Genomic DNA, 57671 nt, shown 5'->3' with positions numbered 1-57671 from the left:
AGCTGACCCTGTCCCAGAAAGCCACTCTTGCCGGTGCTGTCATAGTCACCACCCCCCAGGATATCGCCCTGCTGGATGCCCAGAAAGGCATCGAGATGTTTCGCAAGGTGGATGTGCCCATCCTCGGCGTGGTGGAGAACATGGCGCTGCACGTGTGCAGCAATTGCGGCCACCAGGAGCATATTTTCGGCGAGCATGGCGGTGAGCGCATCGCCGCCGAATATGGCGTCCCCCTGCTGGGCAGTCTGCCGCTGGATCGGCGAATCCGTGAACAGACCGATGCCGGCAACCCTACCGTGATTGCCGATCCGGAATCGCCGGTCACTGCGCTGTATCTGCAAATGGCGGAAAAACTGATGGCAGCGCTGGATTCTGCAGGTAATGGCGCAGTGCGACAGTTCCCCGAGATCAAGATTTCAGACGACTGAATGGAAACGACAACGTGAGTATCAAAGCAGACAAGTGGATTCGCCGCATGGCGCAGGAACACGGCATGATCGAGCCCTACGAGGCCGGCCAGGTGCGTACCGGGGAAGCTGGGGATAGGCTCATTTCCTATGGCACCTCCAGTTACGGCTACGACGTTCGTTGTTCCAACGAGTTCAAGGTGTTCACCAATATCAATTCCGCGACCGTGGACCCGAAAGGCTTTGACGAGGGCAGTTTTGTCGATGTGAAAAGCGATGTCTGCGTTATCCCGCCCAACTCCTTCGCCCTGGCACGCACGGTGGAGTACTTCCGCATCCCCCGGAACGTGCTGACGATTTGCCTGGGTAAATCAACCTATGCCCGCTGCGGCATCATCGTTAACGTGACGCCGCTGGAACCGGAATGGGAAGGGCACGTCACCCTGGAATTTTCCAACACCACGACCCTGCCGGCGAAGATCTACGCCAATGAGGGCGTGGCGCAGATGCTGTTTTTTGAATCTGATGAAGTGTGCGAGGTCAGCTACAAGGACCGGGGCGGGAAGTACCAGGGCCAGACCGGGGTGACCCTGCCCAAAGCCTGAACCGGGCTACAGGCTAGTTGCCGACGCTGGCCTTGGTGAGAATCGCCTCTACCGGTTTGCCGTCTTCCACGTGCACGGTTTTCACCATCAGGTAATCCAGGCCGGGGGCCACCCAGGTGTCTGACTTGCGATCAGGGTCATCGTGTATGCGCTCGAAGTGGAGGGTGTCCAGCTTGCCCAGGGGAGTGTCCAGGGTTTCTTCTCCCACGTACTTAAGCTGGTAGTCCTTGACCCGTTTGCCGTCAGCGACGGTTATCAGGATATCTTCCTTGGGAGTGGGGTCGTTGAGCAGGAACAGGCGCACCTGCTCTTGCTGGCTCATCCGGTCCAGTGTGCCTTCCTTGTAGGGAAGGTCGTACCACTGCTCCTTGTACAGGCTGCGGATCGTATCCGAGCCGGGGGTGAAGTGCACCTCGCGACGGCGGTTGATCAGGCCGGTGCCCTGGTAGACGTAGGACTTGGGGATGATGGCTGCACCGTCAACAGAAAACACGCTCATTTCGTGGAAGCCCACAACCATGATTTTGCCGCCGTTGGTGAGGGTGTAGCTGCCATCGCCGTTTGCTTCCAGTTTGCGGTTGAGTTTGAGCGCCATACCCCGGGCGGTGGTTTTGTACTCAGCCGAGTAGGGCTTGAGGCCTTGCTGTTCCCCGGCGACGGTGAGCGGAGATACCATGGCGAACATCGCCACCGCGGCCGCCGCCACAGGCAGGGCTTGCCTATTCAATGCCCGGGACATAATTGATGCCAGAGGCAGGTATACGTTTACCATCCAGTGTTGCTCCCTGTTGGTCGAGTCGCAGTCGGCGCTGCAGTTGCCATTTCGCAGCAATGGGGTAAATAACGTGTTCCAGCACGATCACCCTTGCTGCCAGCGTTTCCGGCGTATCGCCGTCTTCTATGGGGACTTTCGCCTGGATGATCGGTGGCCCACCGTCAAGTTCGGGCGTCACAAAATGTACCGTGACGCCAGCTTCCCTGTCGCCGGCCTCAAGGGCACGGCGATGAGTGTCGAGTCCCGGGTATTTTGGCAGCAAGGATGGGTGAATGTTCAATAATTTTCCGGCAAAAGGTGTGATAAATACCGGGGTCAGTATGCGCATGAACCCTGCCAGGATCACCAGGTCCGGCTGCACTGGCTCCAGTGTCCGGACCAGCGCGGCGTCAAACGCCTCGCGGCTGTCGAAATCGCGGTGATTCACGCAGGTCGTGGGGATGCCAGCCGCGTTGGCGCGCGCCAGCCCGGCCGCGTCGGGATTGTTGCTCAGCACCAGGGCGATGGAGGCATCGAGCTCGCCGGCCTCGCAGGCATCGATGAAGGCCTGCATGTTGGAGCCGCGACCGGAAATGAGAATGGCGATGCGAGCCTTGCCGGGGGTGTTCACGGGGTCAGCTCTACCTCGTTAGTGCCGGCGGTGATAGCGCCAATCTGCCAGGCGTTGTGCCCTGACTGCTGCAGCAGTTCGATGGTCGCCGCGGCATCGTCGGCGGCCACGCAGACCACCATCCCCACACCACAGTTGAAGGTGCGATACATTTCGCGGGGCTCCACATTGCCCTCCCGTTGCAGCCAGCTGAATACTTCGGGCCACTGCCAGCTATCGGTATCAATGCGGGCATTACAGTTATCGGGCAAGACTCTGGGTATGTTCTCCAGCAGGCCGCCGCCGGTAATGTGGGACAGGGCCTTGACATCCACCGCACTGAACAGCGCCAGCAGGGACTTGACGTAGATGGTGGTGGGGGCCAGTAAGGCCTCCGCCAGTGTGCCCGATCCCAGCGGTTGGCCGAGGTCGGCGCCGCTGACCTCGATTATCTTGCGGATGAGGGAGTAGCCGTTGGAGTGCGGGCCGCTGCTGCCAATGCCCACCAGTACATCGCCTTCGCAGACCTTGCTGCCATCGATGATGGCGGACTTTTCCACCACGCCGACGCAGAATCCCGCCAGATCGTAGTCCTCGCCCTCGTACATGCCCGGCATTTCCGCGGTCTCGCCGCCGACCAGGGCGCACCCGGCCAGTTCACAGCCGCGACCTATACCTTCGACCACATCGGCTGCCGTATCCACGTTGAGGGCACCGGTGGCGTAGTAGTCGAGGAAAAACAGGGGCTCCGCGCCCGCAACCACCAGGTCGTTGACGCACATGGCCACCAGGTCGATGCCGATGGTATTGTGAATGCCCAGGTCCATGGCCAGGCGAAGCTTGGTGCCGACGCCGTCGGTACCGGAGACCAACACCGGTTGTTTATAGCCTTCGGGGATTTCACACAGGGCGCCGAAACCGCCCAGCCCGCCGAGAACTTCTGGCCTGGCGGTCCTGCGCGATACTCCCTTGATACGTTCTACGAGGGCGTTACCCGCGTCGATGTTGACCCCTGCGTCCCTGTAGCTCAGAGAGGGCTGCTTGCTGTCACTGCTCATGTTGTCGGGCGATCCATGGAATTAGAGAGGGGCGCCATTTTAGTACGACTGGGCCGGTGGCGCACCTGTCATAATGCTGAAATTGGATCGCGCTGCACCTGCTTCGAAAGGGCTGTTACAATGCGACGATCTCGGGTTCATTCAGGATGCCAGTGTGTCCAAGTCTTTCCAGGGGCTGCTTTTCGCCCTGATGCTATATGCTGCAGCAACCCCGGCAGAGGTGGTCAGGAACCTGCATTCGGCCCAGGTGCCGGTCATCGACCAGGGCCGTAGCGCGTTGGCCAGCGCCTCCCGCGACGCGCTGGCCGAGGTGTTGGTCAAGGTGTCCGGCAGTGAAGAGGTGTTGCAGCACCCGGAAATTATCGCCGCGTTGCCGGAGGCCCGCAGCCATGTCCAGCAATATGCCTATGTCCGCGATGAACAGACCGGTGATGAACTGAGTGCGCGATTTGAATTCGACGATTCCTTCATTAACCGCCTGCTGACCAATGCCCGACTGCCGCTGTGGACAGCCAATCGTCCCCGGGTTCTGGTGTGGATGGCGGTAGAGATCGACGGCGTTCGCCAGTGGGTCAGCTTCGCCGATACGCCTGGGCTGGCTGCCGAGCTGGTGTCTGCGTTTGAGCGCAGGGGGGTTCCCGTGCAGCTGCCGCTGTTCGATCTGGCCGATGCGACCACGATCGGGCTGGGCGATATCTGGGAGCTGCGCGGCATGGCAGTCCAGTCGGCCTCTGTCCGCTACAACGCTGAAAACCTGCTGGTGGGCAGGGCAGTGCTGCTATCGAACGGTCAGTGGACGGGGGACTGGAGCTATCTGTACGGTAATCACCGCCTGGATCGCAGCAGCCAGGCCCCCGGTGCGGCAGGTTTTATGCGCGATGGCGTGGCCCTCGCAGCGGAGGAGATGGCTTCGCGTTACGCGGTTGCACCCACGGGTATTACCGATGACCGGGTTCATCTGGTCGTTCATGGCGTGGTGGACTTTTCCGATTACACGGCAATCGTAAAATGGCTGGAAAGCCTGGAACTCATAGAGCACGCCAATATCGCGTCCATCAGTGGCGACCGCGTTGAATTCGGACTGGACGCCGCGGCCGATGCCGCGCAACTTGCTTCCATTATCCAGCTCAACAAACGGCTGCAACCACAGGATGCGCTGCCCGGCGAACTGGTATACCAGTGGACCAATTAGAACCCCCGGAGCAGATGTCGTCCTATCGCTGGCCGTTGGCGCTTGCGGTGGTCGTGGCGCTGGGAGCGCTGCTCTACCTGCTGCAACCGATTCTGTCTCCCTTCGTGCTGGGTGCTCTGATCGCCTACCTGGGCGATCCGCTGGTGGACCGGCTGGAGGACAAGGGTGTTGGGCGCACGCTGGGGGTGGCGATTGTGTTCCTGCTGTTCTCTGCAATTGTTGCGGTGGCACTGGTGTTCGCCCTGCCCATGTTGCTGGTCCAGCTGGACGCGCTGATCGGGAAAATTCCGCAGATTTACAACTGGTTTATCGGCGAAGCCGTGCCCTGGCTGCAGCAGCGCCTGGACCTTCCGGCCAGAAAGTTGCCCCCGGTGGACTGGACCGGCCAGTTGGCAGACAACTGGCAATCGGTGGGCAGATTCACGGCCCAGTCGCTGAAGAAGATTACCGGGTCCGGTGCCAGTATGTTGCTCGGCCTTGCCAATCTTGCCCTGGTGCCGGTCGTTGCCTTTTACCTGATGCGTGACTGGAACCGGCTGATGAAAAAGGCCCTGGCATTGTTCCCGCTGGCCTGGCAGGAAACGACCGTCGAGCTGGCGAGTGAGGCCGATGAAGTGGTTGGCGCCTTTCTTCGCGGACAGTTCCTGGTGATGTGCGCCCTGGGGGTGATTTATGCGACTGGCCTGTGGCTGGTGGGGCTGCAGCTGGCCATGCTGCTGGGAGTGATTGCGGGGCTTGCCAGTATTGTGCCTTACCTGGGTTTTATGGTGGGTATCGTCGCTTCCTTTATCGCCGCCTACGCCCAGTTCCAGGACTGGACGGTGCTGCTGTGGGTCGGGCTGGTGTTTGCGATAGGCCAGGCTGTGGAGAGCATGTTACTGACTCCGGTATTGGTGGGGGACCGAATCGGTTTGCACCCGGTGGCAGTCATTTTTGCCCTGATGGCAGGCGGTCAGATAGCGGGCTTCGTGGGGGTTGTGCTGGCCTTGCCGGTGGCAGCCGTGATCATGGTTTTTCTTCGCCACGCCATGTATCACTATCGCTCCAGCGATTTGTACGGGGGAGATTAGCGTGGCCCAGTCTGGCCAGCAACTGCCGCTTTTGGTGCAGTTACGGGATGATGCCACCCTGGACAACTTTCTCACCACCGATAGCAGCGCGGCATTGGTTGCAGCGGTGCGCAGCGTGAGCGAGGGGCGGGGTGAGTCGGTGGTCTTTATTCACGGTAATCGGGGTAGTGGCAAGTCGCACCTGCTCCAGGGCGCCTGTCACCTGGCGGGCGACAACGCCCTGTACCTGCCGCTGAGGGAACTGTCGGTGTATCCACCGGACGAGGTGCTGGCGGGCGTGGAGACACTGGGGCTTGTTGCCCTGGATGACCTGGAAGTGGTGCTGGGGCAACAGGCCTGGGAACATGCACTGTTCGGGCTCTACAACCGCGCGCGGGAATGGGGTTGCCGGCTACTGATAGCGGCCGCCGGTGCTCCCAGGGCCCTGGAAGTGGAACTGGCGGACCTGAGCTCCCGCTTGAGTTGGGGCGTGGTTTACCAACTGGCAAGTGGCAGTGATGAACAGAAGCGGGCAATTCTGCAGTTTCGCGCCGCCCGGCGGGGCCTGAACCTGGGCGATGAGGTGGCCAGCTATATCGTCACTCGGGCCCCACGCGACCTGGCCCAGTTACTGGAACTACTGGACCGGCTGGACCGGGCATCCCTGGCCCGCAAACGGGCGCTGTCCATTCCCTTCGTCAAACAGGTACTGGGCTGGTGAAACCCGGGTCATGACCGCCGCTGGCGGGTGCGTTTATGCAGCGGTTGAGCGACTATCCCGGAGCGGTTGTGAGTCCCGTCACATTTTCTCCCGAGTTGTCACCTTGTTACTTGTTATAGAGGGTGCCAGTGCCTTAGTCTAGAGGGAATAACAAGGGCAGTAGGGGCGGTCATGCAGAATCGGCGCAAAATAATAGTTATCAATAAAAAATTCCAGCACCACTATGCCATCGTACTGGTAGCGATGACGGTGCTTGTGGCCAACCTGATCCTTATCGCCGGCATGCTGGTGCCGGGAACGTTCGCCCTGCAACTGTCCTCTTCCTCCGCCGCGCTGATTGGCCTGGTTGAGTTGCTGCTGGTATGCGGCGTCTGGTACCTGAGCCTGCGTTCCACCCACCGCATTGCCGGTCCCATTTTTGTGTTCTCCCGACAACTGCGCGCCTTTGGGGCCGGCGACCTGACTGCGCGCATTTCCCTGCGCGACAAGGACATGTTCCAGGAAGAGGCGTTGGAGATTAACGCCGGCCTCGACCAGTTATGTGCCCGGGTAGCGGAGTTGAAAGCACTGGCCGAGGCGGCCAGCGTGGCCCAGGCATCGGGGGATGACGTGTCGGCTCCCCTTCAGAGGCTGCTCGCGGCCATGGGGCAGTTGCAGACCGAGGCGGAGGCAGGCCCATGAACACTGAAGCTCAAGCACCGCGCGCCCCTGGGTGTACCCGCGCTCAGGCCGGCTTCACCGTGATTGAATTGATGATCGTGGTGACCATCGTCAGCATTCTTGCCGTGATCGCCATGCCCGCCTATGTGGAGTACGCCACCCGGTCCAAGGTGTCGGAAGCGATGGGATTTATGGGCGAGGCGAAGACCTCCGTCAGCGAGTACTTTTACACCAATGGTTATGAGTGGCCGACTAATAATAGTGATGCCGGGCTTCCGGATCCTGCTGACTATGACGCTTATGACTTTGTTAAAGAATTGATGGTGACGGTAAATCCAGTACCAGGAACAATATCGATCACGTTGGATCTACCCAACACTCCGGCGGACAACAAGCAACTGCAACTCGTGCCCAGCACCTCCACTGGCGAAATAGTCTGGACCTGCCGGCCCGCGCCGGCGCCCGATGGTGTCGAAAACAAGTACGCTCCCGCCAACTGTCGTATCTAGCCTAACCCGTTCCGCGGCCGAAAATCGGCCGGGATGGTGTCGGAGGTCAGCAATCCGGCCTTCCGGAACGGTCACTTGCGGGTCGAGGCGCGGTATTTGCGGGCTGAACTGCCAATCGTTTTACGAAACAGGCGGGAAAAGTACAGCGGGTCTTCGTAACCCACCCGACTGGCGATCTCACCGACGCCGAGTTCCGTCGAGTCAAGCAGGTGGCAGGCGTGTTCCATTTTCATATTCAGGAAATGCCGGATGGGCGAGTAGCCGGTGAGTTCCTTGTAGCGGTTGGAAAAATGGTACTTGGACATGTTTGCCACCTGTGCCAGCGCATCGAGGCTGAGTGGCCGGTCGATATGCTCCAGCATATAGGCCTGCACATGCTCCAGTTCAAAGCCTGACTGCAGCCTGCCGGCGTGGGCACTCATTTCCAGCGAAATCTGGGTTAACAGGTGGCGCAACTGGTTGGCGGCATTGATGAATGCCCGGGTGGAGTAACCCGTGCGACGGACTTCCAGCAGACTGGTAAAGGCGCCAATGAGCAGTGGCGAGACCCCTGCGTCCACCAGTGGTCTGTCCTCCCGGTAACCAAGATACTGCATGAAGACGCGGGTACTGGCGCCCTGAAAATGTACCCAGTACAGGGTCCAGGGGGCTGTCGAATCTGCCCGATAGGCGTGGGTAACGCCCTGGGGCAGGAGCATGATATTGCCCGGAAGCACCTCACTCTGCCAATCGCCAACGGATAGGCTGCCTCGCCCCGCAGTGCAATATAACAGCAGGTTGTCATCGTGGCGCTCACGTTCCATGCGGTGTCCGGCGGCCTCCGGGTAGTAGCCCATGGCGGTGGGGTAGCAGTCCTTGGTCAGCGGGTGGCGCGCCAGCTTTTCCAGCATGAAACTGGGGCTCAGAAAGCGCACTCCGGCAGTCGGCAGCGGCCATTTTGATGGGTTGCTCATATCGCAATATAGTCCATGTATTTCGCAATTTAGTCAATGTGGTGCTATCCTGCCCGGTGCTAGAATCTGGGCCCATCGCTAATAATTGACGAGAATCAACCATGTCTGAAGCTCAAAGCCCCGCACAGGAAATTGCCGAAATGATGGCCCGCGCCCGCGCGGCCCAGGAACAGATAGCCGACTATACCCAGGAGCAGGTAAACGAACTGATTACCGCCATGGTCTATGCCGTCGCGAGGGAAGACAGGTCCGAGGAGATCGCCCGCTTCACGGTGGAGGAAACCCAGCTGGGTAATTACGAGGGCAAGTTTCTTAAAATCCATCGCAAGACACGCGCCACCCTGCTGGACATTATCGACGACAAGTCGGTGGGTGTTATCGAGGAGCTCCCCGAACGCAATATCGTAAAAATTGCCAAGCCGGTGGGTGTGATAGGTGCACTCTCTCCGTCGACCAATCCGGAGGCCACGCCGGTGATCAAGGCCATTTCTGCGGTCAAAGGTCGCAATGCGATAATTGTGGCGCCGCACCCCAGGGCCAAGCTGACCAACAAGAAGATCTGCGATTACATGCGTGACGCAATCGAACGCTGCGGTGCGCCGGCGGACCTGGTGCAGAGTATCGATGTCCCTTCCCTGGACAAAACCAATGAGCTGATGGCCCAGTGCGACCGGGTGCTGGCGACGGGGGGTGAAGCGATGGTGACCGCCGCCTACTCCTCGGGTACACCGGCCCTGGGTGTGGGTGTGGGTAATGCCGTTATCACCGTCGACGACACTGCCGACCTGGACGAGGCGGCTGACAAAATCCGCACCTCCAAGACACTGGATCTGGCGGCCTCCTGTTCCTCCGACAATTCCGTACTGGTGTTCGAGTCGGTCTACGACGAGTTCCTGGAAAAGCTCAAGCATGAGGGCGGTTTCGTGATTGAGGGGGACAACAAGGACAAGCTGCAACGGGTGATCTGGGAGGATGGCCACCTGAATCCGAAGATTGTCGCCCAGCACGCGCAGACGATCTGCGGCCAGGCCGGAATCGACCTGCCGGAAGGCAAGAGCTTCCTGATTGTGCCGGAAACCGGTGCCGGCAAGGACTACCCGTTCTCCGGCGAGAAGCTCACGGTGACCATGGCCCTTTACAAGGTCAGGGATATCGACGAAGCGATCGAGTTGACCAACAAAATCCAGGCTTACCAGGGCCAGGGTCACAGCTGCGGTATCTACTCCTACAACGATGAAAACATCATGAAACTGGCTAATGAGACCCGCACCTCCCGGGTGATGGTCAACCAGCCACAGGCAGCCTCCAACAGCGGCAACCTGTGGAACGGAATGCGCCAGACCTTCTCCCTGGGTTGTGGTTCCTGGGGCGGTAACTCCATCAACCACAACATCACCTGGCGCGACCTGATCAACGAAACCTGGGTCTCCAAGCCGCTGGCCGAAACCAAGGTGATTCCTTCCGATGAGGAGCTGTTCGGCTCAGTGATGGCCAAGTTCAACTGAGTCCATGGACTTTTCCCTTAGCGATGACCAGCGGGCCTTCGTCGAGAGTGCCCGCGCATTTTCCGAGGGGGCGCTGGCTCCCAATGCGGCGAAATGGGACGAGGATTCCATTTTTCCGAAAGAGGCACTTGCCCAGGCGGGGGAGTTGGGTTTCATGGCCATGTACACCCCGGAAACGGCCGGTGGCCTTGGCATGTCCCGGCTGGACGCGAGCCTGATCGTTGAGGAACTGGCCAAGGGCTGTACTGCCACAACGGCTTTTCTCACCATCCACAACATGGCGACCAGCATGGTGGGTAAATACTGCTCGGAGGATATTATCGAGCAGTGGTGCTATGACCTGGCGATGGGGACCAAGCTCGCTTCCTACTGCCTGACAGAGCCGGGCGCGGGTTCCGACGCCGCTTCCCTGCGCACTACCGCGGAACTGGATGGCGATCATTACGTGGTCAACGGTGCCAAGGTATTTATCTCCGGGGCCGGGGATACCGACGTCCTGGTGGTGATGTTGCGCACCGGAGGGGCGGGTCCCAAGGGTATTTCCGCGCTGCTGATTCCCGCTGATGCGGAGGGCGTCAGCTATGGCAAGAAGGAAGAAAAAATGGGCTGGAATGCCCAGCCCACCCGCATGGTCACCTTCGACAACGTGCGGGTGCCCGTTGCCAATCGCCTCGGCGAAGAGGGCCAGGGCTTTGCCATTGCCATGGAAGGACTGGATGGCGGACGCATCAATATTGCCACCTGTTCCATAGGCACGGCCCAGCAGGCGCTGGAAGAAGCGGTCGCTTACGTGCAGGAGCGCAAGCAGTTCGAGACAGCGATTGCCGATTTCCAGGCGACCCAGTTCAAGCTCGCCGACATGTTGACCGAACTGGTAGCTGCCCGGCAGATGGTTCGCCTGGCCGCCAGCAAGCTGGACAATAAGGACAGCCAGGCGTCGACCTATTGCGCAATGGCCAAGCGCTTCGCCACCGATGTGGGCTTCAACGTCTGTAACGACGCCCTGCAATTGCACGGGGGTTACGGCTACATCAGGGAATACCCCATGGAGCGCCATGTGCGGGACACCCGGGTCCACCAGATACTGGAAGGCACCAACGAAATCATGCGAGTAATTGTATCGCGCCGCCTGTTGATGGAAGGCGCCCTGGAGGTTATCAAATGAGTCTCAGTACCAGCGACAAACTGAAAGTGGAAGTGCACGGCCATACTGCGCAGATCACCATAGACAATCCCGCGGCCAATACCTGGGACGTCGAAAGCCTGCCAGCCCTGGCCGAACTGGTGCAAGCCTTAAATGCCGACCGCAATATCTATGCGCTGGTCATCACCGGTGCCGGAGAAAAGTTTTTTTCTGCCGGCGCCGACCTCAATATTTTTGCTGACGGTGATCCGGCAGCCGCGGGACAAATGGCGGCAGCTTTCGGCAAAGCCTTTGAAACACTGGCTGATTTCAGGGGGGTATCTGTCGCCGCGATTAACGGCTTTGCCATGGGCGGGGGCCTGGAAGTGGCCATGGCCTGCGATATCCGTATTGCCGAGGAACAGGCGCAAATGGCCCTGCCGGAGGCAAAGGTCGGCCTGTTGCCCTGCGCGGGTGGCACCCAGCGACTGACCCAGCTGGTCGGTGAGGGATGGGCCAAGCGGATGATTCTGTGCGGTGAACGACTGCGGGCCAGTAAAGCGCTGGAAATCGGCCTGGTGGAGGAAGTGGTCGGCACCGGGGAGGCGCTGGACAAGGCGCTTGCCCTGGCGGAACAGGTCGCCGAACAGAGTCCGATCTCGGTAGCCGCCTGCAAAAAACTGATCCACAGTGCCCGCAACGTCTGTATTGCCCAGGGCCTGGAAGATGAGCGCACCGAGTTTGTCGACCTGTTCTCCACCGAAGACCAGCGTGAGGGTGTGAACGCTTTCCTGGAAAAGCGCAAGCCGGAGTGGAAGAACAGTTGATGACTGAACCGGTAGTGTTTGAAGAACTTCCCGCAGCCGAAGGCAAGGTCGGACGGATAACCTTAAGCGTCGCTGCGACCCTGAACTCGCTGACCCTGGAGATGGTCGACCAGTTGCAGGAAAAGCTTAACGCCTGGTCTACTGACGACAGCATAGCTGCTGTATTTATCGAAGGGGCGGGAGAGAAGGCTTTCTGCGCCGGTGGTGACGTGCAAGCCCTGTACAAGTCGGCGGTAGAGCAGCCCGGCGGGCCCTGCGAGTACGCCGAGGCCTTCTTCACCCGCGAATATCGCATGAACTACACCCTGCATACCTATGCCAAGCCGCTGATCTGTTGGGGGCACGGGATTGTGATGGGTGGCGGGCTCGGGGTAATGGCCGGTTGCTCGCACCGGGTGGTGACGGAACGAACCCGTATCGCCATGCCGGAAGTGACCATCGCCCTGTTTCCCGATGTCGGGGGCAGCTGGTTTCTCAACCACGCACCCGGAAAAACCGGTGAATTTCTGGCCCTGACGGGGGCCTCTATCAATGGCGCAGATGCCATTTATATCGGCATTGCCGATCGCTTTATTGCCAGTGAGCACAAGGACGCGGTCATTGCCGGGCTGTGCCAGCAGCAGTGGAGCACCGAGCCAGCGGCCAATCACGCCCGGGTGCGTCACGTGCTCAGGCCGTTTGCCGAACAGAGTATCTCCGCTTCTCCCGCGGGGCAGGTGGAGCCCCATGCGGCCACCATCGCGCAGTTGCTGGACGGGGATGATATCCACGACATTATCGACAAGATCACATCCCAGGATACCGATGACCCCTGGCTGGCCAAGGCACGCGACAGCCTGGCCCACGGTTCCAAGCTGGCGGCCCTGTGGATCGACCGGCAGCTTTGGGAAACCCGGCACGCCGGTCTGGCAGAGATTTTCCAGGCGGAGATCATGCTGGCCACCAATATTATCCGCCATCCCGAGTTTGCCGAGGGTGTGCGGGCCCTGCTGATCGACAAGGATCGCAAGCCGGCCTGGCAGTATCAGGCATCGAGGGATGTCCCGACAGCGCTGCTGGATCAATTTTTCACCCCGCCGTGGCGTGAAAACCCCCTCGCGGACCTGGGCTAGACGCATCATCCCCCGGCAGGGCCGTGGGTGCACCATCGCGGCAAACAGGGACTGCAACGTCTTCGGGGCAGTCTGAGACCAATAACGGAGAACAGCATGGCAAACGTAGCATTCATAGGCCTGGGTAACATGGGCGGCCCGATGGCGAAAAACCTGCTGGCAGCGGGGCACAAGGTAGAGGTGTTCGACCTGGTGCCCGCCGCCTGCGCCGAGTTGCAGGACGCCGGCGCCGGCGTCGCCGGTTCGGCCGCCGAGGCGGTGGTGGGCAAGGAGTATGTCATTTCCATGCTCCCGGCCGGTAAACACGTTGCCGGCACTTACCTGGGCGAGGACGGACTGCTGGCGAGGCTGGACAGCAGCACCACGGTCCTGGATTGCTCCACCATCGACGCCGCCACCGCGCGCGAGGTGGGGGAGGCTGCGGCTGCCGCCGGTATCGGCTTCATGGATTCGCCGGTGTCCGGTGGCGTTGCCGCCGCTGCCGCCGGCACACTGGCATTTATGTGCGGAGGCAGTGCCGAGACCTTTGAAAAGGCCAGGCTGGTGCTTGCTGACATGGGCAAGAATATCTTTCACGCCGGCCCCGCGGGAGCGGGTCAGGTGGCCAAGGGCTGCAACAACATGCTGCTGGCGATTCATATGATCGGCACCTGCGAGGCGCTGGAAATGGGCGTACGCAATGGCCTGGACCCGGCCGTATTGTCGGAAATCATGCTGGCCAGCTCGGGGCGCAACTGGTCTCTTGAGGTCTATAACCCCTACCCGGGGGTGATGGAGTCGGCCCCCGCCAGCAATGACTACCAGCCGGGATTCATGGTGGACCTGATGGCCAAGGACCTGGGGCTGGCGCTGGAAATTGCCGAACAGGCGGGTGTGGATAACCGCATGGGGCAGCTGGCAGGAGAGCTTTACAGAGCGCACCAGCAGGCGGGCAACGGCAAGCGCGATTTTTCCAGCATACTGGAAACCCTCAAGGACTGATCCTACCGTGGCATCCGGGGTATCCATCGATGCGATGCAGGCCCGCGCCGAGGCGCATTCTACACTGCAGGGTGGGTGCCGATTGAGCTGGCTGCACTGGCCAGCCCTGAAACCCGGCGCCAGGCATCTGCTGTTGTTGCATGGCGGCTATGGTTCCTGGAACCACTGGCTGGCCAATATCCAGGGGCTTCGTTCAGGGTACGAGGTCTGGGCGGTGGACCTGCCGGGGCTCGGTGATTCAGGCGATTTGCCCGAGCCGCACGACGTACCGCACATTGCCCGGCTGATTTTTTCGGGTTGGCTGAAGCTGATCGGTGAGCAGCAGGCCTTTGATGTGGCGGGGTTCAGTTTTGGGGCTATGGTCGCGGGCGAGCTCGCTATTCTCGCGGACCCGTATTGCCGCCGCTGTATCCTGGTCGGTGCCGTTGGCTTCGGTAAGCTGCAGGTCCAGGTAGAATTGCTGCCCCCGCCGGGCCCCGAACGTGATGAAGCGGATGCGGAAGCCGTGCACCGGGAAAACCTGCAGAGGCTGATGTTGTATAACCCTGACAGTATCGATGCGCTCGCGGTGCAACTGCACGCCCGCAACCTCGCCCGATTTCGCTTGCGGAGTCGGAGTATGGCGCGCAGTGACCAGCTGCTTGAGAATTTGCCCCGCATCCGCGCCCGGCTCATTGGCATCTGGGGAGAGCATGATGCGACCGCAGGGGGGCTGGCCGGGATCGAGGAGCGCCGGGGGATGTTCACCGCCGGCCAGTCCGATAGCAGGTTTTATGTGCTGCCTGGAGTCGGGCACTGGGCCATGTATGAAGCTCCGCGGCGCATCAACAGCCTGATCCTCGGGGAAGAGGGCTGACCAAATCCTTTAGTCCAGCAGCTTGGAGACGGACCTGGAGACGCTGATCTTGCCCTGGTCAAAATATTCCTCATGGTTTATCTCGATCTTCTGCAGGTCGTAGAGGTAGTTAACCATAATGCTGGCCGACTGTTCGCGGCCATTGGCCGTGGTATCCGCCCCCCAGTGAATCTTGTGCAGGCGCGCCCCGTTGCCCAGGTGAAAGCGGGCGACCGGGTCCCTGGCTAACTCACCCGATTTTACGTTGATCAGGTAGTGGGCGCACAGCCGCATCAGTGCAGCCTGCACCTCACCTTCCACCACGCGACCAACAGGCGCTCGCACCTTGTCCTGCAATTCCTCCGGCACCAGGTCGCTCAGGTCAGCCTTTTTCAACCAGCGCCGGAAACCCGGCACTGGCGACAGGGTGACGAAGGTCTTGAGCCCTTCCAGTTCCTGGTTAAGCACCTCGACCACATTCTTGATGAGGAAATTGCCGAATGAAATTCCCGCCAGCCCTGGATGGCAGTTGCTGATGGAATAGAACACCACCGTGGTGACATCGGCGGCGGCGATGGTGCCGCGGCCGGGATCCAGCAGGGGGGCGATAGCGCCGGGGATAGCGTCGGTAAGCGCCACCTCCACGAAGACCAGCGGGTCATTGCCCATGGCGGGATGGAAAAAGGCGAAGCAGCGACGATCCTCCCTAAGCCTGCCGCGCAGGTCGTCCCAGCCGTTGATTTCGTGCACGGCCTCGTAGTCGATGAGCTTCTCCAGTACGTTGGCCGGCGAGGACCAGTCGATGCTGCGCAGTTCCAGGAAGCCCTTGTTGAACCAGGAGACAAACAGGTGTTTGAGGTCGGAATCGACGGCCTTCAGTTCCGGGTGGTCGCGCAAGACTTTCAGCAGGTCGCCGCGCAGCGCCACCAGGGTGCGGGTGCCGTCGGGGGCCATGTTGATGCGGCGGAACAGTTTTTGCCGTGGTGCTTCCACCGCGCGTGATATTCCCAGTAGGTGATCCAGGTCGGACGTTTCGCGGTAACGTTCTGCAGCTTCGAGAATGGCCTCCCTGTCGGTATCGAACTGTTCCGCGAGCCGCTGGAAGAATGCCAGCTGCTCAGGCGGGGAGAGTTCGCGGTAGGCCTCGGTAATTTCCTGGGCAAGAGCCAGCCCCGAGGCCTCCCCGCGATGGTCCTGTAACTCCTTGCACAGCGCGGTGAGCACGTCGGTGCGCGTTTTCGCATCCGCCGTGAATGGACGCCGCTTGGCGAGGATCTCCCGGCCGGCGGAGATCACGGAGGTGAGGGCCCGGCCGAAAACGGTGACACTCTCTTCGCGGGCTTGAACGGGGGCTTCCTGATCGCTGGTGTTCGGTAACATCTCTGGGTCTCAACGGATTAAATCTGGTTGTCGGGTCGGCATGTGAATCATCAACAGAAGTCAGGATGACATAAACGGGGGGGCAAGAATACTACACCAGGGCGTTAGTCGACGGAGCTCCACCACCACCCCGGCATCGGCGACATGCCCTGCCCGCATGCACCTGTCGTCAAATCATGCAGGTCATTTCAGCTGGCCGAATTTAATGGCTTTTAGGGCTTGCAATTCAATTTCAAAGCACTGAGTATATATACAGTAGTTTTGCTGTGCAGCCAAACGCACGTGTGAAGCAGTTATACCGGCATTTGGATAAGGGTTGATATAAAAGTGGTAAAAAAGCGTAACGGGAGCAACACCATGGATGCAAACAAAGAAAAGGCGTTGGAAGCGGCACTGACCCAGATCGAGCGGCAGTTCGGCAAGGGCACGGTCATGCGCATGGGCGACAGGAAACTGGAGGCGATTCCCGCCATTTCAACCGGCTCCCTGGGGCTGGACATCGCGCTGGGTATAGGCGGTTTGCCCAAGGGGCGCATCTGCGAGATATACGGTCCGGAATCCTCAGGCAAGACTACGCTCACCCTGCAGGTCATTGCCGAGGCCCAGAAAGCCGGTGGCACTGCGGCCTTTATCGATGCCGAGCACGCCCTGGACCCCCAGTACGCCGAGAAACTGGGCGTACAAATGGATGAGTTGATCATGTCCCAGCCTGACACCGGCGAGCAGGCCCTGGAAGTGGCTGAGATGCTGGTGCGTTCCGGTGCGGTAGATGTATTGGTGGTGGACTCGGTGGCGGCGCTGACGCCCAAGGCCGAGATCGAGGGCGAGATGGGTGATTCCCATGTGGGCCTGCAGGCGCGGCTGCTGAGCCAGGCCATGCGCAAGCTGACCGCAGCCATCAAGCAGACCAACTGCCTGGTAATCTTTATCAACCAGATCCGGATGAAAATTGGCGTGATGTTCGGCTCCCCGGAAACGACTACCGGCGGTAATGCCCTCAAGTTCTACTCGTCGGTACGCCTGGATATCCGCCGTATCGGCGCGGTGAAAGACGGCGACGAAGTGGTGGGCAATGAGACCCGGGTCAAGGTGGTGAAGAACAAGGTTTCGCCCCCCTTCAAGCAGGCCGAATTCCAGATTATGTACGGCCGTGGCATCTATCACATGGGCGAGGTGATCGACTGGGGTGTGAAGCTTAACCTGGTGGACAAGTCCGGCGCCTGGTACGCCTACAAGGGCGACAAGATCGGTCAGGGCAAGGCCAATGCGTCCAAGTTCCTGGAAGACAATCCCGCGGTCGCGAATGAGATCGAGTCTGCTATCCGCGCCCAGACCCTGAACCTGGACAAGCCGGAAGCGGCGACCGAGGAGACCGCCGAAGCCGATACGGAGCAGGAGTAATCCTGTTCCATGCCTGGCTGACGTTTCCCACGAGGCACCGGGGTTCCACTTATCCCACACTTTGCCCCGGTGCCTCTTTCTTTACCAATGTCAGAACTTGAATTTGATCAACTGACGGCGATAAACCCCGCCGATATCCGTATATCGGCGATGAACCTGCTGGCGCGTCGTGAGCACTCCCGCGGTGAATTAAAGCAAAAGCTGAAAAAGCGCTTTGCTGACGATGCGTTGATTGATGAGCAACTGGATCGGCTGTCAGAAGAAAACCTGCAGTCAGACCAGCGCTTCGCTGAAAGCTTTCTCAGGCAACGGATTTCCCGCGGCCACGGCCCCCTGCGGATTCGTCAGGAAATGCGTCAGCGGGGGATAAGTGACGCGGAAATCAGCGCGGCAATAGACGCTGAACGTCCGGACTGGTTCGTCCTCGCGGAACAGACCTACCACCGCAAGTTTGGCCTGCACCCGCCCGCAGACATCCGGGAAAAGGCCAGGCGCAATCGCTTTATGCAGTACCGTGGATACACACTGGATCACTACCAGCACTTGCTGGGAGAATCCTGAGCAGGACGCCTTAGCCGATGGCCTGCCAGCCGGGCACAGGCAATAGGGCGGGGCTTTACCTGCCCGGGGATTGAGGCATACTGCAACACGTTTTACCGAATCAGCAGGAAGCTTCTACCAGCCCATGATCCGACGACTCACTGTAACGCTCTCACTGTTTTTCTGCGGTCTCGCTGCTGCTGAAACCATACCCTCCCACCATGCCGCCAGAACGCTGGAGATCTATCGGAATATTGTCGAGGTTGACACCTCCAAGACCAGGGGTAATACCCTGCCGGTAGCCCGTTACCTGGCGTCCGAATTACTGGCGGCAGGCTTGCCGGAAGAGGATGTAGAGGTGCTGGATATAGAGGGATATGGCGCACTTGTCGCGCGTTACCGGGGCGACGGTAGTGCCGGTAAGCCCCCCATTCTGCTGTTGGGTCACCTGGATGTGGTGGAAGCTCTGCCGGAAGACTGGGAGCGACCGCCTTTTACCCTCACCGAGGACGAGCACTATTTTTATGCCCGCGGCTCAATTGATAACAAGTTTGGCGTCGCCCAACTCACTTCGACGTTTATCCGCTTCCGGCAGGAGGGCTTTGTACCCACCCGTGACCTGATACTGGCCTTCAGCGGTGATGAAGAGAGCGGGATGAGGACTACGCGCCATCTTGCCTATGAGCGCCCGGATTTGCGTGAGGCGGAATTCGCCCTCAATTCCGATGCCGGTGGAGGGGAGATGACCGCTGCGGGAGTCCCGGTGATTTATCGTGTGCAGGCAGCGGAAAAAACCTACGCCACCTGGGAAATGACGACCACCAATCCGGGCGGCCACAGCTCCCGCCCGCGGCTGGACAATGCGATTTATGACCTGGCTGATGCGATCAAGAAAATCCAGGGCCATCGCTTTCCGGTGCGCTGGAGTGAAATGACACTTGCCTATTTCAAGGAAACCGGCGAGATGATCGGCGGAGAGCTTGGCGAAACCATGATTGCTTTCTCCCGCGACCCGACCGATACCGATGCCAGCGACCGCCTGTTCAGAGAGCCATCCTTTGTCGGATCCACACGCACCACCTGTGTCGTGACGATGTTGCATGCCGGTCATGCGGAGAACGCGCTGCCCCAGTCGGCGACGGCCACCGTCAATTGTCGAATTTTCCCCGGGGTTCCCGCCAGTGATGTTGAACAGGTGCTCAGGCAGGTGGTCGCGAATGAGTCGGTTCAATTCAACCTGCTGCAGGAACCGACCGAGAGTCCGATCTCAGCAACCAGAGACGATGTCATGGCGGCGGTTGCCAGGTCAGTCCACCAGCGATACCCGGGGCTCAAGCTCTTGCCCTACATGGAATCAGGTGGCACCGATGGCATGCACTATCGCCGGGCGGGCGTCCCCACCTGGGCGATCAGCGGAATCTTCATGAACCCCGACGAGGTATTTGCGCACGGCCTCAACGAGCGGGTGCCCAAGGCGGCTTTTTACGGTGCACTGGACCACTGGAGTACCGTCTTGAAAACGCTCGCGGGGCGGGCGGAGTAGCGGAAGGGTCCTGATCAGCCCGGAACGGCTCTGTTACTGTTCGCCTTGATCGGCCAAGGCCGTCAGGGTGCTTTTGCCAGCAATTCCTGTGCAAAAGCAGCCGCGGCGACATCCGGAGAGACCTTGTGATTCGCTGAGCGCGCCAGAATCTCCCGGGTGGTTGCGAAGATATTGTCAATTTTGGCGTGCGCCTCGTCATCGCTGAAGACACCGGCCATGGCTGCGGCGGCTATAGCCCCACCGGCATTGACCAGGTAATCCGGCGCCCAGGTGATACCGCGGTCTCGCAGGCGATCGCCATCTTCTGGCCCGGCCAGTTGGTTGTTGGCGCCGCCACAAATGGCTTTGACCTTCAAGCGCGCAATGCTTTCTTTATCGAACACGGCGCCGAGGGCGTTAGGCGACAGGATATCAGCGTCGGCAAACAGGATCTCATCGCACCCGACCACGGTCGCGCCGGTCCTGGCGGCGGTGTCTTCAGCCGCGGCGGTGTCTATATCAGCGATCAGAATCTCGGCTCCGGCGTCAGCCAGGTGCCCGGCGAGGTGTGCTCCGACACCACCGGCGCCCTGTATTGCGACTCGCAGGCCCGTTAAATCGTCAGACCCAAATACATGGCTTGCCACGGCGCGCAGGCCGTTGAAAACACCCAGTGCGGTGGGAACGCAGGTATTGCCCCCCTGGTCAGACTTGCCGAGGACGAATCTACAGACCTCGCCAATGGTGTCCATGTCCTCTGTTGTTGTGCCCACATCGGGGGCACAGGTATAGACGCCCTCCAGGCTGTCGACATAACGGCCAAACGCTTTCAGCAACTCGGGTGTCTTCTCGGTCCTCGGGTCGCCAATAATCACCGTCTTGGCGCCGCCGTGGGGCAAACCCGACAAGGCCAGCTTGTAGGTCATGGCGCGGGACAGCCTGAGAACGTCAGTCAGAGCCTCTTGTTCGCTGTTGTAGGTGCGAAACCGAACGCCGCCGCCTGCGCCGATCGAGCGGGTCCGGTGGATGGCGTTAATGGCCCGCAGGCCACTGGCCTGGTCACGGACAAAGGTTACGCGTTCATGATTATCAAATTCGGGGTGATCAAACATTCAGCTACCATCCTTATCTAACCAGCTACAACCGCAGGACGCTGATTCGGCGTTATTAGGCCAAACAATGCCGGATTTCTGTCGCCGAACCCGGCGGACAGTGGCTCGGGCAGCCCTTGGTCATATCACGGGTAGTCGTACATCGCCGCCAGATAAAGCTTGATCGCCTTTTCCCACACCGGTCCGACCATCCCGTCACCTACAGGCTTGCCATCCAGTTCGATCACCGGAGTGATGAGTTTGGAAGAACTGCTCACCCAGACTTCATCGGCCTGGCGTACCTCGTCCATCGAGATGACGCGTTCCTCGACGGGAATCGAGCCCTCGGCCCGCATCGCCTCGATCGCTATATGGCGACTGATGCCGGGGAGGATCTGGTGATCCAGCGGCGGTGTCGCCACAACACCGTCTTTCACGATGAATACGTTACAGGCGCTGGCTTCGGTCAGTTCGCCTGCGGCGTTGTAGAGAATGGTTTCGTCCAGATCACTGGCGTAGCTTTCCTGGAAGTGCAGCACGTTGCCCAGCAGGGCGGTCGATTTGATGTTACAGCGCTGCCAGCGCAGGTCCTGGGACGATGACACTTTGAGGCCATCCTGTTTATCTCGTTCGGGGGTGGGCGGCGGAGGAATCGCCGCCGCCATGGCCAGCACTGTCGGTTTGATGCCGATCGGGAAACCGTGGAAGCGTCGCCCCTCGTTGCCGCGTGTCACATGGAAATAGACACCCACGTTCGGGCTGTCCTGTTCGCTGATCAGCCTTGCCGCAATTTCCCGCCACTGGTCATCACTCAGCGGGTTTTCTATACCGATATTTTCAAGGCCGTTGGTCATGCGGTCCAGGTGTAACTGCATGCCCACCAGTTTGCCATTGTAGGAGGGCAGGGCATCGTAGATGCCGTCGCCAAACAGAAAGCCCCTGTCGAAAGGCGATATGGTGGCTTCTTCTGCAGGAATGTACTCGCCGTTTAAGTAGACAATCATGAACGTGCCTCGTTGTAGATATTCTGTGTTCAGGAAACTGACGATGATAGGGCGGCTGATCTCCCCCGAATTGGCATTTTGTGTCACAGAACAGACATTACAGGTCATTTTGGCCGGCCAGGCGCGCGGCGGTTGAATACGCACCTGACGACCGCCCCTCACGGGTTGGGTTGATTTCCCGGGTCCCGGCGGAAGGTCTGTGGCGTTTGTCCACTGAGCCGCTTAAAGGCCCGGTCGAAGGCGCTGGCATCAGAGTAACCGAGTTGTTGCGCCAGTTGGGTGATGCTGACCGAGGTGGTGAGCAGGACCTCCTTGGCAATCTGGAAGACCACGAAATCGCGCAATTGCCCCACGCTGGTTTCCTGCTCTGCCAGGCGCCTGTGCAGGGTGCGTCGGCTCATGCCGAGACTGGCTGCTAATGATTCCGCAGAAATCTCCGTCTGTCCAATCTGTGACGAAATCAGGAAGCTGATGCGGTCCCGCAGGTTGCTACCTCGCTTGAGTTGCGAGATCGAGCGCTGTACCTGCTGTTCCAGTACATGCAGCAGCTGGGGGTCCGAGTCACTGGTTTGCATGGCGAGGAACCCGGTGGGGAAACTCACGCCATTGAAACTGTGATGGAAGGTCAGCCGCTCCGAAAAGGCTGCCCGGACCGGGTCGGCATCTTCGGGGGGGGCGTGTCTGAAGCAGGTTTCCAGCGGGCGCCAGTCGGGCAGGGAAAGCAATTCCCGGATGGCATTGACGAATTGCATCAAGGTCATCTCCACTTCATGCCGGCACTGGTCGGGCGAAAAACCATCTACATCGTAGGTCCAGGTGCTGGAATCCCCGTGATTGAGAAGGCCGCAGCGGGCGCCGGGAGTCACCAGCTCGAGATAGCTGTCAACAATCGTCAGCGAACGGCCGAAATCCGGTGCGCTGCGGACCATGTAGCCCACGACACCGAGGTTGGCCACATCCCGGGTTCGCGCCATGGAAATCCCCAGGTAGGGGTCTTTGCGCTGTTCCGCGGCGCGATTAAGCAATTCCAGGTGCGCAGCCATGGTCACGCCGGCGCTGTCGTCGTCGAAGTCTTCCTCGCGGATGTGCAGGGAGCGATACAGGGAATCGGTATTCACGCCCAACTGCTGCAGGGAATCATGAACACGTCGATAGTTGGGTATACGCGTCGGCGCTGTTTGCTGAATGGCCATCTTCTTCTCCAACCGAGTGCCGGCAGGTCGTTGAACTCGGCTAAGCTGCTGCTGGTTGACACATATTATCAAATCCTTGGCCCGTATTAACAATGCCCGGCGCGGGAGTTTTTCTACACTGAGGTGACGTTCCGGGTAGTCAGGGCTGAGTGAGCTGGCGTCCCGGCATCAGCACATTCCCAGTTGGGGTTAAAGCACATGCCAGCACCGTCGCCCAACGTATCGCCGCTATCGGTGTTGAAGATCACCGGGGCTTTTATCGCTTTCCTGTTCGGCTCCGGGTTCGCAACCGGGCAGGAAGTGATGCAGTTCTTCGCGTCCTCCGGCATTGCGGGTGTCGCAGCGGTGATCGTTTTCCTGGTCCTGGCCGCCTACCTTTCCATCACTCTTTTGCTTGTCGGGCAGGACCAGCGTTTCCAGAACGTCGACGAGGTATTCCGCTATTTTGCCGGCGATACGCTGGGGCGCCTGTTCTCCTGGTACACGATCCTTCTGTTGTTCAGTATTTACGCCCTCATGTTGGCGGGCGCAGGCTCAGTGCTGCATGAGCAATACGGCGTCCCGGTGTATGTGGGTAGTGGCCTGATGGCCTTGGTGGTCCTTGTCAGCCTGTTTTTTGGTTTACATGAACTGATCGACATCATCGGTGCAATCGGGCCGCTACTGGCGTTATTCGTCATTTATGTTGCGGTAACAGTCCTGCTAAAGGAGCCAGGGGCGGTGGCATCGGGGGCGGCGACGATCCCAGGGCTGGAGATGCTTCGCGCTTCGCAGACCTGGTGGATGTCGGGACTGCTCTACACGGCATTGAATGTTTATGGCCTGTTCAGCTTCCTGCCTGCAGTGGGAGCCACCGTCGACAACAGGAAAGATTTGATTGTCGCCGGCATACTCGGCCCACTCGTATACGCCGCGGCACTCGGTGTGGCGACCTTGGCATTTATCAGCCTGTTGCCCGAAATCAATGGTCGTCTCATACCCATGCTGTACCTGGTGGACAGCGCCTTGCCGGCACTGACTCCATTATTCGCCTGGGTCGTGCTGGCCGGCATATTCACCACCACCGCACCGGTACTGTGGATTGTGTTGGTGCGGTTCACCCCCGATGGCAGTCGCCGCTACAAGTGGCTGGCGCTGGCGCTTTCAGTGTCCGGGTTTTTCGCCTGTCAACTCCTGCCTTTCGACAAACTGGTGAATCTTATTTACCCGACCGTGGGTTATTTCGGCTTGCTGCTGATTGTGTGCATGCTGGTCAAGCAGGCCCGCAGTCGGGCAGGTGTTTGATGCTTGTTCGCGTTCAGGGTTTCGCGCGCCGTACCGGATAGGGTTGCCCCGGGAAGGGTCGCTATGGCACGCAATGTCTATACGTTGACACAAAATAACAATTAATGCGGTGACTCCGTGATTACTATCGTGCATGGTTGAAATTTGAAATAACGACAGGACGTCGGCCATTCCGCACGGAATGCGGCCTAGCAGTTAATTCGACAGCAGACCCAGTGAATCGTTCACCTGTGGCTGCAAAATTTTTACAGAACTTATACAGAACTATAAATCGACGGGAGAAATAACATGACCGGTATCGAGAAAACCGCGCAACCGCGCAACCTGAAGCCGCTTGCCGCTGCCATTGGCGCCACCCTGTTGACCGGGTTGGCCTTGCCGACCGTGGCGCAGGGTGACCAGCCCCGAGGCAGTGCTGCGACCATGCTGGAGGAAGTCACGGTCACAGCGCGCAAACGGGAAGAGAGCTCCCAGGATGTGCCGTTGTCAGTCACCGCATTCAACTCGGATCAGGTCGAGGCGCTGAAAATCCGGGATCTGAGCAATATGTCCGTTGGCATGCCCAATGTGTCACTGGAAGATTCCGGAACCGTTCGCGGTGTCGCCAACTTCTCAATCCGGGGTCTGGGTATTGCCAGCTCGATACCTTCTATCGACCCGACGGTAGGCGTATTCAGTAACGGCGTTTACCTGGGGATGAACTGGGGCGTTATTTTTGACATGTTCGACGTGGAGAGCGTCGAAGTGCTGCGGGGCCCACAGGGCACGCTGTTCGGCCGTAATGTGACCGGCGGCGCGGTATTGATCAACAACAAGAAGCCGGGTGACGAACTGGAAGCCTCGGTGAGGGTTGCCGCAGACATTGGCGAGGAAGGTGGCACCAACTCCTACCTCATGGGCGCCGTGGGTGGTCCGCTCTCCGATAACCTGGCCGCTCGACTGGTGGTGTATTACAACGATGACGAGGGCCGGTTTGAAAACCTGGCGACCGGCAATGATCATGGCGGCATCGAACAGAAAATGGCCAGGGGAACCCTGGTGTGGACGCCCGGTGACAGAAATGAGCTGACCCTGCGCTACGAATACAGCGATGCCGATGGTGACGGACCCGCAGGACAGACACACCTGACGGGAACGGGTGTGCCCGGGACCCCCGAAAATTTTGACAAGGACAGCTTCGATTACTCGATTGATGAGGAAGGGTTTCAGATCAATGAAACCAACTTCTTTACCGCGGAATATAACCGGGACGTGGACTTTGGCGACGGTACCATCACCGCCATTTACGGTTACCGTGAATTTCAGTCGGAAACCATGAGCGATATCGACTCACAGCCCGTGTGGCTCTTCCATGCGCCGGCCTGGATGGATTCGGAGCAGAATACCTTTGAGCTTCGCTATAACGGCTACCTCGCGGAACGAGCCAATGTCACGGTGGGCGGGTTTTACTTCGATCACGACCTGCTGTACCACGAACGTCGAAACCTGCTGGGCATTGCTACCGGCGGTGTCGCGCCGGCGCTGACCCAGGACGGCGGCGGCAATTACCAGGTAGAGAGCTACACCGTGTTTGCCCAGGTCGATTACGAGTTGAACGAGAGTTGGACCCTGACCGCCGGTGTGAACTACAGCTCCGAAGAAAAAGACGTGAAGATCGCCTCGTTGAACCTGAACGTCAACTCGCCGTGCAATATTGTCGATGGCCCCTCCTGCCCGTTTGACTTTGTCGATGACGAGAGCTGGGATAACTGGGCACCCAAGCTGGGCGTGTCTTACCTGCTCAACGACGACAGCCAGTTGTACGCCCACTGGACTCGCGGGTACCGCTCCGGTGGCTACAACCTGCGTAATACCGACCCCACCGAAGCACCGGGGCCCTTCGATGAGGAGGAAGTAAACAATTATGAGTTCGGCTACAAGTCCACCCAGGACTGGGGCCGTCTCAACGCCGCCGTTTTCTACAGCCAGATCGATGACCAGCAGCGTGAGGTCAACCTGCCGAGCGAGAGCTCCGGCGTGCTCCAGCTGATCAAGAATACTGCGGATACTACTATCTGGGGCGTCGAGGTGGATGGCACCTTCAGCCTGACGGAGAACCTGATCCTGTTGGCCTCCATCGGTTACACCGATGCCAGCTATGACAAGGTACGCTTCGACCTGAACGGCGACGGCGTGGTGGACGGAGGGGACAAAGCCCTCGAACTGCCCCGTGCACCGGAGCTCACCTGGAGTCTTGGCCTGTCACACGACCTGACGATCGGTGACTGGGGTTACCTGACCTCCCGTGCCACCTGGTCTTACCGCGATGAGTACGCCTATACCGATAACAACCTGGGCTATGCCGAGGACATCGATATGGTCGACGCCGGGTTGGACCTGTACTCCAACGATGGACACTGGGTGTTTTCCCTGTATGGACGCAACCTCTTGGACGAGGCCAGCTTTGGTGGCATAACACCGCTGCCGGCAGATCTGGGCGGGGTGCCCCTGGGTGGCAGCTTTTCACCACTGAATCCCGGTCGGCGCTATGGCCTCGAGGTCACCTACAACTTCTTCTAGGGCGGTCCCGAACAAGGCGTAAGGATGCCGCTTGACCAGGAAAATGATTTTCCTGGTCAAGCGGCATTTGCGCTTTCGAAAGGTAGCCCGGTTTGGTTGTCAGCGCTGTTACTGATGCAACGTTCGGATAGTGACGGCCAACTGTCTACTGCGACAGAAGTGGTTTTTCGGGCCAGATGTTCGCGCTGGTTGTTGTGTCGATAGTCTCGCCCGCAGGCTAGGGAGGCTGGCGGTTAAGGGTTGTCGAAGGCAGCTCGCCAAACAGCTCGCGGTATTCCCCCGCGAAGCGGCCGAGTTCCGACAATCCCGCCTCCAGTGCGGTCTGCTTGACCAAACCGCGCCTGGGCGCGCCGTTGACAAGTTTCGATCGCACATCGGTCAGTCGGCGTTTGTGAAAGTAGGCCAATGGCGACACACCACAGACGCGATCAAACGCCGTGTACACGGCGCTTTTGCTGACGCCGGCGGCCATGCAGATGTCGGCCAGGGATAGCGGCCCACCCTCGGCGGCCATGAACCGTTCTTCAGCCAGCCGGACGATACGATCTGTCCTCCTGACCCGCCCCCTCGGGCTTTGTCGAGCGCCAACATAGGCCTCGGCCATCAACCCCAGGATCTCTTCTTCTAGCTCCAGGGCTGTCCGGCGCGGGCGTTTGCTGCCCATCACTTCGTTGAGGATTGCTGCGATTCGCGCCCTGATCATTGCTCCCGCCTTGGGGTGCATGCGCAATACCCTTGCGCTCAGCTCGACGTCCTCGAGGTCTACGCCGCGCAGCGCGGCGACCGTCGAGGTGAAGGCCAGTCGCGGAACAATCACACCCTGTGTCAGGCGGCTTTTGGAGCGCAGGTGAAAGCTGTCGTGCTCGCCGGGCATGTAAAGGTTGGACGCACTGGCCGACTCGCCGTTGACGAGGTATTCGCCGGACCAGGACACCGGGAGCGCGAAGGCCGTGTAGCCCGGGTCAAGCACCGTGACGCCGACTGAATCCACAGCGGTCGCGACCGATACCAGGCTCACGTTTTCCGAGCTGGCGACCGACACATCCACTGTGAAATCCCCCGGCCGCAACTGCACGATGGCTTCTTCACGCACATTCAGGCCAAGGTCCTTGGGTGAATATAGCGGGCAATGGTCACTGCGCCAGGTGTTTATTATTTTCGGGTGCTCTGTCATCTCTGTGCCCCCAGGGCTTTGAGTGTCATGGCAAACCCGGAAGATTTGCATAGTAAAGATAGCCCATCGACGTTCACCAGGCCAACAGTCACCTCGCGGGCTGGAAGATGTGCATACTTAATGTTGCGCGCCCTGCAAAACTATTTGCTATATCTAGACTGTAGTTAAGGTGTCTAGATGGTGGGACCGCCTCTCTATCGTCTTCTTAAAAAAAAACGACACAGTACTAGTTTTTTACAGTCCACGAGAGGACCAGCAATGCCCGCCAGTGAGCCGAGAGCTTCTCTTGCTTTGTCCGCGCGGCGCCTATAATGTTTCCCCTAATCCATCTGCACGAGAAAACGGAGTGCTTTGCCTATTATGTTCACGTTAAAAGAGGAACCGTTGGCGGTTACGGACAGAATCGAAGGTCTTTGCCGCTGCGCTGCAAGATGGTTTGCAGTGTTCCTGACAGCGGCACTGATAACGCTACAGCCCGGGTTGTCGCTCGCTGAGTCAGGTGAAGATCAACAGGCAATTGACTCCAGCCAGCGCGAAGGCGCTTTCACCAGTCCGGATTCGGTTGGCAACCTGCTGAGTTCCAACAGGGAAGAGAAATCGGCGTTTTATGGGCTCAGGCCATTTGAGCCGTGGCGAGAGTGGAAGGAAAAGGTTCACCAGAACACCGGCATTCAATTCAATATTGACTACAACTCACTGGGTTTTAAAGCGAGTGACAGCCTGGGCGACGACTCTGCCGCAGGCGGGGTGTTGCGTTTCTATGGCAAGTGGCTGTTGACCGGTGGCGACACCAACGATACCGGCAGCCTTATCTTCAAAGTGGAAAACCGACATGCCTATGGTGATCTCGCACCCCGTGAATACGGGTTTGAATTGGGCTATGTGGGGGTGATGAACTGCTGTTACAGCGACCAGGGCACACGGGGCAGCAACCTATACTGGCGACAGAGTTTTAACGACCAGCGTGTGGTCACTTACGCCGGTTTCATCGACTCCACGGAGTTTATAGACGCTTATCCTCTGGCCAGTCCATGGACGGGCTTCTCCAACCTGGTTTTCGCCACCGGCTCAGCTTCTATCGGCGGTTTGCCTGACGGCGCTATGGGCGCCATGGCCGCCGTCTGGGTGACTGACTCGGTCTATGTCATTGGCGGTATTACGGACGCCAACGTTGACCAGACCGATTTTTTCAGGGGCTTCGATACCTTTTTCAATGATTTTGAAACCATCAAAAACATAGACATACACTGGACGCCGAAAAGGGAAGACCTGTTCTTCAATAACACGCATATCACCTTCTGGCAGATAGACGAGGCCGAGGAGGCTGGAACCGATTCCGGTTATGGCGTGGCCGTGTCTTTCACCCGGGCAGCCGACAACAAATTCCTGCCCTTTATTCGCGGCGGCTGGTCCAAGGATGGCGGCAGCATTCTGGAGGCGTCCCTGAGTGTCGGTTTCGGCTACCAGGACCAGGACGTTAGCGGTGCTGGATTACTCGGCATAGGCTTGAACTGGGGACGCCCCAACGAGGATACATTTGGCGTCGAACTCGACGACCAGTACACGGCCGAAGTGTTCTACCGCTGGCAGATCCTGCAGGACCTGGAACTCACCCCCAGCATCCAATTACTGGTGGATCCGGCATTGAACCCGGATGAGGATTTGATCACGGTGGTTGGCCTGCGGGCACGCGTCGTCTTCTAGGTAAAAAGCACTCCGGGAAAGCAATCCTGGTTCATTTAAGAGGAAGGAAGCATGAAGTTAGTCATAACAGCCCTATTAACCGCCATAGCTTGCTGTGCGGTGCCGTCCTTCGCGCAGACCTATGACCTGGTCATCCTGAATGGCCGGGTAATGGACCCTGAATCCATGCTCGACGCAACCCTCAATGTCGGGGTCGAGGACGGCCGGATCGCGATTATCACGCCTGACGCCATCAAGGGTAAGGAAACCATAAACGCCAAGGGTCATGTCGTGGCACCCGGGTTTATCGACTTTCACTTCCACGCCCTCGATGGACTGTCTTTGAAGATGGCGGCGCTGGATGGCGTGACCACGGGCATGGATCTGGAGATCGGGGCCATCAACGTCGCTGACTGGTATGACGCCAAAAATGGCGCCTGGCCGCTTAATTATGGCACCGGGGTCAGCCAGGAGGGGGTCCGGCTGCGCGTGCATGATCCGGAAGTCGAAATCAATGACTGGTACGACGCACCGAAGATCCTCGGCTCCCTGCGCGCGCAAGGCTGTGCGGACGGCACCTGCGGCTGGCAGGACAGCGTGAGCAACCTGGAGGAACTCAACCAGATTCTGAAAATCATGGATGAGGAGCTGCGCCAGGGCGCGGTCAACATCTCTTCTACCGTCGGCTACATGGCGCCTGGGCTCAGCACATTCGAGATGTTCAAGTCGCAGGAACTCGGCGCCAGGTATGGTCGCTCGATGGGAGCCCACGTCCGTTTTCATGGCAACCCGGCAACACCTGAAGGCACGCTGGGCTTCAGCGAAATCCTGGCCAATGCCCTCGCCCTCGATGCCCCGCTGAGCCTGTTGCATAACAATGCCTATGGCTGGTGGGAAAACGAGCAGAAACTCCAGGAGGCCCGCTCCCAGGGCTACAACGTGTGGTCCGAATACTATCCCTATACCGCTGCCTCGACCTCGATCTCGTCGGAGTTCTTCCAACCGGACAAGATCGCGCTGCTCGGTGGTGGTCGACCCTACGAAGAGATCATGTACGACCCGATCGCTGACAAGTACCTGACCCAGGAGGAGTACGAAAAGACCAAGACCGAGGACCCGGGTCGCATAGTGTTTGCTTTCGATCCCAGCCGCGAGGCGTGGATGCCCTATTTCCTGCGCATGCCCCATATGATAGTCGCCTCGGATTCGATCTACTCCGGCAAAGGTATTGACTCGTGGGACTTGCCGGATACCGAGTATCGGGGCCATCCCCGTACGGCGGGCACGCGGGGCAAGGTGCTGCGCATGGGCCGTGAGCAGGGCGTGCCGCTGATGTTTGCCCTGGCCCAGATGAGTTACTGGCCTGCCAAGCATCTCGGCGACACCGGGTTGAGGGCGATGCAGGAGCGCGGCCGCATGCAGGAAGGCATGATCGCCGACATCACCATTTTCGATCCGAAAAAGGTGACCGATACCGCCACCTACAAGGCCGGAGAGCAGGGGAGTCCGACACGCGGTATTCCCTACGTCATCGTCAACGGACAAATTGTGGTCAAGAATTCAAAGTTCCAGAAGGTCTGGGCCGGCCAGCCGATCCGTTTTCCGGTTGAGGGAGTGGGGAAATTTGAACCGGTCGACGTCGAGAGCTGGTCCCGGCAATTTGTGATCCCGACCTACACCATCGACGACGGTGGCGCGAAGCCCCCCCAAGACTGATGTTGGTTTGAGTAGAGGTTCGGGCGGGGAAACTATGTTTGCTACGCCCCACGGTAAATGAGAAGTGAATGCAACGCCTACCGGCAAAAAAGGAGCAGAGGAATGAAGTTGTTAAAGAGTATGACCGCCGCCATATCGGGGATTTTATTGGGCGGAGCGGTGACGTCATATGCACAGACTTATGACCTCGTGATCCTGAACGGTAGGGTGATGGACCCAGAAACAATGCTCGACGGCCAGTTCAACGTGGGTGTCACGGACGGCCGGATTGAGATCATTACCCCCGCGAAAATCACCGGTGACGATACCATTGACGCCACCGGCCACGTGGTGGCGCCCGGCTTCATCGACCTGCACTTCCATGCGCTGGACGGCCTTTCGCTGAAGCTCGCCGCGCTGGATGGGGTGACCACGGGGATGGACCTGGAGGCCGGCGCAATCAACGTCGCCGAGTGGTACGCGGCGAAGGACAAGTCGGGCTGGCCGCTGAACTACGGCACTGGCGTGAGCCAGGAAATGACCCGGACGCGAATTCACGATCCGGAGGTGGACACCAGCGGATGGCATGACGCGACTTCCGTTTTCGAATTGCGCGCCAAGGCCGTGGAGAAAGACAATGTGCCCGGCTGGTCGGTCTCGCGCAGCAGCCTGGAGCAACTCAACCAGATTCTGGGGTACCTGGATGAGGAGTTGCGCCAGGGCGCACTCAGCATTGCCTCCACCATTGGCTACATGAGTGAGGGTGTGACCACCTTCGAGATGTTCAAAACGCAGGAGGTCGCCGCAAACTACGGGCGCCTGCTCGGCGCTCATGTGCGCTTCCACGGCAACCCCAGCAATCCGGAAGGTCCGCTGGGAACCAGCGAGCTCCTCGCCAACGCCATGGCCCTGAACGCGCCGTTTTCACTTAACCACAACAATGAATACGGCTGGTGGGAGAACGAGGAAAAGCTGCAGAAAGCGCGTGCCCAGGGCTACAACGTATGGTCAGAACACTATCCCTATTCCGCAGCTTCGACGGCGATCTCGGCTGATTTTTTCTCCCCCGAGAAATTCAAGATCCTCGCTGGCGGCAGACCCTATGAAGAAACCATTTACGACCCTGTGCAGGACAAGTTCCTGACCCAGGAAGAGTGGGAAGAAACCTCCAAGGCGGATCCCGGGCGCACCATTTTTGCCTTCAACCCGAAACGGGATGAGTGGCTGCCCTACTGGCTGCGTACGCCGCATATGATCGTGGCTTCCGATGCGATGTGGTCCGGTAAGGGGATCGATTCCTGGGATTTACCGCCCGAGGATTACGTCGGTCATCCGCGGACGGCAGGTACCCGGGGGAAAACACTCAGCGCGGGTCGCGAGAACGGCGTGCCGCTGATGTTCAGCATCGCACAGATGGCCTATTGGCCCGCCTATCACATGGGCCTGACCGGCCTTGAGGGAATGCAGGAGCGAGGCCGACTCCAGGAAGGTATGGTCGCCGACATCACAATTTTCGACCCTGAAACCGTGAAGGACAACGCCACCTACAAGTCGGGTGAGCAGGGTCTGCCCACTACCGGTATTCCCTATGTCATCGTCAGTGGTGTGCCGGTGGTCCGCGAAAGTGAGTTTCAACTGGATGTCCGTCCGGGAAAATCGATTCGTTTCCCGGTCGAGCCCAAGGGCCGCTTCAAGCCCATCACCGTCGAGAATTGGGACCGCAAGCACACTATTCGCGGCTTCACCATCGACGCCGGTGCGTTGAGCAGTCCCAACCAGGGCAACTGAAAAAAACGCCGGCCCCGTTGCGTTCTGCATAGTGCGGCCGGCCACCTAATTGGGGCATACTGGTGCTACCGTAACCTGTATCAAGGAGCGCCCCATCAATCCATGTGTCGTTTTATCCATGTATTTCGCGCGTGCTCAAAAGAGCATCGTGCGGAAAGTCTTGCGGTAGTGTGAGCAATGGCTGACCTTACTTTTTTAGGGGCGGCCCGTGAGGTGACGGGTTCCTGTCATCTGCTGGAGTCACCTGCGCTGGGAAGAGTGCTGCTGGACTGCGGAATGCACCAGGGCGGTGACGCGGTGGAGCGGATTCAGGACGAGCAATTTGCCTTTGACCCGCAGGCCATCGATGCGGTTTTGCTCTCCCACGCACATCTGGACCATTCGGGCCTGTTACCCCGCCTGTATCACGAAGGGTTTCGCGGTGAAGTCATCTGCACCCGGGCAACGGCCGAACTGCTCGACGTCATGCTTCACGATTCAGTGGGGCTTTACCTCCGTGACCTGGAGCGCAGCAATCTGCGTCGCGCCCGGCGCGGACAGGAGCCTGTCGAGGCGGTATTCAGCCAGGAAGACGTCGAGGGAGTGATCGCGCTGTGTTCGCCCTGTAATTACGGTGAGTCACGTGCGGTGGGCGAAGACGGCGTGGTCATTTTTCACGATGCGGGTCACATCCTTGGCTCCTCCATCGTGGAAGTGCGCCTGCGGGAAAAGGGAAAGTTGAAAACCCTGGTGTTTTCCGGCGACCTGGGGAAGAGCGATTCGGTGCTGATGAATGAACCCGCGCTGCTGGAACATGCGGACATCGTGCTGATGGAAAGCACCTATGGCGACCGTGAGCATCGCCCGGAGGAGGATTCCCAGTCCCAACTGAGTGAAATTCTGCAATCCACCTGGGACCGTGGTGGCAGTGTCATGATTCCCGCGTTTGCCGTTGGCAGGACCCAGGATATCCTGTTTCACCTGGGCTGCCTTTACCAGGCGGGCGAACTCGACAACTGGGAAGTCTTTCTCGATAGTCCCATGGCCATTGCCGTGACCCGTGTCTACGATCGCTGGCTGGACTTACTGGATGGGGATGAGGTGCGCCAACTCAGCGAGGCTCAGCGGACGTCCCTGGAGACCTTTCTGCCCACCCTGAAGCTCGCCATCGATACCGAGGATTCAATGGCGATCAATCGTATCAAGGGCGGCGCGATCATTATTGCCGGCAGCGGCATGTGTACTGGCGGGCGTATTCGCCACCATTTCAAACAGCGTATCTGGGATGATCGTAACACGGTGATATTCACGGGCTACCAGGCCCGCGGGACCCTGGGGCGGATACTGGTGGACGGCGCCCGCAAGGTGAAGTTGTTCAATGAGGAGTACGTGATCAAGGCACAGATAGAGACCCTGGGTGGGCTCTCCGCCCATGCCGGCCAATCCGGACTGCTCAAATGGATAGCCAATTTCAAGCCGCAGCCGCGAACCCTGCTCGTGCACGGGGAGGCCAGCGCCCAGCAGGCCCTGCAGGAACAATTGCAGCAACAGCAGGGGCTGGCTGCCGAAATCCCTGGCCGCGGTGAACACATCCGCTTTTAGTCTCTCGCCCGGGGACATCTTCCCGTCCGGTTGCCGGCTCTGGGGGCAGGGTATAGCCGCTACTCGTTGCGTGTGCGACTGGCTTCCTGCCATCCCACCGGCGCAGCCCACAGGGGTTGGTGGCTGTCGCAGTTGTTGCTCGAAAATCGAACAGATTCCGCTTGAGTTTCAGGATCATGACAGGCAAAGTGGCAGAAATGTGCCTGCTGTAAACATTGGAGGAGACGGCCCCCGGCCAGACAAAATATGGATAACAAGCTGGATACAGAAAGCCCCGTAACCGTTATACCCGGCCGGCCCTGGAGAGTCCTTGGGGGCCTGCTGCTGGCCACCTCCTTGGCCGCCTGTTCCGATGGCGGCAGCAGCGATCGGCCCATGGAGCCGGAGGTGCCCGAACCCGAGGTCGCCCCCTTCCAGGAATTGTTCGACCAGGGCATAGACCGCTATTTTGGTGAGTACACCCCCATGCTGTCCGAAGAGAGCGACGGCATTGTCACCCATACCTTCGGTAGCGGTGACGGCCCCTTGTGCCTGGATGGCTCGGAGTATCGCATGGCGACCCTGGACGCCGGCTCTGAAGACCTGCTGATTTTCCTTCAGGGTGGCGGTGCCTGCTGGTCCGAATTCTGTGCCGCCACCCCAAACGCCGGCCCCGGTATTCCCCAGGCGGGTATCCTCGACCCGAATCGCGAGGACAACCCGGTGGCTGATTACAACGTGGCCTACTTCCCTTACTGCGATGGCGGGCTGCATGGCAGCGACCGCGATGTCGACACCGATGGCGACGGGGATGCTGATCGTTTTCATCGCGGCTTGCACAACCTGTCAGCGGGACTGGACGTGGCGCTCGCCGCATTTCCCGAACCCCGGCGGATTGTGTTAATGGGACAGAGTGCCGGTGGCCTGGGCACATCGTTCGCGCTTCCTCTGGTGCGTCATCACTATCCCGACATCCGGATCGACGTCATCAATGATTCAGGCCTGGGCATTGGTCGACCGGAGCAGCCGGCCTTCCTGGAGCTCCTGTTCGAGGACTGGAACGCCAGGGCGTTCATCCCGGAAAGTTGTCCCCAGTGCATTGGCGACGACGGCCACCTCAGTGATTACCACGTCTGGCAGATGAATGAGGATCCGGACGTGCGCCGCGGCATGCTCAGCTACAGTTACGACACGGTGTTCGCCGACGTCTTCCTGATGATCGGCCAGCAGGCCTGGGAAGAGGCCCTGTACCCGGAAATGCAACAACTGGAAGACGCCCATCCCGAGCGCAGCAAATCCTGGATTCCGGTGGGTGCCGGCCACACCTTTGTACAGTCAGCGCCAGACGCCACCGCCGGGGGCGTTGTTTTGATGCAGTGGATAAAGGATATGCTGGACGACTCGGCCGACTGGGTCTCGGTACAGGACTAGACCTCCGGCTTGGACAAGGGCCCGCCAGACTCCTGGCGGGCCCTTTTTGGTTTGCCGGCGGGTCAGGGGGAGGGCGCGGCCTGCGCTCCGCGAATCAACCTGCCGGGAACTGCTCCGGTGTACTGGCCATCCTGCATAATGATCTCGCCGCTGACGATAGTGGCGACATAGCCCCTGGCGCCCTGGAACATGCGCCGACCACCGGCAGGGAGGTCGAAAATGATTTCCGGTGCCTCCAGCTGCAGCGCGTTGAAATCGATGATGTTCAGATCCGCCTTCATGCCGACCTCCAGGGTGCCGCGGTCGTCGAGCCCAACGCAGCGGGCGGTATCCATGGTTTGCATTTTGACCGATTGCTCCAGGCTGAAGCGGTGGCCGCGCTGCCGGTCCCGGGCGTAATAGCTGATCATCTGGGTGGGTACGCTGGCGTCGCACAACACGCCGCAGTGAGCACCGGTGTCGGCCAGCGACAGGACGGTGCAGTCGTCTTCCAGCAGTTCAACCTGACGACTGAGGTCGTTGGCACCGTAGCCGAAACAGGGGAAGTAGATGACGTTCTTGCCATCGCGTTCCAGCATCAGGTCGTAGCACAGTTCCTGCGGCGGTACGCCGGCTTTGGCGGCCCTGGCGGCAATGCTGTCTTCAGGGCCGGGCTCGTAATTGGGCGGGTCCCCCAGCTCGTAGAGCTTGTCGTAGCCGCCGATGATGGTGTCCATAAACTCGTCACCCATCAGCGGCAGGTCCTCGGCGAGAATGGCTGCGCGGATTTCCGGTTTGCGCAATTGTGCCAGTCGCTCCTGGTGGGAGAGTATCGACAGGGGGGCGTAGTTGGCGTGGAAACTGAAGGGGTTGACGGTGCCGTCCCAGGACAACAGCAGGTTGACCGGTCGCGCGCCCACGTGGGGAATCAGCCGTGCGCCTTCCTTCGCCGCCTCGCGCACGTAATCCAGCTGCGCCTTGACCCGCGGCCAGTCGGCCTCTTCCCGGAAAAACAGGACGAAATTGATCTGGCAGTTGTTGTCGATGGACAGGCGCTTCATCCAGTCCATTTCCTGTTGCCAGTTATTGAAGTCTGATACCAGTCCGAATATCGCGTTTCCCCCCAGTTCGCCAATGGCCTTGCCGATGCCCAGCAGTTCTTCTTCATCGGCGTAAGTGCCGGGCATGACCTGGTCGTCCCGGGTGGTGTGCAGTTCGGTGCGTGAAGTGGTGAAACCAATGGCCCCCGCCGATATCCCTTCCCTGACGATGGTGGCCATTCTGCCGATGTCTTCCGCTGTGGCTTTTTCGTTGTTGGTGCCGCGGTCGCCCATCACGTAGGTGCGAACCGCACAGTGCGGTACCTGAGCGCCCACGTCGATGGCCCGGGGAAAGGCCTCAACCGCGTCAAGGTACTCGGGAAAACTTTCCCAGTTCCATTTTACGCCCTCGTGCAGGGCCGATCCTGGAATATCTTCCACGTCTTCCATGACCGAGATCAAGCGGTCGTGGGCGTCAGCGGTCGGCTCACAGGGCGCGAAGCCGACACCACAGTTGCCCATGATGAGGGTGGTAATGCCGTGATTGGCCGCAGGGCTACACAGGGGGTCCCAGGTGGCCTGGCCGTCCATGTGGGAGTGAACATCCACCCAACCGGGAGTCAGTAACTTCCCTTGCGCATCAATTTCCCGCTTCGCCTCGCCATCAACTCTCTTGCCCACTGCCGCGATCCGGCCGCCGGCAATTGCCAGGTCACCATTGAATGCGGGAGCGCCTGTGCCGTCGACGATCCTGGCATTGCGTATCATCAGGTCATACATGCTTGTTATCTCTTATTGGCCGTGACAGCGTCCAAAGATAACGCTCTGGGCAAGGATGTACACGCTTTTGCCCGTGCGCGGGCTGCCCGGCAACACGCGGGACAGGGCTGGTGTAATCTGTTGGACCGGACCGGCCCCGGCCCCCGCGTATAATCCGGCGCTGAAACAGGGAGGCAGGTGAATGCAACGACTGGAAGGTAAGGTGGCGATTGTCACGGGCGGGGCCAGGGGGATGGGTGAGTCCACTGTGCGGCTGTTTGTCGAGCACGGCGCCCGGGTGGTCATCGGTGACATCGCCGAAGACGCGGGAACGGCGCTGGCCGATGAACTGGGCGACGCGGCGGTGTTCTGCCCGATGGATGTGACCCGTGAAGCCGACTGGGAGGCGGCCGTGGCTGCAGCCCAGGCGATGGGGCCGCTGAACGTACTGGTCAATAACGCCGGTATTGTCCACATGGCGTCTATTCTCGATACCAGCCGCGAGGACTTTATGCGCGTGGTTGAAGTGAACCAGCTGAGTACATTCCTCGGGGTAAAGGCCGTGATCAACCCGATGAAAGCGGCGGGCGGTGGTTCCATTATCAATATTTCGTCCATCGACGGCCTGCATTCCTGCGCCGGGCTCGGGGCCTACTCCGCCAGTAAATGGGCGGTTCGCGGCTTTACCAAGGCCGCCGCCATCGAACTGGGCCAGTACGGCATTCGGGTCAACAGTGTGCACCCCGGTGGCATTTTCACCGAGATGGGTGGCAGGGGCGTTGTCTCGGAGGAAGACCTCAACAACTCGCTGTACAAGGACTTCCCCATACCTCGCACAGGGCAGCCGGAAGAGGTGGCCTACGTCACCCTGTTCCTGGCCACCGACGAGGCCAGCTACAGTACCGGTTCCGAATTTGTCGCCGACGGCGGCTGGTTTGCCGGTATGCGTCGCCCGGGCATGCCCTGCTCCTGAGTCATCGGTTCAGAGGTGGTCAGAGAGGCGTAATCGCCAGGTTTCGGAGCGCTCATTACAGTGCTTTCAGGCAGTGATTATGCAAGCGTGAGCGAGGATACCAACGGAGCTGGGTGACGGGGCGACGCGCGGGCAGGCGGAGAGAATTGGTCTATAGTGAAAAGCGTGGTTTATCAATAACAAGGAGCAAGACCATGTTGTATGCAATGCCTGGCAGCGAAGATGCCCTGTTCGACTTCAAGCCCCGATATGAAAACTTTATCGGTGGTGACTGGGTCGCACCGGTAGAGGGTCGGTATTTTGAAAATATTACCCCGGTCACCGGTGCCGCTTTTTGTGAGGTACCGCGGTCCGGTGACGCCGACCTGGCAAAAGCCCTGGACGCGGCCCATGCCGCGGCCGATGCCTGGGGCAGGACCTCGGCGGCAGAGCGTTCCAATATATTGCTCAAGATCGCCGATCGCATTGAAGCCAACCTCGAAACCCTGGCCTACGTGGAAACCTGGGAGAACGGCAAGGGTATTCGCGAAACCCTTAACGCGGATATCCCCTTGTTGGTCGATCATTTCCGCTATTTTGCCGGCTGTATCCGCGCCCAGCAGGGCAGTGCGGCGGAAATCGATGCCACCACGGTGAGCTATCACTTTTACGAACCCCTGGGCGTGGTCGGGCAAATCATCCCCTGGAATTTCCCCCTGCTGATGGCGGGATGGAAACTGGGCCCGGCGCTGGCAGCGGGCAACTGTGTGGTGTTGAAGCCCGCAGAGCAGACGCCGGTGTCTATTCTGGTGCTGGCAGAGATGATTGGCGACCTGCTGCCCGCGGGGGTACTGAACATTGTGAACGGCTATGGTGAGGAAGTCGGGCAGGCACTGGCAAGCTCCGACCGTATCGCCAAGATCGCCTTTACCGGGTCGACCGCGGTAGGCCACAAGATTCTCGCCAATGCGGCCAAAACCCTGATTCCCTCTACCGTCGAGCTGGGCGGCAAGTCGCCCAATATCTATTTCGAGGACGTGATGCAACAGGAGGACGACTTCATCAGCAAATGCGTGGAAGGGGTTCTGCTGGGCTTTTTCAACCAGGGCGAGGTGTGCACCTGCCCCTCACGAGCGTTGATACAGGAGAGCATCTACCCCGAGTTCGTGGAGAGGGTACTGGAGCGGGCGAAACACATCAAGCAGGGCAATCCGCTGGATACCGAAACCATGGTGGGGGCCCAGGCCTCACGGGAGCAATTTGACAAGATCATGAGCTATATGGAGGTGGCCCGACAGGATGGCGCCCGGATTCTCCTGGGTGGCGACAAGGCGGTGGTCGGCAGTGATATCGCCGGCGGGTATTATGTGCAGCCCACCCTGCTGCAGGGTACCAACGATATGCGGGTCTTCCAGGAGGAAATTTTCGGCCCGACCCTCGGCCTCACCAGTTTCAAGGACGAAGAGGAGGCCCTGGCCATTGCCAACGCCACCGAGTACGGCCTGGGTTCCGGTGTCTGGACGCGGGACAGCAATCTGGCCTTCCGCATGGCCCGCGGAATCAAGGCGGGCAGGGTGTGGATGAACTGCTACCACGCCTATCCGGCCCACGCTGCCTTTGGCGGTTACAAGAAATCCGGCATCGGCAGGGAAACCCACAAAATGGCACTGGAGCACTACCAGCAAACCAAGAACATGCTGGTCAGCCACGATATCAACCCCCTCGGCTTCTTCTAGCGGACAGGGCCCAGACCTGGCAGGCGCTCCCGGGATTTCCGGGGGCGCCATTCTGTCGCTGACGGTACAAATAGATGGCTGGCCAGACCTGGCCGAAGTATTTACTATACGACTGTACAGTTAAATATAACGAGGCCTGTCATGCTGTCAAAATTCGATGATTATCCGATTCACCAGACCGCGGAACCGGTGTTCCACACCGCCTCCAGTGATCGATTTCACTATGACCGTTACTGGTACAACGGCCATGCCCGCGACGGCAGCTTCTACTTCGGCGTCGGCCTGTGCCGCTACCCCAACCTGGGCATACTGGACGGCTCCCTGAGCCTGGCGATTGACGGCAGGCAATATGCCTTTCACGGCTCCTGCCGGGCTCCCCACGAACCCACGGACCTGACCATTGGTCCCATGGAATTGCAGATACTGGAGCCTATGGGCCGCCACCGCCTGCTTATCGCCGAAAATGAAACCGGTATATCCTGCGACCTGGTGTTCACGCCCCGTACCGCCTGTATCGAAGAGGGCAGGCAAACCCTGCGCAATGAGCGTCACCTGGTCATGGACGCCACCCGCCTGGACCAGTTCGGTTTCTGGGCCGGCTGGATCCGCTACGACGGCAGGGAACTGAAGGTCGATGGCGAGACCACCTTCGGTCTCAAGGATCGTTCCTGGGGCATCCGCCCGGTGGGCGATGCCTACACCGGAGGGGCGCCACTGGCGGAATTCCAGGCACTGCACTTCAACTGGGTGCCGATTCACTGGGAGGATGAATGCAGCCTGGCCGGCTGGTTTGAGGATGCGGCCGGGGAGCAGTGGCACACCGACCAGGCCTTCCTGCCCCACTACGCCAGCGTGGACGCCATACCGGGCACCAATGATCCGGCAACCCGGGTCTGGAAGGGCAGGGTCGATCACCGCTTGACGATGATTCCGGGTACCCGGCGAGCCGGTTCGGGGGTGATTACCATGAACGACAGGTCAGGGGAGTCGCTGGAAATCACCCTCGAGCCTGTCATGTGGCACCGCATGAAGGGGTTGGGTTACCAGCATCCCGAGTGGGGGCACGGCAAGTGGCACGGTGAGCTGAAAATCGCCGCCGAGAGCTGGACAGATGCCGACCTGGACCCACTGGCCCTGGAGAACCTGCACATACAGCAGGTCGTGGTGGCCCGCTGTGGTGACCGGGTGGGTCACGGCGTGCTGGAACAAATGCACATCGGTCCTTCCGCCAGCCATGGTTTCAGCGACTGGTTCGATGGCGCCAAAGCGTGATGGTGAAAATCATTTCCAGACTGTTGCTGGTACTGGTCCTGCTGCTGGCGCTGGTCCTGGCGGGTGTCTGGTACATCGGCGCCTGGAACCTGATTGTGCCCAATCACTCCCACGACACGGCGGCGCCGGTCATCCCCGGGGAAGTCAGCGAGCCGGCCATTCTGGTATTCACCAAAACCAACGGCTTTCGGCACAAGGATGGTATTGCCGGTGGCCTGGTGGCGCTGCGGCAGATAGCGGGCAAGCGCGACTGGTCGCTGTATGCCACGGAAAATGGCGCAGTATTTAACCGCGAGCAGTTGTCCCGATTTGCCGCCGTGGTCTTTCTAAACACCACCGGGGATACGCTGAACGCAGAACAGGAACAGGCCTTCCAGGTCTGGCTGGAGTCCGGCGGCGGCTGGCTGGGCATTCATGCGGCAGGCGACGGTTCTCATAGTGACTGGGATTGGTACCTGGAAAAGCTGATCGGCGCCCGCTTTACTGCCCATATCCTCGGACCGCAGACCCAGCAGGCCACGGTCGTGAGCGAACAGCCCGAATCCCCGCTGCTGGCAGGACTGCCCCCGCAATGGCAGCACGAAGAGGAGTGGTATTCCTGGGAACAGTCGCCCCGCGGGAATGGCTTTGATGTGCTGGCGGTCGTCGATGAGAGCAGTTATACGCCGGTGCAGAAACTCCTGTGGAAAGAATATGACCTGCGCATGGGCGATCACCCGGTCGTCTGGAGCAACTGCGTCGGGGAGGGTAAGACCCTCTACAGCGCCATGGGACACTGGGGCTCTGCATTCGCCCAGCCCCAGCACCTGCGGCTGCTGGAAAATGGCCTGGCCTGGCTGATCGACAGGAGCGCTGACTGTCGCTAGTAATCAACCTTTCCACGCGTGGATTTGAGCTGGCCGCGCTTGGTCTTGCTGTCCATGCGTTTCTTCTGGGAACTGCGCGTGGGCCGGGTGGCTCGGCGTTTTTTTGCGGTAACCGCGACACTGCGGATGATGTCCCGCAACCTGTCCAGGGCGTCCTCCCGGTTGCGGTCCTGGCTGCGGAAGCGCTGGGCCTTGATGACGATAACGCCATCGCCGGTGATGCGGCTGTCCCGCTTCTGCGCCAACCGTTGTTTGTAAAAATCCGGTAGCGATGAGGCCCCAATGTCAAAGCGCAGGTGGATGGCGGAGGAGACCTTGTTGACGTTCTGCCCGCCGGCGCCCTGCGCGCGAATAGCCTGAATCTCAATCTCCTCCAGCGGCAGGGTGACATTGCTTGATATCTCCAGTCCACTCATGGGTAATCCTGTAGTAACGCTAGCCGAGCGCCGCGCTTTCAGCTGCGAGGTGGTGTTCAACAACCTGGATGAAGGACTCCCCGTACTTGTCCAGCTTGCGTTCGCCGACGCCCGACAGGCGGCCGAACTGGGCGAGATTTCGCGGCCGTATCAGGCATATCTCCTGCAGCGTTCGGTCGTGGAAGATAACATAGGGCGGGACGCCCTGGTCCTCGGCGAGTTCGCGGCGCCTGTCCCTCAGCGCTTCCCACAGTTCGACGTCGATATTTTCCGGCAGTGCGGTCCGGGTGCGTTGTTTGCCCTGTCCTTTTGCGGCGTCGCGCCGTAACTGGATGTTCTCTTCCCCCCGGAGCAGGGGTCGGCACTGCTCTTCGAGGCACAGGGCGCCAAAGCGATCCATGTCGACCCGCAGGTAACCCCGGGCCACCAGCTGACGGAACACGGACCGCCACTGATTGGCGTCCAGGTCCTTGCCGACGCCATAGGTCGGCAGCAACTGGTGGTCGAACTGGTGGATTCTTTCCGCTTCACTGCCGCGCAACACATCCACCAGGTGATTGACCCCGAAGCGCTGGCCGGTGCGGTAGACCACCGACAGGGCCTTGCGAGCCGCCTCGGTACCGTCCCAGGTGGCCACCGGGTCGAGGCAGCTGTCGCAGTTGCCACAGGCGTGTTGCAGATGCTCGCCGAAATACTTGAGCAGGCTTTGCCGCCGGCAGGAGGTTATTTCACACAGGCCCAGCATGGCGTTGAGCCGGTGCTGCTCGGCGCGCTTGTGCTCTTCACTGCCCTCGGAGCCTGCAAGCATCTGCCTGAGTTTGATCACATCCTGGAGGCCGTAAACCATCCAGGCGTCAGCCGGCGCTCCATCGCGACCGGCGCGGCCTGTTTCCTGGTAGTAAGCTTCCACGGTTTTGGGCATATCCAGGTGGGCGACAAAGCGGACGTCAGGTTTGTCGATACCCATTCCAAAGGCCACCGTGGCCACCATGATGACGGCGTCTTCGCGCAGGAACCGGGACTGGTAATCCGCCCTGATGGCGGCATCCAGTCCGGCGTGATAGGGCAATGCATTGAAGCCCTGATCCTGCAGCCAGAAGGCGATGTCCTCGGTTTTCTTGCGCGAGAGACAATAGACGATGCCCGCATCCCGGGGGTGTTCGTCCTGTAGAAACCGCAGTAGTTGCTGTTTGGCGTTCTGCTTGAGCCCGATCCGGTAGCGAATGTTGGGGCGGTCAAAGCCGGCGATAAACTGCCTGGCTGCCCCCAGGTCCAGCCGCTGGATAATTTCTTTCCGGGTGCGCTTGTCCGCCGTTGCAGTGAGGGCGATGCGGGGCACATCCGGAAATTGCTCGTGCAGCAGGCTCAGTTGCAGGTAATCAGCCCGGAAATCGTGCCCCCACTGGGACACGCAGTGGGCTTCATCAATCGCGAACAAGGCGAGGGGAGCCTGCTGCAACAGGGCGTGGGTACGTTCCTGGGTCAAGCGTTCCGGTGCGATATAAAGCAGGTCCAGTTGTCCCTGCAACAGGTCCTCCTCGACCTCCCGGGCCCGCCCCGAATCCAGAGTGGAATTGAGAAATGCAGCCCGCACGCCCACCTGCTGCAGGGCGCTGACCTGGTCCTGCATCAGGGCGATGAGCGGTGATATCACCACGCCACAACCGGGCCGGGCAAGTGCCGGAATCTGGTAGCAGAGGGACTTGCCACCACCCGTGGGCATCAGCACCAGCGCATCGCCACCAGCGATCACGGTGTCGATGATATCACCCTGGGGCGGGCGAAAGCTGTCGTAGCCAAAGGTGTTGCGGAGGATGTTCAGGGCGCTGGTCATGGTCGGCGAGTATAACCCATGATCCAGCGCAGCGCGGCATCACGAAGCAGAAGGGGGAGGGCATCTGCGCCCGGGGGTGAAACTCAGGGAACAGTGCGGCGGCTCCCCTGGCGGCCGGTAGAGAACCAGCCTGTTCAGCAGGGTGGGGTAGTCAGGTCCTCGGGGGGATCAACTGAGAGACTGCCCAACGCCAGCACCGCCTGGGTGCGGGAGTGCACGCCCAACTTGCGAAAAATCTCTGTCATGTGGGCTTTGATGGTGGCTTCCTTGACATCCAGTTCGTAGGCTATCTGCTTGTTCAGCAAGCCCTCGACCAGCATGGAAGCTACCCGGAATTGTTGTGGGGTGAGGCTGGCCAGGGCTTCCGCCACGTCCAGTGACTGCAGGCTGGCACCGGCAGCGGTAGCATCCAGTCCGGGGTGCAGCCCTCGCTCCCCCGCCATCACCCGGCTGATACAGTCCTCCATCGCCTCAACGCCCGTGGATTTGGACAGAAAGCCCGCTGCGCCATGATCGATGGCACGGCGAACTGTCTCCGGGTGAGAATTGGCGGACACCATAATCACCGGTGTGTGCGGGCGCTGGCCGATAAACCATGACAGGGCGGAAAAGCCGAGGGCACCCGGCATGTGCAGATCCAGCAGCAGCAGTGACAGCCCGGGTTGTCGCTCGACCTGTCGCTGCAATTCGCCGACACTGGCCGCCTGCTGGAGTTCGGCATCGGGATAAATCTGTCCGAGAACCTGCTTCAGTGCGGCGCGAAAAAGTGGATGATCGTCGGCAACCAGGATGGAACGAGTTTGCAAGCTCAAGAGAGTTAGTCCGCTGTTATTATGCGGCTATTGTCGCGAAGCGCGGGTGGCCTGTAAAGCGCCATAAAAAAACCGGGCACGGGGCCCGGCGAAGGCAGAGACCGGTAACGGTCTTCTGTGGGGGTGAGAGTTAACCGACTACAGTGTAGGGGCGGCTGGAAAAATCGGCATTCGACTTTGGTCGAGAAAATGCAGTTGCTTGGACTAATGTCTAATAATATTCCCCCGGACAAAGTACATTATGGGCAGACACACCCGGTAAAAGGATAAGAAAATGAAAACATCTGTTTCTGCGGCAGTGGCGATCGGCGCAGCCCTGACATCTTCGCCACTGTCCGCGGCCAGCCTGACGATACCCATGGCCTTTGAATTCATCGCCCTGAATGGCCAGATGATTGAGCGCAGCCTGGTTATGCGCAAGGACGAACTGCAGTTTGCCCCCGGTCACCACGAGATTGCCCTGCGCTATTCAGACATGATCGAATCTGACTTCAACGACACCCCGGAGTCGATCAGGTCGGCCGCTTTTATCATCACCCTCGATGCATCCGATGACGGCGACTATGTGCTGGTGCCCGCGGGCGGCGAGGTCATCCGGAATCCGAGGGAATTCGCCGCAGCCCCCGAGGTCGTTATCACCGATGAGGATGGCGCCGCGGCGAAGTTTACCTTGACCCGGACCGACGTGACCCGTGATTTCGCTGCCAGCCTTTACGGAAACGAAACCCGGGTGGGGAGCGATGAATCCCCTCCAGCGCCGGCCCCGTCAGCCTCTGCCGACGTGGTTGAGAACGTATTCGGCAAGGCTCCTGCCGCGGCGCCGCTGCCCATCGATACCGCCGGCGCGTCACCGGCGGACATGTTGCAGCTATGGTGGCGGCGTGCTGATGAGAAAACGCGCAAGGAATTTCTTGGCTGGGCGATCGACCAGCTCTGAGTAGTACGTCATGGCGGGTTGTCAGGCCAACGTGGAGAGACAGGCAAAAAAAAGGCTCATCGCGCATTTCCGGGGAGGGTGCCTTGCTGACTGATCGGACACCGCAGTCGTGGTATACCCCCGAAGTGAGTTAAAGGGGGTTCGAACGCAGGGGGTATACCACGACTGCAGTGGCCGCTTAGCCAGAGAGTCTGGCCAGCTGACCCTCCCCGCTTATGTACGAGGAACCAAAAAAAGGCTGGCCCCGTCGGGCCAGCCTTTTTTCAGTCCGAGGGCCTAGATACCGAACTTGAAGGAGACCTGGAAGTAGTTGGAGTCGCCGGTCTCACCCAGATCGTCATCGACCGAGAACTGGCCCAACTCGCCGCCCACCGACAGGGCCGGTGTCAGCTGGCGGATCAGGTTGACACCCCAGTGGGAGCGATCGAGCTCCAGTACATCGGTGGTGGCTTCGCCGTAGTAGAGAGTACTGCGCCACTTGTCGCTCCACAGGTGACGGTAGGCGATTGTAAAGGCGGTGGTGTCTTCGACCTTCTTTCTGCCGCTGTCGGGATCGAGAACAATGTCCCTTACCATTCCTGCACCAATGTAGCGGCCGGACTCGCCCACGTTGACCTGGAAGCGAATATCGTCTTTGCCGATATTTATCTTGCCGCCGATGTTACCTGCAATTGCACTCTTATCGACACCGCCCTGTTCGAGCTTGCGCGCGAGTACGCCGGCCTGTACTTCACCCCAGTCACCTTTGAAGGCGTAGGTGGCGACCAGGTCTGGGATATCCTCATCGTTATCGATGCCGGTGGAGCCGCCGCCGTTGGAGTTAACACCGGTGGGCGTATCGCCACCCCAGGTCTCCGGGTTTTCCAGCGCAATGCTGAAACCGCCGGTGGAATAGCGAATCATCGGCTGGCGGATAAACACCTCACCGACAATCGGGCCGCCGAAATCCAGGGCGTCCGGGAAGGCCTTGAGCGGGGTGAAGGTGGACCAGAACTGCCCTGCCCGCCAGCCCTTGTAATCGATAAACGCATGGCGCAGGCGGGGATTGGTGCCGTTGGTGGCGACCTCGTTACCGTCGCCACCGTAAAAGTCCATCTCGATGAATGCGGTGACGTCACCGTGGGTGTACTTGGTGTTGAAGCGAGTTTCCTTGACGTTGAAATGGGTCTTGGAGGTGTCTTCAAACCCCGGGTTATTGCCGCGCCAGTAATCCTGGTAGCCGATATCACCGTCTACGTAGCGCACATCGGCCTTGAGGTAGCCGCCGAAGGTGAGTTGGTTGCCGTCGCCCAGATCGAATGTATAGCCTGAAAAAGCGTGCGGTGCCGAGCACAGTGCGACAGCAGCGGTGAGAGTCTTGATTTTTATGTGAGACATAACCTTCTCCGTGTGTGGTCGATTGACCCGGACAGAGTCTGCCGATTTTGGTTTAAAACCAATTGGACTTTGGTCGATCGACCTTGGTCGGCAGGGAAAGCCGTCGACCAAGGTCTAATTTATCGGTTTGCTAGCAAAGTGTGACTATAGGCAGGGTAAGTCGTCCGTGGTCTCGATAGACCAAGGTCTAAGAGTAACTACACCCGTCCCGGAGTACCATCCGGGTGGCATGTAACGATAACAACACCGACAGGAGGTGTGTGATGTCCCCATTAAACGAAGATCAGGCGAAGGAGTACTGGCGCCGCAACTTGTCCCTTATGGTCAAGTTGATGGTGATCTGGTTCGTCGTCAGCTACGGTTTCGGCATAATCCTTTTTGATGTCCTCAACCAGATCCAGATCGGCGGCTACAAGCTTGGCTTCTGGTTTGCCCAACAGGGCTCCATCTACGTGTTCGTAGGATTGATTTTCTACTACGCGAAAAAAATGTCTGCGCTGGACCGTGAGTTCGGCGTGGAAGAAGACGAATAGGAGAGCCCGACATGGAACTTCAAACTTTAACGTATATCGTAGTGGGGCTGACGTTCTCCCTCTACATTGGCATTGCCATCTGGGCCAGGGCGGGAACCACCAAGGATTTCTACGTCGCTGGTGGTGGTATTCATCCGGTACAGAATGGTATGGCGACCGCGGCGGACTGGATGTCTGCGGCATCGTTTATATCCATGGCCGGCCTGATTGCACTCAGCTACGGCGGCTATGGCGGTTCGGTGTTCCTGATGGGCTGGACCGGCGGTTATGTGATTCTCGCCATGTTGCTGGCGCCCTATCTGCGCAAGTACGGCAAGTTCACCGTGCCCGAGTTTATCGGTGACCGCTTCTACTCCAAGTCGGCGCGGGCGGTGGCGGTAGTCTGCCTGATTATCTGTTCAGTGACATACGTCATCGGCCAGATGAAAGGTGTGGGTGTCGCTTTTTCCCGCTTCCTGGAAGTGGACTACGACACCGGACTGTATGTGGGTATGACCATCGTGTTCTTCTATGCGGTACTGGGTGGCATGAAAGGCATTACCTATACCCAGATCGCCCAGTACTGTGTGTTGATTCTGGCCTATACCATTCCCGCTATCTTCATCAGCCTGCAACTCACCGGTAATCCCATTCCCCAGTTGGGCCTGGGTAGTACTCTGGTGGGTACAGACGTGTATCTGCTGGACAAGCTGGATATGGTGGTGACGGACCTGGGCTTCAAGGAGTACACGACCAACGTGCGCCTGAGTGGCATCAATATGTTCGCCTACACCATGTCGCTGATGATCGGTACTGCGGGCCTGCCGCACGTCATCATCCGCTTCTTCACCGTACCCAAGGTCAAGGATGCACGGTCCTCGGCTGGCTGGGCGCTGGTGTTCATCGCGATTCTTTACACCACCGCACCTGCGGTTGCTGGCATGGCTCGCCTGAACCTGATGCAAACCATCGAGCCGGAACCCGGTAACTACCTGGCCTATGAAGAGCGCCCCGAGTGGTTCAAGAACTGGGAGAAGACGGGTCTGCTCCAGTTCGAGGACAAGAACGGCGACGGTTTGATCCAGTACTCTGCCGACACGGCCACCAACGAGATGGTGAAAATCGACAACGACATCATGGTGCTGGCCAACCCCGAAATCGCCAAACTGCCCAACTGGGTTATTGCCCTGGTGGCAGCGGGCGGTCTGGCGGCGGCATTGTCGACAGCTGCCGGTCTGCTGCTGGCGATATCCTCGGCAATTTCCCACGACTTGCTCAAGGGCATGATTGCACCGGATATCAGTGAAAAGGCAGAGCTGAACGCATCCCGTATCGCCATGGCGGTAGCGATTGCCGGAGCCGGCTATCTGGGATTGAATCCGCCCGGATTCGCGGCGGGGACGGTGGCCCTGGCCTTTGGTCTGGCGGCGTCCTCGATATTCCCGGCATTGATGATGGGTATCTTCTCCAAGGGTATCACCAAGGAAGGCGCGATTGCTGGTATGGTTGCCGGTATCAGCGTTACCCTGTTCTACGTGTTCCAGCACAAGGGCATCATGTTTATCCCGGGAACCGCGTTCCTGGGCGACACGCCGGCCAACTGGTTCATGGGTATTGAGCCCAACGCCTTCGGTGTGGTCGGTGCAGTGGTGAACTTCGCTGTCGCCTTTGCCGTTTCCAAGGTGACTGCGGCGCCTCCCGAGCATGTGCAGGAAATGGTGGAGCATATCCGGATCCCGGTGGGGTCAGGAGAGGCCACTGGCCACTGACACATCCGGGTTGTTCATGGGGGGTGCCGCGTTGCGGCACCTCCTTTTTTCGTTGTGACTTTTACCCAATCTGTATTCTGTGGTCTTTTCGCTGCGTGCAGATTGTGCAACAGTCATTACGCCAATGCGGTCGTGGCATCCCGCTGAGCCAACGCTGGCTTGTGGGTGTTCTGAGCGCAAAGGGCAGGGACAGTGCCTGGGGCGTATACCGGGGGTAGTGGAGCATTATGTTCAAGAATAAACACGTGATCATCGCCATGATAGTGGCACCCATTCTGTCAATTCTCGCCTGGATTGCGGTTGGCCAGTTTACTGGCGAGCAACCCCAGCCGGCGAAACCCGGTGAAACCTATCCACTGGTTGAAAAGAGTAATTGTCGCTATAACAGCGGTTCCTGCGACCTGGAGAACGAGGACTTCAGGTTGAGACTGACCCTGCAGCAGGGCGTGACGGGCCCCGAGTTCCTGTTGAGTTCTTCCCATGCCCTGGAGGGAGCAGTGCTGGCAGTCGGTGACGCCGGCTCGGCGCCTGCGCCCGCTGCCATGCGAGCGACCGATGGCCAGGGCCTCGAATGGCGCATTGTTCTGGCGGAAGTACCCGCCCCAGGGCAGCGAATTCGTTTGGTGGCCCAGGCGGGCGGCAGCAGCTATTTCGCAGATGCGGCGACCACGTTTCTGCAGCCAGCTGATGGTTAAGCGCAATGAGTGCCGAGCAAACCGCAACAGCGCAGTCTGAAAATTCCCGAGAGCCATTTCCGGGGCTGGATACACCCGAACTGGTAACCATCGCCGAATTTATTCGCCAGACCCTGCCATTCAATGATCTTGCAGCGGAGCTGCTGTGCCCGGTGGTCGCAAAAATACTGGTGCAGTACCACTGCAAGGGAGAAAGTTTTGACGCCACGACCGAGGCCAGGGGGTTGCGAATCCTGCGCAGCGGGGCGGTAGAGCTTCGCGATAGCGATAACAAACTGCTTGATCGCCTGGGTGAAGGCGAGAACTTTCACATCGCCGGGCTGAACGCGGAGCGGGGCGAGGTAATCGCCACGGTGATTGAAGACGCCCTGATTTATTTCGTTCCCGATGACGTTTACCGGTCACTGCGCGAGCAGGATCGGCATTTCGATCGCTATTTTTCCGGGCAACGTAATCGTCGCTTGCGCCGTGCCGCTCGTTACCAGCCCGAGCCTAATACCATGATGCAGGAAGTGCGCACGGTGATGAGTACCGACCTGCTGACGGTAAAACCCGGTGACACGGTTCAATCGGTGGCTCAGGCCATGTCCGCGCGCAGGGTTTCATCCGCGTTTGTGGTGGAGAACGATCAATTGCTGGGAATTGTCACTGATCGTGATTTGCGGGTGCGGTTTGTCGCTGCCGGCCTGCCCCCGGATACCCTGGTGAGTGAGGTCATGACCGCGGATATCGTGTCTGTAGATGGCTCCGCGACCCTGTTCGCCACCACGTTGCTGATGACCCAGCGCCGGTTTCACCACCTGCCGGTAAAGATAAATGGTGAGACCCGCGGCATTGTTACCACATCTGATCTCATCCTGGCGAAACAGGACGATCCGGTGTACCTGGTGCAGCATATCTCCCGGCAACAGGATGTAAACAGCATCAAGGAACTGGTTTCCGGTATGGCCAACCTGATGGTGCAGTGGGTCAACGCCGGCATGCGGGCGCAGCAGGTCAGCCAGGTGCTGACCGCGATCTCCGATGCCATTACCGTTCGGTTGATTCAGCTTGCCGAAGAACAACTGGGGCCGGCCCCCGTGTCCTGGTGCTGGACCGGTTTTGGTTCCCAGGCCCGCGGCGAACAGTTGCTGGGTGCCGATCAGGATAACGGGCTGGTGATTGCGGACGAGGTGACGCCTGAACAGTTGCCCTGGTTTGCACAGCTAGCCGACTTTGTCTGTGATGGCCTCGATGAAGTGGGGTATGTCTATTGCCCCGGCGGGATCATGGCCAAAACCGATGAGTGGCGGCAACCGCTGTCCATCTGGCAGGAGACGGTGCGCAAGTGGGCCCGTTCGCCCACGCCGGATGCGGTGATGCGGGTCAGTATATTTTTTGATATTCGCTGCATTTATGGTGACTGCAAGCTCGCCGAAGCCTTGCAGGAGACAATGCTTGACCAGACCTCGCGAAATTCGATTTTCCTCGCGGCGCTGGCCGCCAACGCCCTGGACAGCAAGCCGCCGCTGGGTATTTTCCGCCGTTTTGTGGTGGACCGGGATGGCGAACACCGCTCGGAACTCGACCTGAAAAAGCGGGGTGTACTGCCGGTCACCGAAATCGTCCGCCTGCATGCCCTTGCCCACAAGATCAGAGCCGTAAATACCGACGAGCGATTGAAAGCGCTGGCGGCTGGAAAACACCTGACCATTGCCGGCAGCCGTAACCTGGCCGATGCACTGCATTTCGTCCAGCAATTGCGCATCAAGCACCAATGCGATCAGATCGTAAAGGGCGAAAAAGTATCCAACTTCCTGAATCCGCGGGACCTGCCAAAGATGGCCAAGGAGCAATTACGCGATGCCTTTACCATTATCGACGAAGCCCAGTCCTCAGTTCGCCAGACCTACCGGGCGGGAATGGGGTGATGTGGCGGCTTCAGCTGCGCCGACTCCCTTATCGGAAACGGATAGCGGGCACAGCGCTGCAGGCCTGCTGGCACGCGCCCTTGCCGTCCACTTCGAGCGACTGGCGGGAAGTATCTTTCCTGGTGGTGGACGCGGAGATGTCGTCACTGGACGCCAGCACCGGTGAATTACTCAGTGTCGGCTGGGTTGTGGTGCAGCAGGGATCAATCTCACTGGCAAGCGCCGAGCATCACCTGATCAGGGCGGAGAACTCCGTTGGCCAGAGCGCCACTATCCACAACCTCCGCGACCACGACCTGGTGGATGCCCGCGAGCGGGAGCAGGTGCTGGAACACTTTCTCGAGGTGGCTGCGGGCAAGGTACTGGTGTTTCATAATGCGGTACTGGACCTGGCGTTTCTGAACAAGATCTGTCGTCGCTATTTTCACGCCCCCTTGCTGATGCCGGTGGTGGATACCCTGTTGCAGGAAGAATCTCTGCTGCGACGTCGCGAACAGGCGATCAAGACCGGTGAACTGCGCCTGCAGGCTTGCCGCGATCGCTATAATCTCCCGCGTTTTCATGGGCACAACGCTCTGCTCGACGCCCTGGCCACTGCAGAATTGCTGATAGCGATGGCCTCACATCGGGCCGCCGGCAAGCAACTGCCCCTCAGGCAGTTGCTGTAATCGGCAAGAATTAACAAAACTTTGCGCGGTTTACTCACCCAATCGGGTCGTTCTTGCGTACCATAGTCATCCCCCAGATTTCTCTCGATCTTCACAGGTGGTTATGACCCGGTTGTTCAAAAATGTAGTGCTTCCACTGGCAGTGGTGGCGATCGCGGCAGCTGTCTCGCTGGCTATCATCTCCTCCCGACCAGAACTTCCCAGGCGTGAAAGCATTGAAGTTGTGCCCCTGGTCGAGGTGGTGACTGTGCAACCCGGTCCAGTGGCAGTCACTATTGAGTCCCGTGGCATCGTGACTCCCCGGCGATCCATTGACCTTGTCAGCGAGGTTTCTGGCCGGGTGGACTGGGTGGATTCGGGTTTTCTCCAGGGTGAGGCGGTCAGCGAAGGCCAATTACTCCTGCGTATAGATCCTATCGATTATGAGGTGGCTCTTTCTACCGCTGAAGCGTCGCTGGCCAGTGCTGAGTTGGCCCTGGCGGAGGTCAAGGCGCTGGTCAAAAAGGCCGCGATCGCCGAGGCGCAGGCGGGAGTTACCGCCGCGCGTGACAGGCTGCGGCAGGCGAAGGTCGACCTGGCCAACACCGAGATAAGGGCGCCTTTCAACGCGGTGGTGGATATCAAACAGGTAGATGTGGGGCAATATGTGACGGCGGGCTCCTCGCTGATGAAATTACTCAGTACTGACGTGGCTGAGGTTCGTCTGCCGCTGCTGGCATCCGACGTGCCCTACGTTGACTACGGACAGTATGACGACGGTACCTGGCCTCAAATCATGCTGACCGCAAGCTTTGGCAATATCAAGCACAGCTGGCGGGCCCGGTTGGCCCGCCTGGAGCGACGGGTGGACGAGGAGACCCGCGTGTTCTTCGTGGTCGCACAGGTTGATGAGCCTTACAGCCGGTCACTGCACAGCCATATTCTGGCCCTGGGCCTGTTTGTGGAAGCCAGTTTCGCCGGCATAGCCATCGACGATGCGGTGAAGATACCGCGCTCCGCGTTGCACCAGTCAAGTTACGTCTACCTGGTGGAAAACGGCAGCCTGCAGCGTCGGGAAGTCACGCTGAGGCGGCGCGAAAGTGACAGCGTGATTGTTTCCGGCCTCGAAGCCGGCGATCTACTGGTGCTTACCCGCCTGGATCTGATGGTTGATGGAATGCCGGTCAGGATGCTCGACTGACATGGGACAGGAGAAAGGCATAATCGCATGGATGGCCAACAACCCGGTCGCGGCCAATCTGTTAATGATCGTGGTGATGATAGGCGGCCTGGCCGCGATCAATGATCTCACCAAGGAAGTGTTTCCCAGTTTTCCCACGGAAATGGTCACGATCACCGTGCCCTATCCCGGCAGTTCACCGGAGGAAGTTGAGGCCGGCATTGTGCGCATTATCGAAGAAGAACTGCTGGACCTTGTGGGCGTGAAGGAAATTTCATCGGTGTCCACAGAAGGCTCGGGCACAGTCACGGTGCAGATGGAGGCCGGCACGCCGATGTCACGGGCGCTGGTGCAAATCAAGACCCGGGTAGACGGCATTGCCTCCTTCCCCGCCAACGCGGAGGAGCCCATTGTCGATGAGGTCCTCTACCGCACCCGGGCCATGAACGTCAGTGCCTATGGTGACCTCGATGAGTTCCAGCTGAAGGAATTGGCCGACACCGTGCGCGATGAGTTATTGATGATCCCGGGAATTACCCAGGTTGCGACCCGCGGTGTGCGCGATTACGAGATTTCCATCGAGCTTTCCGACGCCGCTTTGCAACGCTATGGCCTGAGCTTTGACCAGGTGGTCGCTGCGATTCAGTTGCGTTCCCGGGACCTGCCCGGCGGCAAGCTTCGCACCAGCGACGGATCCATCACCCTGCGTTCCATGGGCCAGGCTTACACCGCAGCGGAGTTCTCCGAACTCAACCTGGTGACTCGCAGCGACGGCACTTCGCTGAAACTGGGGGATATCGCCACTGTGCGCGACGGGTTCGAGGATCAACCCGTGCTGACTCGCCTCAATGGCAAGCCCTCCGTCACCCTGGTGGTTGACCGGGTGGGCGAGCAGGATGTGCTGGCGATGACCGACAACATCAAGGCCTACGTCGCGAAGAAGCGGGCAAACCTGCCCCCGGGTGTGGAACTGACCGCCTGGGCTGATCGCAGCGTTATCCTCAAGGGACGCATCAACCTCATGCTCAAGAGTGCGGCCCAGGGGGCGGTGCTGGTGATGATATTTCTCGCCCTGTTCCTGAATACATCGCTCGCCTTCTGGGTCATTCTTGGCGTCCCGTTTTCATTCCTGGGTGCGCTGCTGGTGATGGACGTATTCAGTCTGGGAGCGAGCATTAATGTGTTTTCTGTGTTCGGCTTCATCCTGGTGCTGGGGATGTTGGTGGACGATGGAATCGTTACCGCCGAGAGCGCCTATGCGCAACTGGAGGACGAACAGAACGGCGTGGACAGCGTGGTTCGCGGCGTGCGCAGGGTTGCCGTGGCAACCATTTTCGGTGCGCTGACGACGATGATCGCTTTCGCGCCCGCGGCTCTGCTGACAGAGGGTATAGGCCGGCTGGTGTCGGTGCTTGTCCCGGTGGTAGTCCTGAGCCTGTTGTTTTCACTGATCGAGACCAAGTTGATATTGCCGGCCCATTTGCGCCACATCCGTATTGACCACAGCCGGCCTGATCGCAGAACGCCACTGGGCTTCCTGAAAAGTGTCCAGCAAGCCTGTTCGGGGGGGCTATTGCGATTCAGCGAAGAGATTTACAAGCCCTTGCTCGTCCGGGCGGTAGAGTACCGCTACTTCAGCCTGGCGGTTTTTTTTGCGGGGCTGATGCTGTGTCTTGCGTTGGTGCCCGCCGGAATTGTTCGCTTTGTGTTTTTCCCCTCTGTCCCCTCCGACTCCATCCAGATTGACCTGAAAATGCCCAACGGCACCTCCTGGCAGAAAACCCACGAATACGCCCTGCGTATCGAACAGGCGGCCAGGGTCATGAATGAGCGCTATCTCGCCGAGACCGGCAGTGAGCAGGATGTCATACGGGAAATGCTCACTCTCTCGACCAATGATACCGAGTCAGAGCTTTGGTTGGACCTGCTGCCCAGCGAGCAGCGAACGGTGTCGTCGGTGACGATGGCTGGCTGGTTGCGCGAGGCGCTGGGGGAGCTTTCAGGCATCCAGTCACTGATTGTTGACGCCAACGCGGGTCCTTCGGGGGCACCCGTTGACGTCGAGTTGTCCGGTGACGATCTCGAACAGTTGCGAGCGGCAGCCCGGGAATTGAAGCTGGCGCTCACTCGCTTTGACGGCCTTTCCGATATTCGCGATACCTTTGACGCGGGCGGTCCGGAACTGGATATCCAGGTGACGGCTGAGGGCGAAGCACTGGGGCTGGGACAGGTCGAGCTCGCGCGGCAGGTGCGACAGGCGTTTTTTGGTGCGGAAGTACAACGAGTGCAGCGGGGTCGTCACGAGGTACGGGTGTACGTCCGCCTCCCGGCGGAGCATCGCAGGTCGCTGAACGCCCTGCATTCCCTGTGGATCGATGTGCCGGGCAGGGGCAAGGTGCCCTTTGATGTGGTGGGCACCGCCGAGGAGCGCTCGGGTGTCAGTGTGATCAATCGCTTCAATCGCCAACGGGTCGTGAACGTATTGTCCGACCTGGATAAAACCCGGCTGGAGCCGGGGGAGGTCAACGCCCAGATTGTGCGAGAGGTGTTGCCGCCGATTCTGCAAAAGTATCCTGCGGTCAGCCACCGGCTCAGTGGCCAGGCAGAACAGCAGGCTGAGTCGACCAGTGCCCTGGGCCTGGGGTTCGTCGGGATCCTGGTGATGATTTACGCAGCGCTGGCAGTGCCGCTGCGCAGCTATGGGCAACCGATAATCATTATGTCGGTGATACCCTTTGGTCTCACGGGGGCGGTAATGGGGCATTTCATCAT

Annotated in this window: 49 protein-coding genes (2 of these 49 only partly in view); 35 read left to right on the top strand and 14 right to left on the bottom strand. The window is 59.5% G+C overall.

The window, feature by feature from the left end:
- Window positions 1–428, top strand: the 3' portion of a protein-coding gene (gene apbC / locus E2F43_RS17655; RefSeq protein WP_133215134.1) for an iron-sulfur cluster carrier protein ApbC. The gene continues 388 nt to the left of window position 1, outside the view; only the last 428 of its 816 coding nucleotides appear in the window; its start codon lies beyond the left edge, outside the window; its stop codon occupies window positions 426–428.
- A 14-nt stretch (window positions 429–442) separates the two neighbouring features.
- Window positions 443–1012 carry a dCTP deaminase gene (gene dcd, locus E2F43_RS17650; RefSeq protein WP_133215132.1) on the top strand — a complete coding sequence of 190 codons (570 nt, stop codon included), beginning with the start codon at window positions 443–445 and terminating at the stop codon, window positions 1010–1012.
- 13 nt (window positions 1013–1025) lie between these two features.
- On the opposite strand, the gene E2F43_RS17645 is transcribed toward dcd, so the two are convergent.
- The 3 genes from E2F43_RS17645 to purM are packed head-to-tail and all read right to left on the bottom strand — an operon-like array spanning window position 1026 to window position 3434.
- Entirely contained in the window at window positions 1026–1739 is a 714-nt protein-coding gene (locus E2F43_RS17645) for a DUF3108 domain-containing protein (RefSeq protein ID WP_238947000.1), read from the bottom strand.
- Window positions 1732–2397 (bottom strand): phosphoribosylglycinamide formyltransferase, encoded by a 666-nt coding sequence (gene purN, locus E2F43_RS17640; protein ID WP_133215130.1) that lies wholly within the window; start codon window positions 2395–2397, stop codon window positions 1732–1734. Before purN ends, E2F43_RS17645 begins: the two co-directional genes overlap by 8 nt.
- Entirely contained in the window at window positions 2394–3434 is a 1041-nt protein-coding gene (gene purM / locus E2F43_RS17635; RefSeq protein WP_133215128.1) for a phosphoribosylformylglycinamidine cyclo-ligase, read from the bottom strand. The genes purN and purM overlap by 4 nt, the downstream gene beginning before the upstream one ends.
- Window positions 3435–3588: 154 nt before the next feature.
- Between purM and E2F43_RS17630 the strand changes: the two genes are divergently transcribed.
- The 5 genes from E2F43_RS17630 (at window position 3589) to E2F43_RS17610 (ending at window position 7565) form a co-directional block, all read left to right on the top strand.
- A complete protein-coding gene (locus tag E2F43_RS17630; protein WP_165954387.1) occupies window positions 3589–4626 on the top strand; it encodes a DUF2066 domain-containing protein in 1038 nt (345 codons plus the stop codon).
- Complete coding sequence (locus E2F43_RS17625) at window positions 4614–5696, top strand: AI-2E family transporter (RefSeq protein WP_238946999.1); 1083 nt, start codon at window positions 4614–4616, stop codon at window positions 5694–5696. The genes E2F43_RS17630 and E2F43_RS17625 overlap by 13 nt, the downstream gene beginning before the upstream one ends.
- Before the next feature lies 1 nt (window position 5697).
- Entirely contained in the window at window positions 5698–6396 is a 699-nt protein-coding gene (gene hda / locus E2F43_RS17620; protein WP_133215124.1) for a DnaA regulatory inactivator Hda, read from the top strand.
- 171 nt (window positions 6397–6567) lie between these two features.
- Window positions 6568–7077 carry a hypothetical protein gene (locus E2F43_RS17615; RefSeq protein ID WP_133215122.1) on the top strand — a complete coding sequence of 170 codons (510 nt, stop codon included), beginning with the start codon at window positions 6568–6570 and terminating at the stop codon, window positions 7075–7077.
- The gene (locus tag E2F43_RS17610; RefSeq protein ID WP_133215120.1) at window positions 7074–7565 is read left to right on the top strand and encodes a pilin; all 492 of its coding nucleotides are present in this window, start codon (window positions 7074–7076) and stop codon (window positions 7563–7565) included. Before E2F43_RS17615 ends, E2F43_RS17610 begins: the two co-directional genes overlap by 4 nt.
- A 71-nt stretch (window positions 7566–7636) precedes the next feature.
- Here the strand turns inward: E2F43_RS17610 and E2F43_RS17605 are convergent, their stop codons facing one another.
- A complete protein-coding gene (locus E2F43_RS17605) occupies window positions 7637–8518 on the bottom strand; it encodes an AraC family transcriptional regulator (RefSeq protein WP_133215118.1) in 882 nt (293 codons plus the stop codon).
- A gap of 101 nt (window positions 8519–8619) precedes the next feature.
- On the opposite strand from E2F43_RS17605, the gene E2F43_RS17600 reads away from it, so the two are divergent.
- From E2F43_RS17600 to E2F43_RS17575, 6 genes are all read left to right on the top strand, one after another.
- Window positions 8620–10023, top strand: coding sequence for an aldehyde dehydrogenase family protein (locus E2F43_RS17600; protein WP_133215116.1), 1404 nt, complete (start codon window positions 8620–8622; stop codon window positions 10021–10023).
- Window positions 10024–10027: 4 nt separating this feature from the next.
- Window positions 10028–11188: an acyl-CoA dehydrogenase family protein gene (locus E2F43_RS17595; RefSeq protein ID WP_133215114.1), complete on the top strand. Its 1161-nt coding sequence runs from the start codon at window positions 10028–10030 to the stop codon at window positions 11186–11188.
- Complete coding sequence (locus E2F43_RS17590; RefSeq protein ID WP_133215112.1) at window positions 11185–11973, top strand: enoyl-CoA hydratase; 789 nt, start codon at window positions 11185–11187, stop codon at window positions 11971–11973. The genes E2F43_RS17595 and E2F43_RS17590 overlap by 4 nt, the downstream gene beginning before the upstream one ends.
- The gene (locus E2F43_RS17585) at window positions 11973–13085 is read left to right on the top strand and encodes an enoyl-CoA hydratase/isomerase family protein (RefSeq protein WP_165954386.1); all 1113 of its coding nucleotides are present in this window, start codon (window positions 11973–11975) and stop codon (window positions 13083–13085) included. The genes E2F43_RS17590 and E2F43_RS17585 overlap by 1 nt, the downstream gene beginning before the upstream one ends.
- A gap of 96 nt (window positions 13086–13181) precedes the next feature.
- A complete protein-coding gene (mmsB, locus tag E2F43_RS17580) occupies window positions 13182–14066 on the top strand; it encodes a 3-hydroxyisobutyrate dehydrogenase (RefSeq protein ID WP_133215108.1) in 885 nt (294 codons plus the stop codon).
- A 7-nt stretch (window positions 14067–14073) separates the two neighbouring features.
- Window positions 14074–14922, top strand: coding sequence for an alpha/beta fold hydrolase (locus E2F43_RS17575; RefSeq protein WP_133215106.1), 849 nt, complete (start codon window positions 14074–14076; stop codon window positions 14920–14922).
- A 9-nt stretch (window positions 14923–14931) separates the two neighbouring features.
- Here the strand turns inward: E2F43_RS17575 and E2F43_RS17570 are convergent, their stop codons facing one another.
- Window positions 14932–16281 (bottom strand): malonyl-CoA decarboxylase, encoded by a 1350-nt coding sequence (locus E2F43_RS17570; protein ID WP_133215104.1) that lies wholly within the window; start codon window positions 16279–16281, stop codon window positions 14932–14934.
- 357 nt (window positions 16282–16638) lie between these two features.
- On the opposite strand from E2F43_RS17570, the gene recA reads away from it, so the two are divergent.
- The 3 genes from recA to E2F43_RS17555 all read left to right on the top strand — a co-directional run bounded on the left by recA (window position 16639) and on the right by E2F43_RS17555 (window position 19765).
- Window positions 16639–17682: a recombinase RecA gene (recA, locus tag E2F43_RS17565; RefSeq protein ID WP_133215102.1), complete on the top strand. Its 1044-nt coding sequence runs from the start codon at window positions 16639–16641 to the stop codon at window positions 17680–17682.
- An 87-nt stretch (window positions 17683–17769) separates the two neighbouring features.
- Complete coding sequence (locus tag E2F43_RS17560) at window positions 17770–18243, top strand: regulatory protein RecX (protein ID WP_133215100.1); 474 nt, start codon at window positions 17770–17772, stop codon at window positions 18241–18243.
- Between the two features lie 124 nt (window positions 18244–18367).
- Entirely contained in the window at window positions 18368–19765 is a 1398-nt protein-coding gene (locus tag E2F43_RS17555; RefSeq protein ID WP_133215098.1) for a M20/M25/M40 family metallo-hydrolase, read from the top strand.
- A gap of 62 nt (window positions 19766–19827) precedes the next feature.
- On the opposite strand, the gene E2F43_RS17550 is transcribed toward E2F43_RS17555, so the two are convergent.
- From E2F43_RS17550 to E2F43_RS17540, 3 genes are all read right to left on the bottom strand, one after another.
- Window positions 19828–20856: a Glu/Leu/Phe/Val family dehydrogenase gene (locus E2F43_RS17550; protein WP_133215097.1), complete on the bottom strand. Its 1029-nt coding sequence runs from the start codon at window positions 20854–20856 to the stop codon at window positions 19828–19830.
- Window positions 20857–20981: 125 nt separating this feature from the next.
- Window positions 20982–21839 (bottom strand): D-amino acid aminotransferase, encoded by an 858-nt coding sequence (locus E2F43_RS17545; RefSeq protein WP_133215095.1) that lies wholly within the window; start codon window positions 21837–21839, stop codon window positions 20982–20984.
- A gap of 158 nt (window positions 21840–21997) precedes the next feature.
- The gene (locus E2F43_RS17540) at window positions 21998–23032 is read right to left on the bottom strand and encodes an AraC family transcriptional regulator (protein WP_133215093.1); all 1035 of its coding nucleotides are present in this window, start codon (window positions 23030–23032) and stop codon (window positions 21998–22000) included.
- Window positions 23033–23230: 198 nt separating this feature from the next.
- Between E2F43_RS17540 and E2F43_RS17535 the strand changes: the two genes are divergently transcribed.
- Both E2F43_RS17535 and E2F43_RS17530 read left to right on the top strand, forming a co-directional pair.
- On the top strand, window positions 23231–24316 hold the full coding sequence (locus E2F43_RS17535) for a YkvI family membrane protein (RefSeq protein ID WP_133215091.1): 1086 nt from the start codon (window positions 23231–23233) through the stop codon (window positions 24314–24316).
- Window positions 24317–24604: 288 nt separating this feature from the next.
- Window positions 24605–26875, top strand: a complete 2271-nt coding sequence (locus tag E2F43_RS17530) for a TonB-dependent receptor (protein ID WP_133215089.1) — start codon at window positions 24605–24607, stop codon at window positions 26873–26875.
- A gap of 217 nt (window positions 26876–27092) precedes the next feature.
- Here the strand turns inward: E2F43_RS17530 and E2F43_RS17525 are convergent, their stop codons facing one another.
- Window positions 27093–28049 carry a helix-turn-helix domain-containing protein gene (locus E2F43_RS17525; protein ID WP_165954385.1) on the bottom strand — a complete coding sequence of 319 codons (957 nt, stop codon included), beginning with the start codon at window positions 28047–28049 and terminating at the stop codon, window positions 27093–27095.
- 441 nt (window positions 28050–28490) lie between these two features.
- Here E2F43_RS17525 and E2F43_RS17520 point away from each other — a divergent pair, with 441 nt between their 5' ends.
- The 5 genes from E2F43_RS17520 to E2F43_RS17500 all read left to right on the top strand — a co-directional run bounded on the left by E2F43_RS17520 (window position 28491) and on the right by E2F43_RS17500 (window position 36206).
- Window positions 28491–29753, top strand: coding sequence for a carbohydrate porin (locus E2F43_RS17520; RefSeq protein ID WP_165954384.1), 1263 nt, complete (start codon window positions 28491–28493; stop codon window positions 29751–29753).
- Window positions 29754–29804: 51 nt separating this feature from the next.
- Window positions 29805–31448: an amidohydrolase family protein gene (locus E2F43_RS17515; RefSeq protein WP_133215083.1), complete on the top strand. Its 1644-nt coding sequence runs from the start codon at window positions 29805–29807 to the stop codon at window positions 31446–31448.
- A 57-nt stretch (window positions 31449–31505) separates the two neighbouring features.
- On the top strand, window positions 31506–33215 hold the full coding sequence (locus tag E2F43_RS17510; RefSeq protein ID WP_338054602.1) for an amidohydrolase family protein: 1710 nt from the start codon (window positions 31506–31508) through the stop codon (window positions 33213–33215).
- A 177-nt stretch (window positions 33216–33392) separates the two neighbouring features.
- A complete protein-coding gene (locus tag E2F43_RS17505; protein WP_133215081.1) occupies window positions 33393–34796 on the top strand; it encodes an MBL fold metallo-hydrolase RNA specificity domain-containing protein in 1404 nt (467 codons plus the stop codon).
- A gap of 246 nt (window positions 34797–35042) precedes the next feature.
- Window positions 35043–36206, top strand: coding sequence for a pectin acetylesterase-family hydrolase (locus E2F43_RS17500; protein WP_133215079.1), 1164 nt, complete (start codon window positions 35043–35045; stop codon window positions 36204–36206).
- 62 nt (window positions 36207–36268) lie between these two features.
- Here the strand turns inward: E2F43_RS17500 and E2F43_RS17495 are convergent, their stop codons facing one another.
- The gene (locus tag E2F43_RS17495; RefSeq protein ID WP_133215077.1) at window positions 36269–38005 is read right to left on the bottom strand and encodes an N-acyl-D-amino-acid deacylase family protein; all 1737 of its coding nucleotides are present in this window, start codon (window positions 38003–38005) and stop codon (window positions 36269–36271) included.
- 181 nt (window positions 38006–38186) lie between these two features.
- Here E2F43_RS17495 and E2F43_RS17490 point away from each other — a divergent pair, with 181 nt between their 5' ends.
- From E2F43_RS17490 to E2F43_RS17475, 4 genes are all read left to right on the top strand, one after another.
- Complete coding sequence (locus E2F43_RS17490) at window positions 38187–38957, top strand: glucose 1-dehydrogenase (RefSeq protein ID WP_133215075.1); 771 nt, start codon at window positions 38187–38189, stop codon at window positions 38955–38957.
- Window positions 38958–39151: 194 nt separating this feature from the next.
- Window positions 39152–40672: an acetaldehyde dehydrogenase ExaC gene (exaC, locus tag E2F43_RS17485; RefSeq protein ID WP_133215073.1), complete on the top strand. Its 1521-nt coding sequence runs from the start codon at window positions 39152–39154 to the stop codon at window positions 40670–40672.
- A gap of 141 nt (window positions 40673–40813) precedes the next feature.
- Entirely contained in the window at window positions 40814–41944 is a 1131-nt protein-coding gene (locus E2F43_RS17480) for an Rv3169 family protein (RefSeq protein WP_133215071.1), read from the top strand.
- The gene (locus tag E2F43_RS17475) at window positions 41944–42810 is read left to right on the top strand and encodes a ThuA domain-containing protein (protein WP_133215224.1); all 867 of its coding nucleotides are present in this window, start codon (window positions 41944–41946) and stop codon (window positions 42808–42810) included. The genes E2F43_RS17480 and E2F43_RS17475 overlap by 1 nt, the downstream gene beginning before the upstream one ends.
- On the opposite strand, the gene arfB is transcribed toward E2F43_RS17475, so the two are convergent.
- The 3 genes from arfB to E2F43_RS17460 form a co-directional block, all read right to left on the bottom strand.
- Window positions 42807–43226 (bottom strand): alternative ribosome rescue aminoacyl-tRNA hydrolase ArfB, encoded by a 420-nt coding sequence (gene arfB / locus E2F43_RS17470; RefSeq protein ID WP_133215069.1) that lies wholly within the window; start codon window positions 43224–43226, stop codon window positions 42807–42809. The genes E2F43_RS17475 and arfB overlap by 4 nt on opposite strands.
- Window positions 43227–43245: 19 nt before the next feature.
- Window positions 43246–45060: a DNA helicase RecQ gene (gene recQ, locus E2F43_RS17465; RefSeq protein ID WP_133215067.1), complete on the bottom strand. Its 1815-nt coding sequence runs from the start codon at window positions 45058–45060 to the stop codon at window positions 43246–43248.
- Between the two features lie 134 nt (window positions 45061–45194).
- Window positions 45195–45872, bottom strand: a complete 678-nt coding sequence (locus E2F43_RS17460; protein ID WP_420820782.1) for a response regulator — start codon at window positions 45870–45872, stop codon at window positions 45195–45197.
- A gap of 274 nt (window positions 45873–46146) precedes the next feature.
- Here E2F43_RS17460 and E2F43_RS17455 point away from each other — a divergent pair, with 274 nt between their 5' ends.
- Window positions 46147–46809, top strand: a complete 663-nt coding sequence (locus tag E2F43_RS17455) for a DUF2057 domain-containing protein (protein ID WP_133215065.1) — start codon at window positions 46147–46149, stop codon at window positions 46807–46809.
- Window positions 46810–47085: 276 nt separating this feature from the next.
- Here E2F43_RS17455 and E2F43_RS17450 read toward each other — a convergent pair whose 3' ends face one another.
- Entirely contained in the window at window positions 47086–48186 is a 1101-nt protein-coding gene (locus tag E2F43_RS17450; RefSeq protein WP_133215063.1) for a porin, read from the bottom strand.
- Between the two features lie 263 nt (window positions 48187–48449).
- Between E2F43_RS17450 and E2F43_RS17445 the strand changes: the two genes are divergently transcribed.
- The 7 genes from E2F43_RS17445 to E2F43_RS17415 form a co-directional block, all read left to right on the top strand.
- On the top strand, window positions 48450–48719 hold the full coding sequence (locus E2F43_RS17445; RefSeq protein WP_133215061.1) for a DUF4212 domain-containing protein: 270 nt from the start codon (window positions 48450–48452) through the stop codon (window positions 48717–48719).
- Window positions 48720–48730: 11 nt separating this feature from the next.
- On the top strand, window positions 48731–50467 hold the full coding sequence (locus E2F43_RS17440) for a sodium:solute symporter family protein (RefSeq protein ID WP_133215059.1): 1737 nt from the start codon (window positions 48731–48733) through the stop codon (window positions 50465–50467).
- Window positions 50468–50694: 227 nt separating this feature from the next.
- Window positions 50695–51162, top strand: a complete 468-nt coding sequence (locus tag E2F43_RS17435) for a hypothetical protein (RefSeq protein ID WP_133215057.1) — start codon at window positions 50695–50697, stop codon at window positions 51160–51162.
- 5 nt (window positions 51163–51167) lie between these two features.
- Window positions 51168–53072, top strand: coding sequence for a DUF294 nucleotidyltransferase-like domain-containing protein (locus tag E2F43_RS17430; protein ID WP_133215055.1), 1905 nt, complete (start codon window positions 51168–51170; stop codon window positions 53070–53072).
- The gene (locus E2F43_RS17425; RefSeq protein ID WP_133215053.1) at window positions 53072–53740 is read left to right on the top strand and encodes a 3'-5' exonuclease; all 669 of its coding nucleotides are present in this window, start codon (window positions 53072–53074) and stop codon (window positions 53738–53740) included. Before E2F43_RS17430 ends, E2F43_RS17425 begins: the two co-directional genes overlap by 1 nt.
- 112 nt (window positions 53741–53852) lie before the next feature.
- Window positions 53853–54920: an efflux RND transporter periplasmic adaptor subunit gene (locus tag E2F43_RS17420; protein WP_165954383.1), complete on the top strand. Its 1068-nt coding sequence runs from the start codon at window positions 53853–53855 to the stop codon at window positions 54918–54920.
- A gap of 1 nt (window position 54921) precedes the next feature.
- Window positions 54922–57671: the 5' portion of an efflux RND transporter permease subunit gene (locus E2F43_RS17415; protein ID WP_133215049.1), read on the top strand. Its footprint extends 376 nt past the window's final position; the window shows 2750 of its 3126 coding nt (coding positions 1–2750); the start codon lies at window positions 54922–54924; its stop codon lies off the right edge, out of view.

Source organism: Seongchinamella unica, from assembly GCF_004354085.1.
GTDB classification, from domain to species: Bacteria; Pseudomonadota; Gammaproteobacteria; order Pseudomonadales; family Halieaceae; genus Halioglobus; species Halioglobus unicus.
Note: the sequence above shows the minus strand (reverse complement) of the source record. Positions and strands in the feature narration are given on the sequence as shown.

Excerpts from the sequence above, each read along its gene's own strand:
- purM (WP_133215128.1), bottom strand. The coding sequence starts at position 3,434 with ATGAGCAGTGACAGCAAGCAGCCCTCTCTGAGCTACAGGGACGCAGGG.
- E2F43_RS17615 (WP_133215122.1), top strand. The coding sequence starts at position 6,568 with ATGCAGAATCGGCGCAAAATAATAGTTATCAATAAAAAATTCCAGCAC.
- E2F43_RS17610 (WP_133215120.1), top strand. The coding sequence starts at position 7,074 with ATGAACACTGAAGCTCAAGCACCGCGCGCCCCTGGGTGTACCCGCGCT.
- E2F43_RS17605 (WP_133215118.1), bottom strand. The coding sequence starts at position 8,518 with ATGAGCAACCCATCAAAATGGCCGCTGCCGACTGCCGGAGTGCGCTTT.
- E2F43_RS17600 (WP_133215116.1), top strand. The coding sequence starts at position 8,620 with ATGTCTGAAGCTCAAAGCCCCGCACAGGAAATTGCCGAAATGATGGCC.
- E2F43_RS17595 (WP_133215114.1), top strand. The coding sequence starts at position 10,028 with ATGGACTTTTCCCTTAGCGATGACCAGCGGGCCTTCGTCGAGAGTGCC.
- E2F43_RS17590 (WP_133215112.1), top strand. The coding sequence starts at position 11,185 with ATGAGTCTCAGTACCAGCGACAAACTGAAAGTGGAAGTGCACGGCCAT.
- E2F43_RS17585 (WP_165954386.1), top strand. The coding sequence starts at position 11,973 with ATGACTGAACCGGTAGTGTTTGAAGAACTTCCCGCAGCCGAAGGCAAG.
- mmsB (WP_133215108.1), top strand. The coding sequence starts at position 13,182 with ATGGCAAACGTAGCATTCATAGGCCTGGGTAACATGGGCGGCCCGATG.
- E2F43_RS17570 (WP_133215104.1), bottom strand. The coding sequence starts at position 16,281 with ATGTTACCGAACACCAGCGATCAGGAAGCCCCCGTTCAAGCCCGCGAA.
- recA (WP_133215102.1), top strand. The coding sequence starts at position 16,639 with ATGGATGCAAACAAAGAAAAGGCGTTGGAAGCGGCACTGACCCAGATC.
- E2F43_RS17560 (WP_133215100.1), top strand. The coding sequence starts at position 17,770 with ATGTCAGAACTTGAATTTGATCAACTGACGGCGATAAACCCCGCCGAT.
- E2F43_RS17555 (WP_133215098.1), top strand. The coding sequence starts at position 18,368 with ATGATCCGACGACTCACTGTAACGCTCTCACTGTTTTTCTGCGGTCTC.
- E2F43_RS17550 (WP_133215097.1), bottom strand. The coding sequence starts at position 20,856 with ATGTTTGATCACCCCGAATTTGATAATCATGAACGCGTAACCTTTGTC.
- E2F43_RS17545 (WP_133215095.1), bottom strand. The coding sequence starts at position 21,839 with ATGATTGTCTACTTAAACGGCGAGTACATTCCTGCAGAAGAAGCCACC.
- E2F43_RS17540 (WP_133215093.1), bottom strand. The coding sequence starts at position 23,032 with ATGGCCATTCAGCAAACAGCGCCGACGCGTATACCCAACTATCGACGT.
- E2F43_RS17535 (WP_133215091.1), top strand. The coding sequence starts at position 23,231 with ATGCCAGCACCGTCGCCCAACGTATCGCCGCTATCGGTGTTGAAGATC.
- E2F43_RS17530 (WP_133215089.1), top strand. The coding sequence starts at position 24,605 with ATGACCGGTATCGAGAAAACCGCGCAACCGCGCAACCTGAAGCCGCTT.
- E2F43_RS17525 (WP_165954385.1), bottom strand. The coding sequence starts at position 28,049 with ATGACAGAGCACCCGAAAATAATAAACACCTGGCGCAGTGACCATTGC.
- E2F43_RS17515 (WP_133215083.1), top strand. The coding sequence starts at position 29,805 with ATGAAGTTAGTCATAACAGCCCTATTAACCGCCATAGCTTGCTGTGCG.
- E2F43_RS17510 (WP_338054602.1), top strand. The coding sequence starts at position 31,506 with ATGAGAAGTGAATGCAACGCCTACCGGCAAAAAAGGAGCAGAGGAATG.
- E2F43_RS17505 (WP_133215081.1), top strand. The coding sequence starts at position 33,393 with ATGGCTGACCTTACTTTTTTAGGGGCGGCCCGTGAGGTGACGGGTTCC.
- E2F43_RS17500 (WP_133215079.1), top strand. The coding sequence starts at position 35,043 with ATGGATAACAAGCTGGATACAGAAAGCCCCGTAACCGTTATACCCGGC.
- E2F43_RS17495 (WP_133215077.1), bottom strand. The coding sequence starts at position 38,005 with ATGTATGACCTGATGATACGCAATGCCAGGATCGTCGACGGCACAGGC.
- E2F43_RS17490 (WP_133215075.1), top strand. The coding sequence starts at position 38,187 with ATGCAACGACTGGAAGGTAAGGTGGCGATTGTCACGGGCGGGGCCAGG.
- exaC (WP_133215073.1), top strand. The coding sequence starts at position 39,152 with ATGTTGTATGCAATGCCTGGCAGCGAAGATGCCCTGTTCGACTTCAAG.
- E2F43_RS17480 (WP_133215071.1), top strand. The coding sequence starts at position 40,814 with ATGCTGTCAAAATTCGATGATTATCCGATTCACCAGACCGCGGAACCG.
- E2F43_RS17475 (WP_133215224.1), top strand. The coding sequence starts at position 41,944 with ATGGTGAAAATCATTTCCAGACTGTTGCTGGTACTGGTCCTGCTGCTG.
- arfB (WP_133215069.1), bottom strand. The coding sequence starts at position 43,226 with ATGAGTGGACTGGAGATATCAAGCAATGTCACCCTGCCGCTGGAGGAG.
- recQ (WP_133215067.1), bottom strand. The coding sequence starts at position 45,060 with ATGACCAGCGCCCTGAACATCCTCCGCAACACCTTTGGCTACGACAGC.
- E2F43_RS17455 (WP_133215065.1), top strand. The coding sequence starts at position 46,147 with ATGAAAACATCTGTTTCTGCGGCAGTGGCGATCGGCGCAGCCCTGACA.
- E2F43_RS17450 (WP_133215063.1), bottom strand. The coding sequence starts at position 48,186 with ATGTCTCACATAAAAATCAAGACTCTCACCGCTGCTGTCGCACTGTGC.
- E2F43_RS17445 (WP_133215061.1), top strand. The coding sequence starts at position 48,450 with ATGTCCCCATTAAACGAAGATCAGGCGAAGGAGTACTGGCGCCGCAAC.
- E2F43_RS17440 (WP_133215059.1), top strand. The coding sequence starts at position 48,731 with ATGGAACTTCAAACTTTAACGTATATCGTAGTGGGGCTGACGTTCTCC.
- E2F43_RS17435 (WP_133215057.1), top strand. The coding sequence starts at position 50,695 with ATGTTCAAGAATAAACACGTGATCATCGCCATGATAGTGGCACCCATT.
- E2F43_RS17430 (WP_133215055.1), top strand. The coding sequence starts at position 51,168 with ATGAGTGCCGAGCAAACCGCAACAGCGCAGTCTGAAAATTCCCGAGAG.
- E2F43_RS17425 (WP_133215053.1), top strand. The coding sequence starts at position 53,072 with ATGTGGCGGCTTCAGCTGCGCCGACTCCCTTATCGGAAACGGATAGCG.